Below are 55418 nucleotides of genomic sequence, written 5' to 3' on the forward strand. Positions count from 1 at the left end.
CGGCGTCGTTCTGGCGGGAGGTCCTGCCCGAGGTGCGTGCGCGGCACCCGGAGGCGTGGTTCGGCGGTGAGGTGATCCACGGCGACTACGCCACATATGTCGCCGAGTCGGGGCTCGACTCCGTCACCCAGTACGAGCTGTGGAAGGCCATCTGGAGCTCGCTCAACGACCGCAACCTCTTCGAACTCGCCTGGGCCCTCGACCGCCACGACGGGCTGCTGGACACCTTCGTCCCCCTCACGTTCGTCGGGAACCACGACGTCACCAGGATCGCCACCCGGCTTGAGGACCCTCGGCACCTCGGCCACGCCCTGGCCGTGCTGTTCACCGTCGGCGGCCTGCCGAGCGTCTATTACGGGGACGAGCAGGCGTTCCGGGGAGTGAAGGAGGAGCGGGCGGGCGGTGACGACGCGATCAGGCCGGCGTTCCCCGCGGAGCCAGGCGGCCTCGCCCCGGACGGGACCGACGTCTACCGGCTGCACCAGCGGCTCATCGGCCTGCGCCGGCGTCACCCGTGGCTGGTCAGAGCCCACACCACCGCCGAACACCTGACCAACACGGCCGTGGCGCTCCGCTCCCGGCCCCGCGACGGTGGCGGGACGGAGATCGTCACCCTGCTGAACCTCGGCGACGAGCCGCACCGGTTCCCGATCGGCCAGGTCGACGTGGCCGAGCCGCAGCGTGGCGTGACCGACCCGGCCGTCGTTCCGGCGCACGGCTGGAGCATCGTGATCCAAGTCACCGAGGAGGTAGGGAATAGCGGGAAGTCAGGTAGACGTTAGCAATGGCGTGAACGAGGCATACGCGACAGACCAGAGCGCCGGTAGCGGCGCCAGGTGTTGCTGTATGGGGCGAATGTTCGCCATGGACTGTCAGAACCGATAGCCAGACGTCCCCACCTCGAAGGTCACCCATGATTTCTCCCGGTTTTGTGCTGCGCAGGTTGAGCCACCTGCCCTTCCACCCCGGCACGCGTTAGACCGCCCGCCCGCGGGCCCTCCGACGATGACGATGTCGATTCCAGCGGCGTGCTGCCGCTCTTAGTGCTGGGGATTTTTGGTGATACAGGCGTCCGGCCTGCGCAAGGTGTATGGGAACACCGTCGCCCTCGACGGCGTCGACCTGCACGTACGCGAAGGCGAGATCTACGGCGTGCTCGGCCAGAGCGGCGCCGGCAAGAGCACGCTCCTGCGCTGCGTCAACCTGCTCGAACGCCCCACCGCGGGCACCGTCACCGTCGCCGGGCAGGACCTCACCGCGCTGCGCAGCGGCGACCTCAACCGGGCCAGGCAGCGCATCGGCATGATCCACCAGCACTTCGCGCTGCTCTCCTCGCGCACGGTCGCCGGGAACGTCGCCTTCCCGCTGGAGGTCATGGGCGTGCCCAGGGCCGAACGGGAACGCCGCGTCACCGAACTCCTCGACCTGGTCGGCCTCGGCGGCCGGGGCGCCGACCGCCCGAACCAGCTCTCGGGCGGCCAGAAGCAGCGCGTCGGCATCGCCAGGGCGCTGGCGGGCAACCCGTCGGTACTGCTGTCGGACGAGGCCACCTCCGCGCTCGACCCGGCCACCACGCAGTCGATCCTGTCCCTGCTCAAGCGGCTCAACACCGAGCTCGGCCTGACGATCCTGCTGATCACCCACGAGATGAACGTCGTCAAGAGCATCTGCGACTCGGTCGCCATCATGTCGGACGGCCGCGTCGAGGAGTCGGGCACGATCGCCGGCCTCATCAGGACGCCGGGATCGCGACTGACCCGCGAGATCTTCCCCCTGCCCGAGCCGGCGCCCGCGGGCTCGATCACGCTCACCTTCACGGGCGACCCGCATCAGCCGGTGGTGTCGGAGGTGGTGCGCAAGTTCGACGTGGACGTGAGCATCCTGGGCGGCTCGATCGAGAACCTCGCCGGGGGAGCGGTCGGCCGCCTGCGGGTGTCCTTGTCGGGCGATGAGGAGGCCGCCGCGCTGGACTTCCTCCGCGCGCGGGGGGTGGTGCTCTGATGCGAAAAGCCTTTTTTGCTGTACGGCACAGCACGGTGGGCCCCACCCACCGTCCGTGGCCGGGCCCTGTCCAGGGGCACGCTCCTCCGGTGGAGGTGGCTGAGCGCCGTGACGTGCGTCTTCTTGGCCCCGGTCCGTGCCTTTGGCCGGCCGCCGTGACTTCCGCGCCGGTCTCCACCGTCCACCGTCCCACCATCTCGGCGCGGCGGGCGACGCCCGAAGCGCGGGTCGGCCGCTGGTCCGCGCCCGGCCACCCGTCCGCGCCCGGCCACTTGTCCATGCCCGGCCACCCGTCCATACCGGGCCACCTGCCCACGGCCGGTCGGCCGGGGCGTCGTGCCGGTGTTCAGGGCGGGAATCGCCAGACCGTTCAGGGGAGGAACAGCTATGACCTGGGATGAGATGGGGCCGCTGCTCTGGGAGGCGGCCGGACAGACGGCGCAGATGGTCGGCTGGTCGACCCTGTTCACCGTGCTGTTCGGTCTGCCGCTCGGCGTGGCGCTCGTCGTGTTCGATCGCGGTGGGCTGCGGCCGTTGCCGGCGGTGAAGTCGGTGCTGGGTGTCGTGGTGAACGTGGGGCGGTCCCTGCCGTTCATCGTGCTGATGATCGCCATCATCCCCTTCACCCGGCTGGTCGTGGGCACCACCATCGGCACCGCGGCCGTAGTCGTGCCGCTCACCGTGGGGGCGGTGCCGTTCTTCGCCAGGCTGGTGGAGACGGCGTTGCGCGAGGTCGGAGCCGACGTGGTGCAGGCGGCGCAGGCCATGGGCGCGGGCCGTACGACCATCGTGCGGAAGGTGCTGCTGCCCGAGGCGCTGCCCGGCCTCGTCGCCGCGGTGACCGTCACCGTGGTCGCGCTCATCGGTTACTCGGCCATGGCCGGGACCATCGGCGGGGGCGGGCTGGGGGACCTCGCGGTCAGGTACGGGTACCAGCGGTTCGAGACGCTGCTCATGATCGTCACCGTCGTGCTGCTCATCGTGCTGGTGCAGCTGATCCAGAGCTTGGGCGACCTGGTCGCCCGCCGCTTGTCACATAGATAAGGAAAAATCATGAAATTTCGGAACATTGTGGGCGCTGCTGCCCTGGCCCTGTTGCTCGCCGCATGCGGAACGTCGCAGGGCGCTACCGGCAAGACCGCCGAGTCCGCCGACACCGTGCTGAAGGTGGGCGCCAGCCCGGTGCCGCACGCCGAGATCCTGAACTTCGTCAAGCAGAACCTGGCCCCGGCGGCCGGGCTGAAGCTGGAGGTCGTGGAGTTCACGGACTACGTGCAGCCGAACGTACAGCTCAGTGAAGGCCAGCTGGACGCGAACTTCTTCCAGCACAAGCCCTACCTGGACGACTTCAACGCCTCCAAGGGCACCAAGCTGAGCTTCGTCACCCCGGTGCACCTGGAGCCGCTGGGGCTGTACTCGAAGAAGGCGACCACGCTCGCCGCCCTGCCGCAGGGCGCCACCGTCGCCGTGCCCAACGACGCCACGAACCTGGGCCGCTCGCTCAAGCTGCTCGCCGACAACGGCCTGGTCAAGCTCAAGGACGGCGCCGGCACCGCGGCGACCGAGCGTGACGTGACCGACAACCCGAAGAAGCTGGTGTTCAAGCCGCTGGAGGCCGCGCAGCTGCCCCGCTCGCTCGACGACGTCGACGCCGCGGTGATCAACGGCAACTACGCCATCGAGGCCGGGCTCAAGCCCGCTTCGCAAGCCCTGGCGCTGGAGAAGTCCGAGGGGAACCCGTACGTCAATGGGCTGGTCGTGCCTGCCGGGCACGAGAAGGACGCGAACATCGTGACCTTGGGCAAGCTCCTTCAGGACCCGAAGGTCAAGGAATTCATCAAGCAGAAGTACGCCGGTTCCGTGATCCCTGCCGAAGAATAAGCTGACAAATCCGGAAGATCGGGAAAGTCCTCTTATCTCGCCACCTGTGGTGTTAAGCGGGTTGAAAGCGGGCGGCAATCGGTCAGACGTACCAAGACTGGGTCAGCAATACCTCTCCCGAGGAGGACCCAGTGCGATTCGTCTCACGAATCATGATCGGCGTCGCGGCCACCACTATGGTGGCCATCGGCGCACCGGCATCGGCCAATGCCACAACGGCGACACCCGCCACTCCAGTCACCACCACCTCGTCGCACTTCTACGACGCGGACTGGGGACCCTACTTCTCCAGCGATCACAAGGCCAAGGCAGAGGGCCACGTGACCGTGGACAAGAAGCGGTTCAAGTTCTGGTACTGGAAGACGTTCTTCGTCAAGGAGAAAGTGTGCTCCTTCGATAAGAAGAGCCACAAGAAGCACTGCGAGTTCGTCGTCAAGAAGATCAAGAAGCACGTGTGGGAGTGGCGATTCAACTACTTCTACACCGTCGACAGCACCCTCTCCACCTACAAGTGGTGGGGTCGCGACAAGTGCGCGTGGGAGACCTTCAAGGTCGTCGACAACGACGGGCACGCGACCTTCAACTCCTTCTCCAACTGCCGCAAGCACCCCGCCGACTACTCGTTCTCGGGTAAGAACGCGGCTCACATCTACGTGGATGTGAGCAGAGGCAACAGGCACGCACCGACCGGCTTCCACTCCGGTTGGCAGGACGTGTATCACGCCGCCGCCTGAGCGGACCGCGAAGCCGCGATCTCGACGATGAGATCGCGGCTTCGCCGTACTTTTCGATCATCATTCCCTGGCGCCGCGCGCGCTTCGCCGAATACTGTTCGGTCATGCATCCGGGAGCCATCGCAGCCGTCACGCCAGACAAGCCCGCTGTGATCATGGCGGGCTCCGGCCGGGTCGTCACCTACCGTCAGCTGGACGAGGAGTCGAACCGGCTGGCCCACCTGTTCCGCGCCGCCGGGCTGGGGCCGGGTGACCACGTCGCCTTCATGCTCGCCAACCATCCGCTCTACCTGGCCATCGCCTGGGCGGCGAACCGCGCGGGCCTCTACTACACGGCGATCAGCTCGCGGCTGGGGACCGACGAGCTCGCGTACATCGTGAACAACTGCGGCGCCCGGGTCTTCCTCTCGGACGAGAGCCTGGCGGAGGTCGCCACCTCGATCACCGCCGCGACACCCGGCGTCGAGCTCCGCCTCATGCTGGACGGCACCGCCGAGGGCTTCGAGTCGTACGAGGAGGCGGTGGCCGGACAGCCGCCCACGCCGATCGACGACGAGTGCCAGGGCTCCGACATGCTCTACTCCTCCGGCACCACCGGCCGGCCCAAGGGCGTCAAGCCCGCCCTGCCGCGCACGCCGCTGACGGAGCCGAACCTGCTGCTCAAGCTCGTCGAGGCCCTGTTCGCGCCGACGCCCGACAGCGTCTACCTGTCGCCCGCGCCGCTCTATCACGCGGCGCCGCTGCGCTACTGCATGACCTTCCAGCGGCTCGGCGCGACGATCGTGGTGATGGAACGCTTCGACCCCGAACGCTATCTGGAACTGATCGAGAAGTACGGGGTGACGCATTCGCAGCTCGTCCCGACCATGTTCATCAAGATGCTCAAACTGCCCGACGAGATCCGGAAAAAGTACGACCTGTCGTCCCTGCAGTGCGCCATCCACGCCGCCGCCCCCTGCCCGGTGCCCGTCAAGGAGCAGATGATCGCCTGGTGGGGCCCGATCATCCACGAGTACTACGCGGGCACCGAGGGCAACGGCTTCCTCTACACCGGCTCACAGGACTGGCTGGCGCACCCGGGCACGGTCGGCCGCTCGCTGCTCGGCACCGTGCACATCTGCGACGAGGACGGCAACGCGTTGCCGCCGGGCGAGCACGGCACGATCTTCTTCGAGAGCCCCGCCCGCTTCGAATACCACGGCGACCCCGACAAGACCCGCTCCGTCCAGGACCCTCAGGGGAGGGGTTGGACCACGCTCGGCGACATCGGCTACCTGGACGCCGAGGGCTTCCTCTACCTGACGGACCGCCGCTCGTACATGATCATCTCCGGCGGTGTGAACATCTACCCGCAGGAGTCGGAGAACGTCCTGTGCCTGCACCCGAAGGTCGCTGACGTGGCCGTCTTCGGGATCCCGGACGAGGAGATGGGCGAGCAGGTCAAGGCCGTGGTGCAGCCGGTGTCGATGGCCGAGGCGGGGCCGGCGCTGGAGGCGGAGCTGATCGAGTACTGCCGGGCGCGGCTGGCCCACTACAAGTGCCCGAAGTCGGTGGACTTCCGCGCAGAGCTCCCGCGCCATCCCACGGGCAAGCTGTATAAGCGGTTGCTGAAGGACGAGTACTGGCCTGCCAGAACGTAGTCACCCCATTCACCTTGGAGCCCCATGATGAACCTCGGCCCTATCGAGCTGCTCATAATTCTGGCCGTGATCCTGGTCATCGCGGCAATTGTTTTCCTCGTGATGGCCGTCAACCGCCGCAAGTAGCGTCGGCCATCGCGTCGAGTTCCGCGTATCGGGTCTGGCAATCGCGATAGAGCGGAAGCAGTCCCTGTTCCGCGGCTTCCCGAAGGGAAGGAGCGGTCCTGTCCATCTCGGACAGAATGAACTCGTGCTCCCGCGGCCAGGGCACGTTCAAGTCGCGGTCCAGCGGGTTGATGGAGACGGTCGCGCTCGGCGCGTAGAGACTTGAGCAGAGATACCAGACCGTCACCTCCTTGGTCAGCGCGAGGAATCCGGCGGCGAGACCCTCCGCGACATAAAGGGCCCTCCTGCTTTCAGCGGTCAACTCGACCGCGACGTGCTCGCCGAATGTGGGCGAGCCGATCCTGGTGTCGAGTACGACGCAGAGCATGGCCCCGTGCGCGCAGTTGAAGTAGCGGGCCTGGCCCGGCAGCTGCACCACATGGAGGCCGCGTATGGTGCCGCGATGGGAGGCCGAGCAGTTGACCTGGGCCACCCAGAGCGGATGGCCCACCGCTTTCTGGAACGTCGGCTGGCTGAATGGTTCGAGGAAGATCCCCCGTGTGTCGGGATAGATTTTCTGCTCGATCAAAAAGGAGCCTTCTATGTCGAGCTCTTCGATGTGCATGCCCGCGAACCTTTCTCGTAGACATATTCTCCGGTGATAATCCAAGGCTTTCAGCGAGGCATAAAAGCGACAACCCCTAAAACCACCCCTATTGCCCCTATCGGCCAAATTATGACGTGTTTCAAGTGGTGAAATGAGGAATTCAGCGAAGCCATTCAGGCGCGCGCGAAAACCACCTCACACGGATTCTTGTGCTCTTCTCAGAGCCGCGCGAAGGCACGTGAAAGCTGCGTCATGTGCGACAATTCATCCTTCATGGCCGGCAATCCAGGGCTGAGCACCGGTTCGCCGGACGTGACGTCACGGGTGACCGCGGGTTTCCGGTCCGCCGCGGAAGGAGGAGAAATGTTCGGCCACGCCGCGTGTCTCTTCGTGGCCGCGAACGCATGGAGGGCCTGGGCCACGGCCTGGGCGTGCAGGGCCGGGCTCATGCCGTCATGAAACGGTTTTCCGGCATAGGACTCGAGGACGAGCAGACAGTCACGGATCTCGATGACGTAGCGATAGAGCTGATACCCCACGGAGTCGCCGACCCTGGGCGGTTCTCGTCTGAGTTCCGGCATGGCCGCGGTCAGCGTCGTCCACAGAGGGCGAAGACGATGCAGCGCCCGCCTTTGGGCCGCGGACCGCAGCGGCGTGGCGAGCCTCGGCCCCCAGACGCCGATGGTGGGACCGGCCAGGATCAGCGTGGTGCAGCCGAGCCCGAGATACGTCACAGCGTGGGTCGACGCGCCCGGAGGCGTCGGCAGAGAGAAATAGCTGGTCAGCGCGGTGGCGCCCAGGTAACTCACATAGACGAGCCCGCCGGCGTCACCTGCCGCGACAAGCCGCAGCCCCAGCCGTAGATATGGCTGATGCGTGTATCTCACGTATCGCCAGGTTCGGCGCAGCGTGTCGAAAAGACCGGCCGCGATATAGGCGAGGAAGGCCAGGTAGGCCCCAATGATGAGCAGGTTCTCGCCGTGCACGACGAGAAAACCCGCGCCTGCGTCGTCCGGAACTCCGGAGCCCAGCAGCAGGGCTCCCATCACGGTGATGTCCCCCGCGGCCCATGCCATCTTCGCGCGAGCGCCCGCCGACCGGACGTCCGCCGGTGACGTCAGGTAGGTCACCACGATCCAGAACGCGCACATGGAGGCGATGGAGAAGCTGAACACCAGCCATCGCCCGAGCCCGTTGACATGGGTGATGGCGTCGAGCCTCGGCTGGATATTATGAAACTGCACCAGCACGCTGAGGCTGAGCGTGACGATATGGGCCGAATAGGCGAGATCCACGGGCGATCGACGTCTCCGGACGAGTCGCACGGCGGCAAGCGCGGCGATCGTCCATATGATCGAAGCCTCCCCCCAATACATCACATCGTCCACGTCAAAATCCCCTTCCGGACCCCCACGCCTGTTCGAGATTCCGCACTATCTCGGCTATTTCCGGGGGTGGTTTCGCGGCTGGGACGGTGTATCTGCCCGAGCCCAGAACCCGCGGCGCCAAGATGAGGTCGGCGAAATCCTCCGCCGCGTCCTCGGCGGGATCGGCGTAACCGGTCCTGAACAGCACGCGCCGGATCATGTCCGCGTTGAGATCGGGCAGCAGCATGCGCTGGAGCTCTTCGCTCCGCCATCCGCTGTCCTGATGCCCGAGCACGAGGTGGCCGAGCTCGTGCAGCAGGATGTGGCATTCATGCAGAGGCGACGAGCTGCGCACGTAACACAGATAGTCGGCGCCGCCGGTCTTGATATAGAGGCCGCACGGAGCATCGCGGCGCGCCGAGATGGGGATCATATGGATGGGGCGGCCTCGTCGCCCTTCAAGTCGTTCAATGAAGAGCTCGAGGTCGAAGGGGTCGGGTATGACTCCCTCGGCTTCCAGCCCCTCGATCAACACCTCATGCGGTGTCCGCTGCTCCCTCTTCACAGCATGCCGTCCGGTACCCTCGCTCGGTGCGGATGTCGTTGCTCATGGCACGCAGGGGGTTCGCGGAATCCCCCCGCCGTTCGCTCCTTTTCCTCCTACTTTTCGCGGTGACGTTGCTCAAGCCGGGCCGTTCTCTCGATCAGCTCAGCCACCATGTCGCGCGCCTCCGGAGAGAGCTCGAAGAAAGCGCGTAGCTGAGCGCCCTTCATGCCCGTGTCACGCAGCAGTGCGAGTAGCTCGACCTGATCGCCGATCTGCTTCGAGGCCTCGTCGTCGAAGAAATAAGCCGGCGACACCTGAAAGAAGGCGGCGAGCGCCTCGATGAGGCGCTTGGTCGGGTTGGTGGCGCGCCCGGTGCTCAGCTTCCACAACGAGGTGTGGGAGACCTGTTCGCCGGTGAGCTCTTCGATGCCGGCCGCCGCCTCCGCGTAGGAGTAGGGTCCCCGGCCCGCTGGATAGACCGTCCGGAACAGAAAGTCGATCTTGTCGGCCAGGGATGGCGAGGACGGCTCGCCCTGCGACTGCCCAGTCAACTGATCAGACATGTTCTCATCCGTCATCACTCACCACTTAGGTTCATCAACTATGTTCTCAGATCTTCCCGATCTATGGAACCTAGTTGACGGGGGTATGTGCATCTGCGACTCTCCGAGAGTACTCCCTAAAGTTTACAGACAACAGAAGCTCATCACTTTTAGGCAGTTTGATGCATGAAGGGATCCCTCCATGACCGGCCATCACCAAGAGACCATCGGGCAGCTCTACGACCGGACCACAGAGCTGATCGAGCACATCATGGGGGGAAGCCTGCACAACGGCTACTGGGACGACCCCTTGGGTGAAGCTTCGCTGGAAGCGGCCTCGGAACGCATGACCGAGCTGATGATCGACAAGCTGGACACGAGCAAGGGCCAACGGATACTCGACATCGGATGCGGCACGGGCAGACCGGCGCTGGCCCTGGCCCGGTCGGCCGGCGTGGATGTCGTCGGCGTGACGATCAGCGAGAAGGAAGTGGAACTGGCCTCTCGCCGGACGAAGGACGAAGGGCTGGCGGATCGGGTGACGTTCCAGGTGGCCGACGCGCTGGAACTACCTTTCGAGCCGAACTCGTTCGACGGCGCATGGCTCTTCGAGTCACTGCTGCACATGCCGGACCAGGCACGCGTGCTCCGCCAGGTGCACTCCGTACTGCGGCCCGGCGGGCTGCTGGTCATCGCCAACCTGGTCGAGCGCGCCCCCCTCAGTGACGAGCGGCGCGTCAAACTGGAGGCTTCCTACGACCAGTCTCACATCCACTCGATCATGCCGCTGCGGAATTACCCCGGCTTCATCACGGCAAGCGGACTCGTGCTGAGAGAGATCACTGACATCTCCCCGCACACGATGGCTCCGACACTGGGTCGGATCGTCGACAGAATCGCCGGGATGCGCGACCTTTTCGAGGAGTTCGACGGCGCCGTCGAGCCGCCTCCGTTCGTGACCCAGCTCATCGAAACACCGGAAGTGGGGTACGCGATCATCGTGGCCGCAAAGCCCGAGTGAGAACGACGATCATCACGATGCTCCCGGTGTCATAGATCTCCAGGACTCCACAGTCGCGTCGGCAATGGTCTCGACACGGTGTCCGTATGCCAGATGTCCGTCAGACACGAAACTGCCGTCCCTGACCGGGAGACCGCAGAACGTAGCGCGGAAGTACCCGGGCGGTCCGCCCCGGGGGAGCGGTGCGTATGCCGCCAATGGCTCCATGCCGTGGTTCGACCGCGCCCCGTGTTTGTTCCGCGCTACCTGACGGGCTCCCACGCGGAGCAGCGCGTCAAGGCCCTGATCCACGTAAAGCTGCAGCTGGCGGAACTGAGCATCGAGATACTTCTCATGAGCTCTGGAAGGATGCTGCAGGAGATATGCACAGACCACCAGTGCGTGCCACCTGTACATCCGAGGATCGGTCTGCTCTTCGGAGAGGATGGCGTGGTAGTAGTCCACGCATGTGCCCAACGGGCCGGCGACCGCGCCGCACTCGCACTGACCCACGACAGGGCTGTCCACCATGATCCGCACGATAGGTGGCCAGGAGCAGCGTTGTCGACGGGATTTCGCCGCTACTCCTCGCTCCGGGCGAGCCCACGCCCGAACGCCCGGTCGACGGCGATGCGGGTGAGCCAGCCGAGGCCCGCGGTGAAAAGTGGCGGCCACACGATCGGTCCGAGGCTGTAGCCGACCAGCAGCACCAACGGGATCCACACGCGGTGCACCACTTGGTGGAGCGGCCCAGGCGGGCGGACTCCGGCCAGCCGCGCCAGATCGGGCAGGGCGAAGAACGCCAGCGTGGCGGCCGTGGTCGGCAGGCCGTACTTGGCGTTCTCGAAAACCGCGAACGCGGCCAGGAACAAGGCGAGCGCCCCCCAGGCGATCTTCCGCAGCCGGTCGCCGACTTTCGGGACGTGCTGCGGCGCATCGTCATGCGTGCGTTCGGTGGTCACTGCGACAGCCTAGAGCAGGGATCGCCAGGGGGACGGGAGTGGTCGACGCGAACAGATGAGCCGGCCCATCAGGTCAGCCGAGATCGATGAGCCTCGCGAGGTCTCTGCGAAACGCCGAGCCTTCGAGGCTGGGATGACCCGTCCTCTTGTCGCCCAAGATCTGCTGGGCGTGCTCGAAACAGAAGGCGTACCCTCGCATGATCGTGTATGCCTCGGTGGCTCGCTTCTGCCCCAGGCAGACGTAGCAGTAGAGGGTCATGTTTCGACGGTAGCCAACCTCGGTGGCTCACGCGCCTCTTATGCTGGGAAGCGTCGATCATACTCAGAAGGTTTTTCTGAGCGGTTTCCACCCACGTAAGCGGCCCCCGACCAGGGGTGATAAGGCTGCCGTCAACCCTCTCATACAGTTCTGATCAACGGCTTAACCTGCACTTACGGGCTTCTTGGCACTCTTGAGTCATCGGTACTTGAGGAGATGACGATGAACGCGAACGAGCCTCGCGAGCAGGGCGCCGGCGGCTGGAGCCAGTTCGGCGACCAGCCGCCCTCCGCCGGGGGCTTTCCCCGGCGAGACACCGTGATAATGAACCAGCCTCCACCTCCGAAGCCGCCCAGGCAGGGCTTCTCCGTCGGGCGGAAGGCGATCGCCGGGCTCGCCCTGGCGGCCATGGCAGTGGGAGGCGGCGCTGTGGGGGCCGTCGCCGCCACGTCGTTCCAGGACACCCGTGTCGTCTCCGCGCCGAGTCCGGTCTTCAAGCAGGCCTCCAACCAGCTCACCGTGGCCCAGGTCGCGCAGAAGGTGCAGCCGTCGGTCGTGATGATCCAGGGGCAGACCGGCGAGGGGTCGGGCGTGGTGCTGTCCGACGACGGGCTCATCCTCACCAACAATCACGTGGTCGTCGGCGCGGGACAGGGCGGGCAGATGACCGTCAAGTTCAACGACGGCAAGACGGCCAAGGCGTCGGTCGTGGGCACCGACCCGTCCACCGACCTCGCGGTCATCAGGGCCGACGGCGTCTCGGGCCTGACCAAGGCCTCGCTCGGCGACAGCGACCAGCTCCAGGTCGGCGACTCCGTACTGGCCATCGGCAGCCCGCTCGGCCTCGACGGATCCGTCACGGCGGGCATCGTCAGCGCGCTCAACCGCACGGTCACCGTCGGCGGCGAGCAGGAACAGCAGCAGCAGATGCCGCCCGGCTGGGGTCAGCAACAGCAGCAGGGCCAGGAGAGCGAGACGACGACGCTGGGCGATGCCATCCAGACCGACGCGGCCATCAACCCGGGCAACTCCGGCGGCGCGCTGGTCAACGCGGCCGGGCAGGTGATCGGCATCAACAGCGCGATCGCCACCAACGGCGGCAGCAGCGGCAACATCGGCGTCGGCTTCGCCATCCCGGTCAACACCGCCAAGCAGGTGTCGGACCAGCTCATCAGCGGCGGCAAGGTGACCCACGCGTTCCTGGGCGTGAGTGTCACCGACGCCAGCGGCGACGTGCCCGGCGCGCTGATCCGGCAGGTCACCTCCGGAAGCCCCGCAGACAAGGCGGGTCTGAAGCAGGGCGACCTCATCACCAAGATCGGCGACACGCCGGTGGAGGGCGGAGATACGGTTGTTGGCCAGGTCAGAGGTTTCAAAGTGGGCCAACAGGTTCAGATCACTTATATGAGGGACGGAAAGTCGAGTAACGTCACCGTCACCCTCCAAGAGAAGAAGTAACACCGGACCCCCTCACGGACGGGTGTGCCGTCGAGATCGCTGCGGACTCGGCGGCACACCCCCCGTCAGGAGAAGCGGCGCCCCTCGTCGCGCCGGTAGGCCCAGCCCGCGGCCAGCGCCGCGATCACGGTCCACACGCCCAGCATGATCACCGCCACCGTGTTCGGGGTGCTTCCCGTCGTCACGGCCCAGATCAGCTCCCCGGCTCCGCGGCTCGGCACGAACGGCGACACCGCCTGTACGAAGTCCGGCATGATCTGCGGCGGCAGGAACAGCCCGCCGAGGATCGCGATGGGGAAGAACAGTACCTGCGACACACCGATGGCCGCCTTCGAGGCCAGCAGGTAGCCCAGGAACAGGCCGAGCAGCATGAACGGCACCGCCCCGCCGAGCAGCGCGACCAGCCCGATGAGCAGCTTGGGCAGCGTGATGGTCGCCGCGGTGAACAGGGCCGCGATCAGCAGCACCGGGATCGTCGCCACCAGCATGGTGGCCATCGTGGTGAGGATCCGCCCGGCGAAGCGGGGGAACGGCCCGGCGGGCAAGGTGCGCACGTAGGTGTTCCACGGTTGCTCGCGGTCCTGGGCGACCGTGATGCTGAGCCCCATGAGCGCCGCCGACATCGCGCCGATGAGCATCATCGATCCCGTCGCCCGAGTCGAGGCCACCGGATCGTCCCCGGTGAATGGCACCACGAACGCCAGCATCGACGCGGCGGGGAAGAACGCGCTGGCCACCAGGCCGATCGGCACCCGGATCTGCTCCAGGATCTGGTAGCGGGTGTGGGCCACGATCAGGCTAGACATGTGCGTTCTCCTTCGAGTTCGAGGTGATGGTCAGGAAGGCTTCCTCCAGCGAGGTCGGCCTGATCTCCAGCCCGGAGAACGGCGTGCCGCTCCGCACCAGCTCGACAACCAGCCGGTCGGGGTCGGTGGTCACCAGGTTGATCCGGCCGTCCTCATGGCTGCTGGCGAGTACGCCGGGCAGTTCGGGCAGGTTCTCGGCGACCAGCGAGACGCGCCGCACCCTAACCATGTCGCGTACGGCCTGGACGGTGTCGTCGGCGAGCACCCGGCCGTGGCCGACGACCACGACCCGCTTGGCCAGGGCCTCGACCTCCTCCAGATAGTGGCTGGTGAGCAGGACCGTGCCGCCGCCGTCGTGGAAGTCCTTGATGCCGTCCCAAAGCGTGCGCCTGGCCTCCACGTCGAGGCCGGTGGTCGGCTCGTCGAGGAAGACCATCCGCGGGTTGCCGGCGAAGGCCAGCGTCACGGCCAGCCGCCGCTTCTGGCCGCCGGACAGGCCGCCGATCTGCCGCTTGACGAGGTCGTCGAGGCCGAACCGAGCGAGTAACTCCCCTTTATCCGCTTTTTCCGGAAAATGTGAGGATACGAAGTCGACGATCTCGCCGACCCGCAGGGACTCGGGCAGGCCCGTCTCCTGGGGCGTGACGCCGATGCCCCGGCGTACCAGCGGATCCTGCGGGGAGCCGCCGAGCAGTTCGACCGTGCCGGACGTCTGCCGGCGCAGGCCCACGAACAGGTTGATCAGCGTGGACTTGCCCGCGCCGTTCGGGCCGAGCAGGCCGACCAGCTCGCCGGCCCTGATGTCGAGCGAGACGCGGTCGAGGGCCAGCACGTCGCCGTAGCGGCGGGTGGCGTCGACCGTTCTGGCGAGGATGGTCATGGTGTGCCTCCTGCGGAGTCGAGTAGGGCGCGGATCGCCTTGGTGTAGTCGTCGAAGGCCAGCCGGCCGCGCTTGGTGAGTGCGACGTAGGTGACCGGGGTACGGCCTTTGTGCGTCTTCGTGATCTGGACGTAGCCGGCGTCCTCAAGCTTGGTCAGATGGACCGAGAGGTTGCCGGCCGTCATGCCGAGCAGGTCCTTGAGCGCCGGGAAGGTGATCTCGTCGCCCGACCCCATCGTGTTCAGCGCGGCCACGACGCGGAGCCTGGCCTGCGCGTGGATCACCGGATCGAGTTCAGGAACGGCGTTGCCGGCCGTCACGGGCACCGCCTGCGCCGGAGCCACAGGCCAACGACGATCTGCCCGAAGCCGAGCAGCACCGCCGTCAGCAGCGCGTGCCAGCCGGGGCCGAGCAGCACGCCCAGGGCGTTGACGGCGCTGATGCCGATGCCGATGAAGAACATCGGCCAGAACAGGAAGATCGCGCCGCCGGTCATGTAGAGCACGCCCACCACCAGCAGGGAGATGCCCGCCCAGAGCAGGCCGGACTCCGACTCCGGCAGCATCGGGGAGACCCGGATGGCGATGACCGACATCACCACCATTCCGGCGAACCACGCGTAGCCATACATCGCGCCCTTGGCCGTGGTGTCGCCCCGGACCCCGATGTTCATCCTGGTGATCTCGTACGCGCACAGGGAGCCCGCGATCAACTGGAAGATCATCAGGACGGTCAGCGCCTGCGTCTGGGAGATCGGTGCGTACGGCTTGCCGTCGAGCCCGTAGTGCAGGAAGAAGCAGGTGAAGCCGACCAGCCAGGCGACGCCCCAGGGGACGTACATGAACAGGGGGTCGCCCCTGAAGCGTCGCACGGTGGCGGCCTGCTGTTCCTCGATGAGGCGCAGGGTCTCTTCCGGGCTGGGGACCCGCTCGCCGTCGTCTACCATCACAACTCCTCTTACCGTCAAACTGATTTGTATCTTAAACCAGCTTGCACCGCCAACTCTATGGCGGGATGGGGAGAAGTTAGTTCTGGGCGGTGAGGGCGCCGAAGCCGCTGCTCTGCCAGCCGCCGTCCGCGGTCACCGCGAAGGCCTCAAGGTCGTCGATCTCCTCCACCCAGTCGCGGGCGGCGTCGCCCATCGCGTACGCCGCGGTCGCGAAGGCGTCGACGGCGGTCAGGCGCGGGCCGACGAGGGTGATCGAGAGCAGCGCGGCGGCGTGGCGTCCGGTGTGGGTATTGATGATGTGCGGGCCCCGTTCGGCGTTGCCCGAGGTGGCAATGGCCAGGTCGTGGCCGGTGACCACGGTGCAGAGGGCGCCTGGCCGGGCTGGGTGCGCGATCCCGATCCGCCACGGCGAGGGGCCGGGGCCGAGCTGGATGTCGCCGCCACCGTTGACGCAGTGGTGGGGCGCGCCCGCCTCGGACAGCAGCCGGGACGCCTCCTCGATCGCCCACCCCTTCACCAGGCCGGTCGGGTCCAGGCGCCCGCCGGGATACATGGTGAAATATCCGTTCGTGTCGTGCTCTGTCTGTGAGCACAGAGCGAGTACCTGGGCCACCTCGGGCGGGCAGGCGGACACGTCGATCTCGCCCCGGCCGAGCCGGCTGATCGCGCTGTCCGGCCGGTAGGTGGAGAAGACCGCGTCCACGTGGTGCAGCCAGGCGACCGCCCGCGCCACCGCCTCGGCCGCGTCGTGGCGTACGTCGAAGGAGAAGACCGTCCCCATCGCGTGCTCGACGTGGCGGGTCACAGCCCGGCCCGGTCGATGGCGCTCTGCAGGGACCGGACGTAGCCGTCGCTGGTGTAGGTGGCGCCGGAGACGGAGTCGATCTGGGCGCTCTGGGCGGACATGGTCTCCTGCTGGAGGATGGGCAGTGCCTCGTTGTTGATCTCGATGTCGCGCCGGTTCTCGTTCGGCGCCTGGAGCACCTGGACGCTGGAGATCTTGCCGCCGGTGACGCTGATCTGTACCTGCACGGGCCCCCAGCGCGTGTCGGCCGCGTCGCCGTCGAACGTCTTGGTGGCCGCGGACTGCTGGGTCGAGGTGGGCGCCGGCGTCGCGGACGTCTGAGTCTGGGCGAGGGCGGCGGGTGGCTGGGCGGCCCCGGTGACGTCGTGCGGCTTGAACGACAGCAGCAGCACCAGGCCGATGGCGGTGGTGACCACCGCGAGCAGTGCTCTCTTCATGCGAGGAACCCCTAGAACTCGAAAGACTCGTGATGGATCCGATGAGCGGGCACGCCCGCCGACCGCAGCGCCTGGATCGCCGACCGCGTCATCTCGGGCGGCCCGCACACGTAGGCGTCGTGCTCGCGCAGGTCGGGCAGCAGGCGGTCGAGCCCGGTGAACAGGTCCGGGGATCTCGGGCCGACCGAGCAGTAGAGCCGGGCGTCGCCGCGTACTCTGGCGATCTCCTCAAGTTCGTCCCGGAACAGCAGTTCCTCCGGCGTACGCGCGCGGTAGAGCAGGGTCAGCTGCCCGGGCAGCGTCTCGAACAGGGTGCGCAGCGGGGTGATGCCGACGCCGCCCGCGATCAGCACCGACTTGGGGCTCCGGCCGAGGCGTCCGGTGAATCCGCCGTACGGCCCCTCGGCGATCACCCTGGTGCCCGGCCGCAGCCGGGCCAGCGCCGCGCTGTGGTCGCCCAGCGCCTTGACCGTGATGCGCAGCCCGCCACGGTCCGGTGCGGCGGACAGCGAGTAGGGGTTGGCCGACCACCACAGGTCGCGGGTCAGGAAGCGCCACCGGAAGAACTGGCCCGGCTCGGCGCCGAGCCGGGCCAGGCGGCGGCCGGTGAGGTGGATCGAGACGACGCCCGGCGCGTCAGTGGTGACCTGGGCCACCCGCAGGCGGTGCCGCGCCCACACCCGGACCGGGCCGAGGAAGCGGTACCAGACCAGCAGCGCGGCCACCCCGAGGTAGAGGACGTACCAGGCGACCTGGGCCACGCGGTCTCCGGTGAACTGGGCGCCGGTCGCGAGCTGGTGCCCGAACGCCAGCCAGGCCGCCAGGTAGGTGTAGAAGTGCAGGTAGAACCAGGTTTCGTAGCGCATCCTGCGGCGGGCGGCGCGGGCCGACACCAGGGCCACCCCGAGCAGCAGGAAGCAGGCCACGGTCGCCTTCAGCACATCCGGGAACGACAGCGCCATCGTGACCGCCTCGTCCACCACCCCGGCCTGGTCGGCGACCGCGTACCCCCAGACGATGGTCAGGACGTGCGCCACGACGAGCCCGATGACGTACCGGCCGCCCATGGCGTGCCAGCGGGCCAGCCGGTCGCTGCCCACGCCGCGTTCCAGAGCGGGAACGCGGGCCATGAGCCCGAGCAGGACGGCCATGCCGTACCCGGCCAGCAGGCCCGTGATGCGGCCGCTCTCGGTGAGCCAGCCGTCCAGGCCCGACACGGAAGGGGTGCCGCGCCACCACAGGCCGATGACCGCGAGCGCGCCGGCCGCCACGGCCCACAGCAACAGCCCGGGACGGACCCGGTGGCGCGGCGGCGCCGTGACGGCGGCTCGCCGTGCCGGAGCGTGAAGAGTGGTCATGGGCCCACCGTGCCAAGCAATCTTCTGTTTTCCCTATGAACGGAGCACTTCACCGGTTTCTCAGACGAAGCACGTATTTTTCTTAAATGAGCAGTTTGCTGCGCCCAGACGGTACGCCGATCCGCGTGCTCGTCGTGGACGACGAACCGGACCTCCTGGAGGTGCTGGAGAAGACGCTGTGCCAGGAAGGCTGGCAGGTCCGCAGCGCGCCGAACGGGGCCGCCGCGATCCGCGCGGCCGAGGAGTTCGCGCCGGACGCCGCGATCCTGGACGTCATGCTGCCCGACCTGAACGGCCTGGAGCTCATGCGCAGGCTCAGGGCGCGGTGGCCCGAGCTGTGCGTGCTGTTCCTGACCGCCCGCGACGCGGTCGAGGACCGGGTCGCGGGCATCACGGCGGGCGGCGACGACTACGTGACCAAACCCTTCAGCCTGGACGAGGTGCTCGCGCGGCTGCGCGGGCTGCTGCGCCGGGCGGGCATGGCGCGGCCCGGCACCGGAGACCGGCTGGTCGTGGCCGACCTGTCCATGGACGAGGAGGCCAGGGAGGTGAGCAGGGCCGGCACGCCGGTCGACCTGACGCCCACCGAGTTCGAGCTGCTGCGGCTGCTCATGTGCAACCCACGCCGGGTGCTGAGCAAGGCGCAGATCCTCGACCACGTCTGGTCCTACGACTTCGGCGGTCAGGCCCACGTCGTGGAGCTCTACATCAGCTACCTGCGCAAGAAGATCGACGCGGGCCGCCGGCCGCTGATCCACACCGTGCGCGGCGTCGGGTACGTGCTCAAGCCGTGAACCTCCTCCCGCGCACCCTCAGAGCCCGGCTGATCGCCGGGTTGCTCGTGCTGCTGGCACTGTCGTGCGCGGCCGTCGGCGTGGCCACGTCGGTGGCTATGGAGCGCTTCCTGCTCGGCCCCATCGACCAGCAACTCGCCGCCGACCATGGGCGGTTCGCCGCCAGTCTGGAGCACGGCGAGGACACACGGGGGCAGGCGCGGGGCACGTTCGGCGCGCGGCTGGTCGACGGGCACGTCACTCACGCGGCCGTGGTGTCGGAACGGGATGGCTCCCACCCCACTCTCAGCCCGGATGACGACAAAACGCTGGCGGCGCTGCCGGTCGGGGGTCCCCCGCAGACCGTGGACCTGTCCACCCTGGACGACTACCGGCTCGTCGCCACCGCGGGCCGGGACGGCGATGTCATGATCAGTGGGCTGTCCCTGCACGGTGTCGAAGAGACGATGCACCGCATGCAGCTGTTCGAGCTGGCCATGTTCGCCGTCGCGCTCGCCGTCGCGGGTGTCGCGGGCGCGCTGTGGGTACGGCTGGCGCTGCGCCCCCTGCAACGCATCGCCGCGACGGCCCGCAAGGTCACCGAACTGCCCCTGGCCAGCGGCGAGGTGAGCCTGGCCGAACGCGTACCCGACACCGACCCGCGCACCGAGACGGGCCAGGTCGGCGCCGCCTTCAACCGCATGCTGGGCCACGTGGAGTCGGCCCTCGGCCGCCGGCACGCCGTCGAGCAGCGGCTGCGTGCCTTCGCCGCCGACGCCAGCCACGAGCTGCGCACCCCGCTGGCGGCGATCCGCGGCCACGCCGAGCTCGCCCTGCGCGGCGACGAGCCGATGGCGGACGGTGTACGGCACGCGCTCGGCAGGATCGACGCCGAGTCGGCACGGATGAGCGAGCTGGTCGACGAGCTGCTCCTGCTGGCCCGGCTGGACGCGGGACGGCCGCTGGCCAGGGAGGAGGTCGACCTGTCCCGCCTGGCCATCGAGGCCACCGGCGACGCGCGGGCCGCAGGACCCGGCCACCGCTGGCAGCTTGAGCTGCCGGAGGACCCCGTCACGGTGACCGGCGACCCGCTCCGGTTGCACCAGGTGATCGCGAACCTGCTGAGCAACGCCCGCATCCACACGCCCGACGGCACCATGGTCGTGGTGGCCGTACGGAGGCTGCCTACCGCGGTGGAGATCACCGTCCAGGACGACGGCCCCGGCATACCGCCCGGCCTGGAGATCTTCGAACGGTTCTCCCGCGCCGACCAGGGCCGATCGCGGGCCACCGGAGGGGCCGGGCTCGGGCTGGCGATCGTCCAGGCCGTGGTGGCCGCCCACGACGGCTCGGTGGACGTACGGAGCGGTCCGGGCGGGACAGAATTCCGGCTGCTCCTGCCTGCCTGATGGTCAGTCGTGCGGCGGTGGTGCCTGCGCCGTGGTCAGTTGCGTCGCCATGGCTGTGAGGCGCTCGGCCAGCGCATCGGGGTTGGATCTCGTCATGGCGGTGAGGTCGATGGTCGCCGTCGCGTGACGGAGTGGTCTGAAGCGGACGGCGGGGCGTGACGCGGATGCCGCGGCGGGCACGATGGTGACGCCGAGCCCGCATTCGACCATGGCGATCTGCGAGGTCACCGACCGGGCCCAGTGGGCCGGGACAGGACTGAATCCGGCCGCTCGGCACATGGCCGCCATGGCGTCGTGATAGTCGGGGGAGATCAGGCGGTGCAGCCACACCCACGGGCCGCCCGCGAGGTCCGCCAGATCCAGCGGGCCGGCGGCCTCGGCGGCCGGGTGGAGCAGGGGCAGAGCCGCGACGAACCGGTCGGCGAACAGCGAGGTCGCCGTGGTGCCGCGCACCGGGGCAGTCTGGCGCACGATCGCCCAGTCGAGCGAGCGGTCCAGGAGCCCCGCCGCGGCCTCGTGGGTGTCGATCTCCTGGGTGCGGATCTCGACGTCCGGCAGGGCCTCGTGGAACCGCTCCAGTACGAGTGGCAGAGGCCAGGAGAAGGCGGAGGCGACCGCGCCCAGGCTCAGTCGCCCGCCGCGCCCGGTGGCGGCTCGCCGGGCGGCGGCTTCGGCTTCCTCGGCGTGCCGGATCAGGGCGCGGCTGTGGCCCAGGAACACGGCTCCGGCGGGGCTGAGGGCGACCGACCGCTGGGTACGGTGCAGCAGTTCACAGCCGAGCTGCTGTTCAAGTTGCTTGATCGCCTGGGACAGCGGTGGCTGGGACATCTGCAGCCGTTGTGCCGCGCGGCCGAAATGGAGTTCTTCGGCGACCGCGACGAAGTACCGGGCCTGCCGGATCTCGACCATGATTCGCGTAGCCTCTTACTGAGAGATGAAATCAGACCTTCCGAATATATCTGCAGGCTGTTGAAGTGGAAGCATGAGCAACTCATCTCTCCTGGACCGCTTCACGGCGCTCGACTCCGCCGCGGTCAGCGACGCGCTCGACCAGCTCGGGCTTCCCTCCGGAGTCGGCGGCATCCGTCCGCTGTGGGGTCCCGCGGCCGTCGTGGGATTCGCCGTCACCGTGGGGCTCGAACCGCGCACTGACGGCCCTGCCGGAGCCCACATCGCCACTACGGCCGTCGAGAGCTCGGACGATCAGAGCGTGATCGTCGTCGACAACCAGGGCCGCACCGACGTGTCGTGCTGGGGCGGCATCCTGAGCCTGGGCGCGGCCCAGCGCGGGGTCCGCGGTGTCGTCGCCGACGGCGTGTGCCGCGACGTGGCGGAGGCCCGTGAGCTGGGTTTCCCGGTGTTCTCGCGGGGTTCGATCCCGGTCACGGCGCGGGGCAGGCTGCGGCAGCGCTCCACCGGCGAGCCGGTCAGCGTCGCCGGGCTCACGGTCGAGCAGGGCGACGTCCTCGTCGCCGACGAGACCGGTCTCGTCGTCGTCCCACGGGACCGGGCCGAAGAAGTCGCGGAAATCGCCACCGCGATCGTCGCCCGGGAGCGCGCCATCGCGGACGAGGTGCGTGCGGGCGCGTCCCTCTCCCAGACCATGCACGACGCCCGCCTCGCCGGAGAGAAGGAGCCGGTCCGATGAGCGACCTCACCGCCACCTCGAACCCCGCCACCGGCCTGTCCACCGCGTCGGTCTCCGACGCCCTCGACTCGCTCGGGCTCCCCGGATCCCTCCACGGCATCGGCGCGCTGCGTCAGGGCCAGCGGGTCGTCGGGCCGGTCTTCACGGTGACCTACGAGCCGGTCGACGAGGCCGGCGGCACGGTGGGCGACTTCCTCGACGACGTGCCCGCCGGCACGGTGATCCTCATCGACAACGCCGGCCGTACCGACTGCACGGTGTGGGGCGGCATCATGAGCCAGACCGCCCACCAGCGCGGCGTCGCGGGCACCGTCATCAACGGCACCTGCCGTGACGTCGCCGTCGCGACCGCCGCCGGATACCCGATCTGGTCGGTCTCCCGGTTCATGCGCACCGGCAAGGACCGCGTACGGGTGGCCGCGGTACAGACAGCCGTCGCCATCGACGGTGTCGCCATCCGCCCTGGCGACATCCTCGTGGCCGACGACGACGGTCCTGTGGTCGTCCCGGCCACACGCTGGGACGAGGTCGCCGACATCGCCCGGCGTATCGACCGCGTCGAAGAGGCCGTCATCGAGGCCGTCCGGTGCGGCGCCACGCTCGCCGAGGCGCGGGCCGAGCACGGCTACCACTCGCTCCAGGCCCGGAAGGACCCCTCGTGAGCTCAACCGACCTCGCCCGCGGCCACTCCAGCGCGACCCTGTCCGAGGCGTCCGGACTCGCCGTGGCCCTGTCCCCGGAGATCCGGTCGCTGTGGGCCGGTGCCCGGCTGTGCGGCCCGGCATTCACCGTGCAGGGCGCCGGCGGCGACAACCTCGCCCTGCACCACGCCGTACTACCGGCCCCGCCCGGGTCGGTCCTGGTCGCCGACGTCGGCGGCGCCCGCTTCGGCCACTGGGGCGAGATCCTCACCGTGGCCGCCCAGCAACGCGGGATCGCGGGCCTGCTCATCGACGGCGGCGTCCGGGACGCCGCGGAGACCGAGGCGCTCGGCTTCCCGGTCTTCTCGCGCAACAACGCGATCCTCGGCACCCGCAAGGACTTCCGCGGCGTTCTCGGGCGTCCCGTCAAGGTCGGTGGCGTCACGGTCCACACCGGCGACCTCGTCGTCGGGGACGTGGACGGAGTCGTGGCCCTTCCCGCGTCCGACACCGAGCGGATCCTCGACCGCGCCGACGCGCGCGTGATCCACGAGAACGCGCTGATGAAGCGGCTGCGGGAAGGCCGTAGCACCCTCGACCTGTACAACAACTTCGAAACGGCCGGGCGGGAGTACGAGCCGGCAGTACAGCAGTTGGAAGAGGCCCGATGAGCCCCGTCAGGAAACTCGAACGCTTCACGCTTCCCCTCACCGTCGACGCAACCCGCATCGAGGTGTCCGGCCTCCACCGAGGCGGCACCGGCACACCCCTGGTGTTCCTCCACGGCTTCGGCTCGACCAAGGAGGACTACGCGGACGTCATCCAGCATGAACGGCTCGCCGACCGCCCCGTTCTCGCCTACGACGCGCCCGGCTGCGGCGGCAGCACCTGCGCGGACCTCGCCGCCGTCTCGATCCCCTTCCTCGTCTCCGTCGCCGAGCAGGTACTCAAAGCCCGGCAGATCGACCGGTTCCACCTCGTCGGGCACTCGATGGGCGGCCTGACCGCGCTCCTGCTCGCCGACAGCGACCCCGGCAGGATCGCGAGCTTCACCAACATCGAGGGCAACGTCGCACCCGAGGACTGCTTCCTCAGCCGGCAGATCCTCACCCACTCCCACGACGATCCCGACGAGTTCCTGGCCCGGTTCGCCGAACGCGTCGGCAACTCACGCTTCTACGGCGGCGCCTTGTACGCCTCCAGCCTTCCCCACAAGGTCCGGGCGGCAGCGGTCAGGGCGATCTTCGAGTCCATGGTCGACCTCTCCGACCACGGCAAGCTCCTGGACCGATTCCTCCGGCTCCCCGCCCCGAAGATGTTCATGTACGGGAGGCAGAACAACGCCCTGTCCTATCTCCCCGCCCTGGCCGAACGCGGCGTCGAACTCGCTGAGATCGAGCACTGCGCCCACTTCCCGATGTACTCCAACCCGCTGCGCATGTGGGCCCGCATCGCCGACCTCGTCTCACGCGCCGACGCCGGCTCCTGAATGCGGGGGGCGTGTTGTCGATCCATACCACGGCGTTATGGGCAAATTGGGAGGTATCACGTAGGTCACTCGAATGTCAGTCTGAGTGCACCCCAGCCGGCCGGGGCTCGTCCACTCCACCCCCCTGAGGAGCAACGAGCGTGAACCCCAAGCTCAGGTTGGGCGCTGCCGCCATACTCGCGTCAGCCCTGACCATCACCGCCCCGGCGGGCGTCACAAGCGCGAACGCCCAGGCGGCCGACCCGCCCTCATCCTCGGAGCGCGGCACCGCGGTGGCGAGCGCGCAGAGCGTCATCGCCGCCAGCCGGACGCAGCTCTTAGCCGCCGACCAGGACGCTTTCTCCCTGTCGTCGGCCATCGCCGGCGTCAATGGCATACAGCACCTCACGTACACGCGTACCTACGCCGGCCTGCCCGTCTTCGGCGGCGAGGTAGTCGTAACGACCGACAAGTCCGGCAAGGCCGTCAGCACGATCGACACCGGTCAGCAGGCGAAGATCGCCCTGGACACCAAGCCGCAGATCGCCGCGCAGGCGGCGGCGGACACGGCCCGCAACGTGGCGCCCAAGGCCACCTCGATCAGCACACCGGCTCTCGTGGTGCACGCCGCCACGCCTACGCCACGCCTGGCGTGGGAGGTCGTCGCCGCCACCGACGACCAGTCCAGCATCCTGCACGTGTACGTGGACGCGCGTGACGGCCAGGTCATCGACAAGTGGGACCAGGTAGTCGACGGCACCGGCAACAGCTACTACAACGGCAACCCGGTCACCATCGACACTTCCCCGTCGTACCGGATGGTCGACCCCACGCGCACCGGCGTCCAGTGCGGCGGCCAGAACGGCGCGGTGTACACCAAATCGACCGACAGCTGGGGCAACGGCAGCGGCACGAACCTGGAGACGGCCTGCGTCGACGCGCTCTTCGCGGAGCAGCACGAGTGGAACATGCTCCGCGACTGGCTCGGTCGCAACGGCATCAACGGCTCGGGCCGCGGCTACCCCGCGAGGGTCGGGCTGAACCAGGCCAACGCCTTCTGGAACGGGTCGTACGCCTCCTTCGGCCGCAACTCCGCGAGCACCCGGCAGGCCACCTCGATGGACGTCGTCGGGCACGAGTTCGGCCACGGCGTCTTCCAGTTCTCCGGCGGCAGCGGCGGGAGCGGCAACGAGTCCGGCGGCCTGAACGAGTCGACGGGTGACATCTTCGGCGCGCTGACCGAGGCGTACGCCAACGAGCCGGCCAGCCTCGACCCGCCCGACTACCTGGTCGGCGAGGAGGTCAACCTGGTGGGCAGCGGCGCGATCAGGAACATGTACAACCCGTCGGCGCTGGGTCACCCGAACTGCTACAGCTCCTCCATCCCGAGCACCGAGGTGCACGCGGCGGCCGGACCGCAGAACCACTGGTTCTACCTGCTGGCCGAGGGCACGAACCCGAGCGGAAAGCCGGCCAGCAGCCGGTGCGACGGCGGCGCGGCCATCACCGGCGTCGGCGTCCGCAAGGCGGGCCAGATCTTCATGACCGGCCTGAACATGAAGACGTCGCCGTGGACACACGCCAAGGCGCGCGTGGCCACGCTGCGGGCGGCCAAGACGCTGTACACCGGCTGTGTCGAGTTCAACGTCATCAAGGCGGCCTGGAGCGGGGTGAACGTACCCGCGCAGAGCGGCGAGCCGACCTGTCCCTGAGCACGATCGCGGCCCTGCTCAGCGCGGATCGTCGGTGATTCGCCTGAGCAGGGCGCATGAGGTGCTGAGCGCCCGTGGCGGTACTACCTCAGATCCACGACGAGCCGGGAGTCGACACCCTTGCCGTGGAGAGGGTCGCCGCCTCTGATGTGAACCGAGTGCCCGGTAAAGGCGGAGCGACGCGGGTGCCCGTAACTGATCCCGGGGGAATACCTGCTGCTCGGGGAACCTGGCGCGGCAAGCGTGGTCCACGTGCTGCTCGAACTCGTCGTCCGGCAGCCGGCGAGGAGATCCAATACAGGTCGCTGTAGCCGTCGGGTGCGTAGTAGACGGGCGAGACCCGGGCTGAGCACGAGGGCGCCCGGCGGCCTTCCCGCCGGGCGCCTTCGCGCGGTGCTCGTCGACTCGTTCGGCGTGCTCGCGGCGCGCGGTCAACGTGCCTCGACCGGGCCGCCGAGCCGGGCCACGTCCTCGGCGGCGTCGCCGAGGAGCTTGTCGGCCAGGTCCATCAGCGCCCGGCCCGCGGCCAGCTCGTCGCCGATCTCCGGTACGGCACGGTCGTCGGGGTTGCGCCTGGCGATGCCGACGCTCTCATGCCACTCGCTGTCCTGCGCGGACAGGACAGCGCGGGCCAGCGTGCGCTTGTCCGTGTCGTCCTCGCTGATGTAGATGTGCACGGTCCACTCTTTGCTCTGCATGATGCCCTCCTGTACTGGTCGGTGCCGTACTCGACATCTGCCCTCAGCGGGTGCGGTGTCACGGACCCTTGTTGTGCCAACTACCGGGTGACGGCGTGGGCCATATGCCAACATGTCCGCATGCTGGCGAGTCTCGACGTGATCGACTGGGCTGACCTGACGCACGCTTATGGCCGCGCGACGGATGTACCGGACCAGATTCGGGCCCTGCGCTCTGCCGATCCCGGCATCCGGGACAAGGCGCTGCACAGCCTGTACGGGAACATCTTCCACCAAGGCACCCGTTTCGAGGCGAGCGCGTACGCGGTGCCGTTCCTGCTGGAGCTGGTCGCCGATCCCGAGACGCCGGATCGGGCGGCCGTCCTGGGGCTGCTGACCCAGCTGGCCATTGGTCATGGCGAGCAGCTCCTGCCGGCCGGCTATCCCGTCGACGACCATCGTGCTACGGCCGCGGGTGGGGACCTGCTGCTGGCCGCCGGCAAGGAGTTCGCGGACGACGACGATGACGATGACGATGAAGACGACGAAGAGGACGACTGGGACGAGGATCCCGGTCTGTTCAATTACCTGCAGACGCTTGAGCCCGAGGACGAGGAGCGGCTCTTCGCGTACTTCGCGCTGAAGGCGTACGACGCGGTCGGTGCCGGGCTGCCGGTGTTCCGCGGCCTGCTCGCCGACGAGGACGCCCGGCTGCGCGCCGCCGCTGCGTACGCCCTGGCCTGGTACCCGGAAGAGCGGTCCGCCAGCCTGCCATCGCTGCTCAGGGCGGCGGTGGACGAGGAGCCTTCGGTAGCCGCCACCGCCCTGGTCGCGATCGGCCTGCTCGGCGGCCCGTCCGGCGCGACGCCAGCGTCCGAGACGGCCTCCGAGACGGCCTCCGAGACGGCGGTCGTGCTGGGTGCCGCGCTGGACGGTCCTCGCGATGTGGTGCGCTGGGGTGCGGCCATCGCGGAGTCCCGGCTGCGGAGTCCGGAGGCGGGGGACCGGGTCGCGGACGAGTTGCTGGGCTGGATCACCCGCGACGACGCGTCGTACGAGGCGATCCCGTTCAACGACGGCGACCTCCGCGGGTACGCCGCGCTGGCGTTGCGGGAGTTCAGCGACGCCCATGCCGACGCCCTGTTCGCGGCGCTGCTGGCTCGGCTGCCCGCGCTGTCCGGAATGCAGGCGCTGCCGGTGGCCGTCATCGCCCTGCGGATCGCTTACCCCGAACCGTTGCCGACCGGCACACCCTTCAGCGCGCTGGACGACCGTCAGCAGCGGCTCCTCCGGGGCCTCGCGGACTCGCGGGGCGTCTGGGAGCTGGGTAACTTCTTGGAGTTCGTCACGCACTATGGGCTGCCGAGGTCCCAAAAGGACATGGCCGAGTACGCACGGGCATAAGGCGACAAAGCCCGCCGATCACGATATGTCGACGCGACCGGCGTCGCCGGCAACGACGCCACCTTGCGCGCCAACGTCCGCGTGCGGAACGTCACCCTGGTGTTCATGTACTGGACCTCGGTGCGGTGACACCATGGTGCGCCACCTTCTGAGGAGTCAGGATGCCGCGACGCCAGAGGACCAGATCGCCACGGCGCAAATCGACTGACGGCAGCGCCCCCACCACATCTCGCAACAGCAGCGGCAGTTCCGACGACGAGCGCGACAAGGACATCGAGCGGCACAAAGACGTCGAGCAGGACAGCGACGTCGAGCGGGACGACACGGCCGACTCAATAGCCGACCTGGAACGATTAATGCTCGACCTGGAAGAGCTCCCGGACCCATCGCCGAGCGTCAGAAAAGAACCCAAGCCGAAGAAAACGCTGGAAGAACTGATGGGTGAACTGAACAAGCCCGAGCAAGGAGAACCGAAGGATTTCACCAAGAGAAAGCGAGACGGCTTCCTGAAGTCCGGCGCCGAGATGTTCGCCAAGCCCGCGACGCCGAAAGTCGGGCTCACCTGGAATCCAAAGTTCAACTCCGATCCAAAGGAAATAAAAGTCTATCGGGTGCAGGCGGACGACACGATCGGCCAGGAAATCTCCGGTGCGATAGGCTCGGATTCTTTCGTACTTTATAAGTTCGATGACACAAAGTGGGTCTACCATGCGGACGGTCGGCCGATGGTCATGGGCAGGAATTCAGTGGTAGGCGACCGCGTTTTCATCGACCGCGCCGACCTCGTCGAGTCGACGTACAAATCAACGACGGCGATAATAGACGATCTCGCAGAGCGGAACGCCAAGGAACTCCGCCGCGGGTTCTGGGAGCAAAAGAGGCAAGAGCTCCAAGCTGTCGGAAAGATCAGCTTCGAGAAGAGCGTGCCGGGGATCAACACGAAGGCGATAAAAGACCGCCAGGTCGAGGAGGGAGGCCACGTCACGGTTCCGGCTGCGGAGTATGACATTGTCGGATTCATGCCGAACACGACAGTCGCCCACGGCCAGTATGCCCCGTTCAGCGTGGTCATAAGTGTCGGCGGCATGGAGGTGGTCGTCTCTCCCGACCTGTCGTGGGGAGTCGAAAGAGGCCATGTGGACAAGGCGAAAGAACTGAACCTCAACGCGAAGCTGGCCGCGCGGGAAATCCTCGATGTCTTCCATGCGGACGACTGGCTCAGGCCATATCTTTCCACGCCCGACTGGCTCAGCGACGATCAAATACACTACGTCACCCCGGAGCAGATGGGTGCGGTCTTCGTGTTGAAGAGAGTGCCCGAAAGCCAGGATGAGGTCCAAGCCGCGGAGCTGGCGAACGAGAGTGTCTTCAACGAGGGCAGGGGCGCGGCCGGCCTGCGAATCGGTGCGGACATCTACGTCCAGCTGAACGAGCTCGGCACCGGAACGAAGTATCACGAGGCGATGCACAAACTCTCCCATCCGGCCTTGGAGCACGTCCTCGGCCACTGGTTCGGCGAAGGCCTCACCGAGTACTTCACCCGCTCGCTCGTGACCGGCCTGGTAAAAGATGGGAAGCTGGTCAGGAGCGATCAGCAGTACAGCGCCCAGTACAAGGCGATCGAGGCGCTTGTCGCACACGTGCAGGTGACCCGAGACGAGCTGGCCGACGCTTATTTCAAAGGAATCATCAAACCGCTCTACGACAAGGTCGCGACAGCAGCCGTCCATCCGCCGTTCGACGAGAAGAAGCCGTTCAGTCTTGACGGCTTCGCGGCTCGCCTGAACCCGCTGCATGCCGCCGAGGCGCTTGAGATATTCGAGAGGGCCTGCGGTGTTGTCCGTGACGACAACACCGCTACGACGACCACCACGACCACCACGAGCAGCATCGATCTCTGATCTGCGCTGTCCGACCGCACCGCCGTGGGCGGCGCGGGCCGCGTTCAGCCGGCCGACGTACGTGGTCTGTGGCGCGGCACGATATCCGGCGGCGGCCGATCAATTCGTCGCCGTTTCGCCGATTCGACAGCAGCCGTCAGCACAAGCGGCTGTGTCGTCAGTACGAGCGGGCGGGTCGGCGGCGGTGCGCGGGGGCGAGGCGCAGCAGGTGTCCCCGCGCCAGGCTTCGCGGCCCTCCTTGACCGCCACGGCGGCGATCACCAGGGCGGCGATGGGATCCGCCCACGACCAGCCGAACGCGCTGTTCAGTCCGAGCCCGACCAGCAGCACCGCCGACAGGTAGGTGCACAGCAGCGTCTGCTTGGAGTCGGCGACCGCCGAGGCCGAGCCGAGTTCGCGGCCCGCGCGGCGTTGCGCCGCCGACAGGAACGGCATGACCACCAGGGACAGGGCGGCGAGCACCAGACCTGGCATGGAGTGCCCCGCCTCGCCGACGCCCAGCAGCCCGCGGACGGCGTCGACGCTCACGTAGGCGGCCAGAGCGAAGAACGAGACGGCGATGACGCGCAACGCGGCCTTCTCACGCCGAGCATGGTCGGCGGCCGAGAACTGCCAGGCGACGGCGGTCGCCGAGGCGACCTCCACCACCGAGTCGAGGCCGAACCCGATCAGCGCCGCGGAAGAGGCCATGCTCCCCGCGGTGATGGCGACGATCGCCTCGATCACGTTGTAGGTGATGGTGGCGGCGACCAGCAGCCGGATCCGCCGCGTCAGCGTCACGCGGCGGTCCGCGCCCAGGACGGTCATCAGCAGCAGCCCTTCTCGGCCGCGTCCACGCAGGTGCGGTCGGCGGCCACCGCCACCACCGCGGTACGCAGGTCGTCCAGGGCGTGGCCCAGCCGGGGATCGGCCAGCTCATATCGGGTACGCCGGCCGACCGGCACGGCGACCACCAGGCCGCAGTCGCGCAGACAGGCCAGATGGTTCGACAACCGGGTGCGGGAGATGCCGAGCAGTTCGGCCAGGTCGGCCGGGTGGGCCGGCGCTTCACGTAGTGCGATCAGGATCCGGCAGCGGATCGGGTCGGCCAGCGCGCGACCGAACCGGGCGAGCACCTCGATCTCGGGGGCGATCGTCAACATGCTCCCGACGATACATGAAGTCCTGAATTCAGAAAATCATGGATCCTGATCAAGTCGCCGGAGACCACGACCTCCCGCCTATACGATGCGTCGAGTTCGATCTTCAAGACAGCGCAGAAAGGGCATCATGGCTGCTCGCTTTCGCGTCCTGGTCGCCGCGGCCGTCTTAGGCGCGGCCACTCTTACCGCGTCCCCGGCGTCAGCCGCGGTGACCGTCACCGTGGACGCCCTGACCGTCGGCAACTCCGCCCCGGTCGCCGCTCGCCCGATGACCGCCACCGCCAAGGTGCGCGCGTCGGGCACGCTCGCCGTCCAGGCGCTCACCATCGCGGTACGCGACTCCGCCGGGCAGGTCGTCGATTTCCCCGGCGCGATCGCGACCACGCTCACGACGGCCACGAAGACGTTCACGACTGACGCGCGGGCCTATCCGGCGGGCACCTACACGTACTTCGTCGCCTATGAGGTGGGCAACGTCTGGACGGAGTTGACGCCGCGCAAGACGTTCACGGTCGCGGCCAACCCGATCACGTTCGACCAGGACTTCTCCGGCGCGGCCGGCGGCGGGCCGAACACCGGCTTGGCCGCCCCGGTGTGGTTCAACGACCCCTGCTGGCACCAGGCGTGCACCGGCAGCATCGCCGAGTACAAGCTCGACCACGCCCAGCTCGACGGGCAGGGCCATCTCGTACTGACGGCCGACCAGAACGTGACCCCCGGCGCCATGTGCGGCTGGCAGCCGGGAACGGACCACGGGGAGGAGCCGGACCTTCCGTGCCGGTACGCCACGGCCCGGCTGACCATGCTCGACTGGGAGGGCAATGACGGTCTGCCCACCTGGACGCAGGCGGGCGGTCACCTGGAAGCGCGGATGAAGGCCCCGCTCGGCAAGGGGCTGTGGCCGGCGTTCTGGACGGTCGGCGGGAACAACGCCCAGGTCGACTGGCCGGCCAGTGGCGAGATCGACGTCATGGAGACCCTCGGCGACCACCCCGCGCTCGTGGAGCAGCACGCGCACGGCGGGCTGGAGGACATCAACTTCGGCGACAGCACGCCCCTGCCCGAAGGCGAGGGCATCGACGACTGGCACACCTACGCCGTGGACTGGGACGCCGGTGCCAACGGTTACATCAAGTGGTCGATCGACGGAGTGGTCACCCGTACGCTGACCGCCGCCGCGGCGGGTGCCGCCTGGGCACAGTCCTTCCGCCACCCGCACACGCTGATCCTGAACCTGGCCGTGGGCGGTGGCGACGGCTGGGTCGGCGACCCCGACGCCGATACGGTGTTCCCCGCGCGGCTCGTGGTGGATCAGGTACGCGCCTACCAGAAGCCGCTGGCCTGAACCGAAGTGATCTAGGCTGGCGGGACCGCTCTTTCGAAAGGTCGATCATGCGCAGCTCAGTTTTCGGCAACCTCGATCCGCGGCAGCTTCCCGCCGGCTTCACGCTGGAGAACGGCAAGATGCTCCGCGTCCAGCTTCCCGACGAGGTGCTGGCCAAGCAGGGCTCGATGGTCGCCTTCCAGGGGCAGATGGACTTCGACTACGAGGGCGCGGGCGGCATCAGCAAGCTGCTCAAGAAGGCGATGACGGGCGAGGGCGCGTCCCTGATGCGCGTACGCGGTCAGGGCCTGCTCTACCTCGCGGACAACGCCGACGACATCCACCTGTTCTACCTGGAGAACGAGGGCCTCACCGTCAACGGGCGCAACCTGCTGGCCTTCCAGCCGCAGCTCACCTGGGACATCCAGCGGGTGCAGGGCGCGGGTGTCGCGGCGGGCGGCCTGTTCAACACCACGCTCACCGGCAGCGGGTGGGTGGCGGTCACCACGCACGGCACGCCGGTGCTGCTGGACGCGGCGGCCATGCCGACGTACGCCGACGGGCAGGCGGCGGTCTGCTGGAGCACCGGCCTGCACGTCGGCGTCAACCGGACGATGAAGGTGGGCGCGCTGATCGGCCGGGGGAGCGGGGAGGCGATGCAGCTCGCGTTCCAGGGCCAGGGCTTCGTGCTGGTACAGGCGAGCGAGGGCGTGCCGGTGGTGCGCGCGCAGTAGCCGCCCGGCACCCCTCCGCCCGCTGGCCCAGCCCGCCCATCCTGTACGTGCCCAGCACATCCGTTCCTGTTCCAGAATCCGAGAATAATCCGCGACACGAAATTCAATTACGGAGTAATTGTGGTAATCCTGTGCCGGGAGTATGTCAATGGCGCCGTAACCAGGTAGCCACGCGGGCCTCCGGACACGACCGCAATCCGCGTCGATTCTCCGGGGGGAACCTGTCGGCCGGCGGTCGCGTCGCCGAGCCATTTCACCTCACTGGCTGGTGCGTGGCTGGCAGGCGGTGAGGGCGACGATCAACACCGCGAGTGTCGCTGACCAGATGAGTTTTCTCACGCAACTCCCCTGGCCGGCACAGGCTTGTTCTCAGGGTGATGTGGTGCGGTAACAGTTCTAGGGCGGACTTATCTTCACACAGCTCTTGTCCAAGATCCAGCAGGCCAGTCAGGAAATCTGAAATACCACAATACGACCAGATCTATCCTTGTTACGCCGGGGCTGATGTTGTGCTTACCTTTGTCTGGTGCCCGGTGATCTTCTTGACCTCGTTTTGCTGACCCTGCTCATCGTCTTCGGCGTCTCCGGCTATCGCCAGGGATTAATCGTGGGGGCCGCGAGCTTCGTCGGCTTCGTAGGCGGATGCGTGGTCGGGATCTGCATCGCGCCACCTATCGCCGGCCTGATCGTGGATGGAGACGTCCCGGAATCCTTGCTGGCGCTCATCATCGTGCTCCTGACTGCGTCGATCGCCCAATTCGGTACCTCCACCGCGGGCGTGCTGATCCGAACCCACGTACGGCACGAGCCGGGGCGGATGCTGGACGCGCTGGGCGGCACGCTCGTGTCCGGCTTATCGGTACTGGTCATCGCCTGGCTCGTCGGCAGCGTGCTGCTGTCCAGCTCATTGACCACCATCGTGGAGCAGATCCGCGGCTCGCTACTCCTGGCCACGGTCGACCAGGCGATCCCCCAGGCGGCACGCGACTGGCAGAAACCGTTCAAGCAGTTCATCGACCGCTCCGACTTCCCGCCGGTGCTGGACGCGATCGCCGGCCAACCGACCGTGAACGTTCCGCCGCCGGACGCGGCGGTGTTCGACAGCGCAGGCCTGCGAGCGGCACGGACAGGGATCGTGCAGGTGCAGGGGGTGGCCAGCTCCTGCCGCAAACAGATCACCGGCACCGGATTCGTGTACGCGCCGGATCACATCATGACCAACGCGCACGTGGTCGCCGGGGTCGACGAAGAATTGCTCGTCGTCGATCACGAAGGCCGATCGCACCCCGCCGCGGTGGTCCACTACGACCCGCGACGGGACGTGGCGGTGCTGAACGTGCCGAACCTCGGGTTGCCGAGCCTGACCTTCGACGGCGAGGCGGACAGGGGCGATGACGCCATCATCGCGGGGTATCCCAAGAACCAGGGGTTCACCTCGAAGCCGGCCCGGGTCGCGGCGCGGCAGCGGGCTTCCATCCCCGACATCTACCGGACGACCAAGGTGACGCGGGATGTGTACCTCATCCGGGGCAAGGTCCAGCAAGGCAATTCGGGCGGTCCCCTCCTGGCCCCCGACGGCCGGGTGCTGGGCGTGATCTTCGCCGCCGTCGTCGGCAAGGACGACACCGGGTACGTGCTCACCGCCTCCGAGGTCGCCTCCGACGCCCGACGCGCCGCCCGCACCACCAAACCCGTCAGCACTCAGGCCTGCGACTGACCCTGTCGCCTTTCCGCGCAGTAGTCGCACCGCGCCCTTCCGCCTGCTCGGATCCGAGCAGGCGAAACTCCCGTGATCAAGCACTCACTCGATATCTGGTACGTGGACCCGCTGTTCCGGGGCCGTGCTCGGCCGGGGATGCTCGGGCGTACCAGGCAGCCAAGCCAGGGCGAGGATGAGGCCGAGGAGGCAGAGGCCGCCGCTGGTGGCCAGGACGAGGTCCAGACTGTGGACGAAGGCAGAGCGGACTGTATCTGCCAAGGTCGCGGAATCAGCAGATCGTGCTGCGGCCAGCCCCGCGAAGACGCTCTCGCGTGCTTGCTGCGGCACCGCGGCGCGGTAAGCGGACGTCAGGATCGAGCCCAGGATCGCCGCGCCGAAGCTGCCGCCCAGGGTGCGGATGGATTGGGTCACCGCGGCGCCGACGCCGGCGTTGCCGGGCGAAAGAGCGCCCAGCGCCGCGTCCATGGCCGTGGGCAGGACGCAGCCGAGCCCGAGGCCGTACATGGCCGTCCACGCGGCTGCCAACACGGTGCCGCTGCCCGTACCAGTGCTGGCCCCCCAGAACAGGCCCCCGCTGAGCAGGACGAACCCCAGGGCGGCCGCGAGCTTGGGGCCGATCATCCCGCTCAGCCTGCCTGCCGCCGACATCCCGATGAGCATCCCGGCGATGAGCGGCAACAGCCGCAAGCTGCTGCCCATCGCGTCCGTGCCCAGGTTCGCCTGGAAATACTGCGGCAGCACGAACAGAACGCCGAACATGGTGAAGTTGACGACCGTGGCCAGCGCGGTGCCGACGGTGAAGCGCGCGTTGGTGAACAGCGAAAGGTCCACCAGCGGCTCGTCGGCCCGTCGCTCCCAGACCACGAACAGCACCAGCGCGGCCATTCCGGCGAGGATCGGTCCGAACACGGCGGCGTCCGTCCAGCCTCGCTCACCGATTTCGATGAGGCCGTAAGTCAACGCCGTCAGCGCCGCGCTCGACAGCACCACGCCGCCCACGTCGATCCGTCTGCCGCGCTCCCGCTGCGATTCGGGCAGCCAGGCGGCGACCGCGAGGATCGCCAGGACGACCACGGGGATGTTGATCAGGAAGACCGAGCCCCACCAGAAGTGGTTCAGCAGCCAGCCGCCCAGGATCGGGCCGATGGGAAAGGCCAGCATCGAGGCGCCCGCCAGCGTTCCGATCGCCTTCGGCCGCTCCTTCGCGGTGAACATCGTCGGGATCAGCGCCAGCATCGTGGGCATGATGAGCGCCGCTCCCAAGCCGAGCACGGCACGCGCCGCGATGAAGATCCCGGTCGAGGGCGCGTAGGCGGCGGCCAGCGAGCTGATACCGAAGATGACCAGCGCGACCAGGAGCGTCTTCTTGCGGCCGAAGCGGTCGCCCAGCATTCCCGCCGGGATCATGCCGGCGGCGAGCACCAGCGTGTAGACGATGACGAACCACTGCAGCTGGGCGTTGTCGGCGTGCAGGTCCTTGGCCATGCTCGGTAATGCCAAATTCAGGATGGTCACGTCGAAACCCACGGCCAGCGATGTGAGCACGAGCGCGGTGAGCGCCCACCATCTGCGTGGGTCAGGTTGGTGCGACATAGCGGGGACCTACTTCGCGGCATTCATGATGAGCTTGTCGAATTCGCGGTCCGGCAACGTCCTGTTGAGCTCCAGGAGCTTGTCGGCCGTCCAGCCGACCGCGTAGCGCGTCTCGGGCTTGCCGGCTTCGATGGCCTGCCGGATGGTGATGGCGACGACGCTGGGGTCGCTGCCCTGGGTGTTCTCGCCGAGCTGCGTCTCGGCGCGTTTGGCCATGGCTTCGGCCATCACCCCGTACGCGGTCGCGCCGGAGATCTCACGGAGCTCTTGTGCCGTGCGGTCTTCGAACTCGGTCTTGATGATGCCGGGCTGGATGATCACGACGTCGATGCCGAACGGCTCCACCTCCATGCGCAGAGAGTCGGAGTAGGCCTCCAGCGCGTGCTTGCTCGCGTAGTACCAGCAGCCGAGCGGGAGCGCGATCTCTCCTCCGATGGAGGAGACGTTGACGATCGTGCCGGACCCCTGCTCGCGCATGTACGGCAGGACGAGCTGAGCCAGCCGGGCCGGTGCGAAGACGTTGACCTCGAACTGGTCGCGCGCCAGGTCGATGGGGATGTCCTCGGCCGCACCGTGCAGGACGGTGCCGGCATTGTTGATCAGGACGTCGATGCGGCCCCGCTCCTCGACGACAGCGGCGACAACGCGTTCCAGGTCCTCGGGCCGGCGTGCGTCCAGCGCCAGGACGTGTCCGCCGGCGTCGCGGAGGTCGTCCATCTTGTGTACGCGGCGCGCGGCACCGTAGACGACGTGGCCGGCGCGGATGAGTTCGAGGGCGGTGGCCTTGCCGATGCCGGCGGAGGCGCCCGTGACGAGAACGACCTTTTCCATGATGAATCTCCTCTTCGGTCTGGGTGAACGCTAGGCTTGAGTTCCGAGACGAGACAACTCGCAAAACTCATATGCGCAGGTAGACGGCCATATATTGGTGCAATGAGCTTGTAGCTGAGTGCAACCGGGGAGAGGATGGCATGCCAGGAGACCGGTTGACCGCCGAGGACCGTCGCCGCATCGCCGAAGGGCTGGCGGCCGGCTTGGCGTACGCGGAGATCGCCCGTCGGCTGGGACGGTCCAGGTCCACCGTCACCCGCGAGATCGCCAGGAACGGCGGCCCGCACGGCTACCGGGCGGCCCGTGCGCAGCATGCGACGAGCTGGCGCGCCCGCCGCCGCAAGCGCGCCCCCCAGGCCGACGTTCCGCACACCACCGACAACCCTGACGTCCCTACAGCCCGGGAGTTCGAAGAACGGTTCGTCGCCATGATGATCGAGGGCGGGATGGCACCCATGACCGCCAGGGTGTTCGCCGCGCTGTTCCTCAGCGAGGGCGGCAGCCTGACCGCCACGGAACTCGTCCAGCAACTCCACGTCAGTCCGGCGACGATCTCCAATGCCGTCAAGTGGCTCGGGCAGAGAGGGATGGTCGCCCGGGAGCGTGAGGCGCGCCGGGTACGGTACTTCGTCGATGTCGACGTCTGGTACCGCACCTGGGCAGCCAGTGCCAGGTCGATAGCGATATGGGCCGACACCACCCGGCACGGCGCCGGGATCTTCGGCACCGACACACCCACCGGCGACCGGCTCCGTACCACCAGCCAGTTCTTCGAACTCCTCGCCCACGACATGGGCCAGGCGGCCGAGCATTGGCGGCAGGCTCTCTCCATGGAACGCCAGCGGTGAACTCAGGTCAGTGCGGCGGCGGTCCGTTGCCGTAGCAGGGCTTCGTGGCCGGGGTCGGTGCACAGCGTGACGGTCAGCCCGTTCTGGGCGGCGTCGGCGAGGACGGCCAGCAGGGTTGTGAGCTGGTCGGGGGGCTCGGCGTTGAGCAGTTCCTCGGCGTGCGCCACGATCAGGGTGGTGGCGCCGGTGTCGCGCAAGGAGTCGGTGAGCGCGTCCCAGTTGCGGCCGAAGTGGTCGGGGAGGTGCAGGGCCCGTGCCACCTCTTCGAAGAAGGCGGCACGGGTCCGGCAGGACCGCCCATCCACCAGCGCCGGCGCTGGGTCGGTGGACACCGTCAGCCAGTGCGGCAGCGGATGCGCGGCGGAGGTCATTGCGGTCCTAGAGCCGGTAGAAGTCGGTGTAGTGGTTGGGCGAGAACCACGTCACCCCGGTGCTGCGGTTGACGACGATCCGGTACGCGTCACGTGCGGCACCCCGCGCCCGGGAGTACACGTCGTACTCATAGTAGGTCGCGCCGCTGGGCAACTGCCCTTCACGGTTGTAGAAGCGCCCGCCGGTGTAGTTGTACCTGCCGTCCGGCCAGGAGTACCAACCGGCTGAGGTGGGGTAGCCCTTGGACGCCCAGATCGAGTTGGTCGAGCGGGCGTCGGAGCATCGGGAGATGGTGCAGGAGTTGTAGACCGTGGCGTTGGCGGGGGTGATGCCGACCAGGCCGACAAGGGAGGTGATGGCGGCGAGGACGACGGTGAGTCGTACCGGCCAGGAAGGGCGGGGGCGCGGCTGAGTGTGCACGAAGCCTCCTAAGGGGGTGACAGACATCGTCATGGTCGCCGTCATCTCTGGTCAAATCAAGGCAATGCACGCCAAGGGGATGGTGAACGCTTCGCGACCTTCGAGGGTGGGAAACCGGCAAACTCGAGCTTGACCTGGAGCCCACTCCAGATGGCAGCGTCTTCCCCGGAGCCATTTCCGCCGAGTCAGGGAGAGCACGAGATGAAAGATTCGTTCCGGATCTTGGGGCGTAGCGGCCTGCGGGTGAGTGCGATCGGGTTCGGGGCATGGGCGATCGGGGGCCCCTTCATGGCCCGTGGCAAGCCGGCCGGATGGGGGCAGGTCGACGACGAGGAGTCGGTGGCGGCCGTGCATCGGGCGCTCGACCTGGGGGTCACCTTCTTCGACACGGCCGACGTGTACGGCACCGGACACAGCGAGCGGGTGCTCGGGAGAGCACTGTCCGGACGGTGGGACGAGGTCGTGATCGCGACCAAGTTCGGCAACACCTTCGACGCGGCGACGCGGACCCTCACCGGCCAGGACATCTCGCCCGGGTACATCCGGCAGGCCTGCCGGGCGTCGCTGGAGCGGCTGGGCACCGATCACATCGACCTCTACCAGCTGCACATCGGGGACGCACCGCCGGAGCGGGTGGAGGAGATGATCGCCACGCTGGAGGAACTCGTCGATGAGGGCCTGATCCGGTCCTACGGCTGGAGCACCGATGACCCCGAACGGGCGGCCGCGTTCGCGAAGGGGCCGCACTGCGCCGCCGTGCAGCATGAGATCAACGTCCTGCACGACGCCCCGGCGATGCTGGCGGTGTGCGACACCCACGAGCTCGCCTCCGTCAACCGGGGGCCGCTGGCGATGGGGCTGCTCACCGGCAAGTACGGCCCGGACTCGCGGCTGCCGATGGACGACGTACGCGGCGATTCTCCGGCGTGGATGACCTTCTTCAAGGACGGCCGGCCCGCCTCGGAGTTCCTCGCCAAGCTGGACGCGATCCGCGACATCCTGACCTCCGACGGCCGTTCCCTCGCCCAAGGCGCCCTCGGCTGGCTGCTGGCCCGCAGCGGGCGCACGGTGCCGATCCCCGGCATCAGGACGGTCGGCCAGGCCGAGCAGAACGCCGGCGCGCTGCGGCACGGGCCCCTGGCCCAGGCGCAGATGGAGCAGATCGATGAGCTGCTGCGGCCACACGCCGGCTGAGACGTTTCCGGTACGGGGAGCGAGCTGACGGCCTGCCAGGCCGTCAGCTCGCGGAGGCGGTAAGGCTTAGTTGATGCGGCCGTGCAGGAGTTCGACCAGCGTCGCGTGCGTCCGCTCCAGGGGCCGGTCCGGATACAGCGCGCGACGCTCGATGGCGACCGTCAGGACCATGCCGAACACAGCCGTCGCCGCCGTCTCCACGTCCAGGTCCGCCCGGATCTCGCCGTTCGCGGCGGCCCTGCGCAGCACGCTCGCGTAAACGCCGAGCGCGCTCTGGCGCAGCAGCGCCACTGCCTCCTGCCACACCGTCCGCCACATCTCGGCCAGCAGCACCCGGGCGAAGGCCCCGTGCTCCTCGAAGAACCTGAGCTGGCCGAGCACCACCGAGTCGAGCGCGTCCAGCGCGCTCTCCCCGGTGTCGGCGTCGGACAGCGCCTCGGCGAGCATGTTGATCGAGTGCTCCAGCAGCGCCTCGAACAACCCCTCCTTGCTGCCGAAGTTGTAGAACACGGTGCCCTTGGCCACCCCGGCCCGCTCGGCGATGGCGTCGACCGTGGTGGCCGCGTACCCATGCTCGGCGATCAGCTCCACAGCCGCCCTGAACACCTTCTGCCGGGTGTCCTGCCGGTTCCCGCGCCTGGCGGTGCGCTCGTTTCGTTCGGTCACAGCGCCAGCTCCGGGTGCAGGCGCTGGACGGACCAGATGCGGCCGCGCTCCACGGCGAGCGTGGTGAGCGCGAGCCCAAGGACGAGGAAAGCCGACAGCACGCCGCAAGCCTGCCACACCACGGTGGGATCGCCACCGCTGATCAGCCTGCGCAGCGCCGACACCACCCAGCTCATCGGAAGCCAGGGCGAGATCGTCTGGAAGAATCCGGGCGACGTCTCGATGGGATACGTCCCGGCCGCCGAGGTGAGCTGCAGCATCAGCAGCGCCAGCGCCACGACCCGCCCGGGCGGGCCGAGCAGCGCGTTCACCGCCTGCACGACCGCCATGAACGCGGCGGTCGCGAGCAGCAGCAGCGCGGTGAGCCCGGCCCAGTGCGCGGCCTCCAGCCCGAGCCCGAACCGCAGGACCGCCACCAGCACGCCCACCTGCGCCGCCCCGAGCACCGCCCCCGGCAGCCAGCCCGCCAGCGCGATCCGCACCGCGCCCGTCGTGCCCGCCAGCCGCCGCTGGTTCAGCGGCTTCAGCACCATGAACGCGATCATCGCACCGACCCAGAGCGCCAGCGGCAGGAAGAACGGCGCGAAGCCGGTGCCGTAGTTGGGCACCTCGTTGTCGACGGTCTTGGCCAGCCGGACCGGATCGCTCATCACGTCCGCGCGGTCGTCGCGCTGTTTGTCGTCGTAGTCGGGTATCCGGGTGGCGCCGTCGCCGAGCCCGCTTGACAGCTCCTTCGATCCCTCGGCGAGCTTGGTCGCGCCCTTGTCCGCCTGGCCCGCGCCGTCGTGGAGCCGGTCCACACCGGTGCTCAGCGCGCTCGCGCCGTCGCTCAGCCTGACCAGCCCGCCGCCCAGGCGTCCGATGCCGTTCGTGACCTGGCGGGAACCGTCGGCCAGCTGGGTCGCGCCCTGATAGAGCCGGTCCGCGCCGGTCGCGGCCGTGCCCAGACTCGAGTTCACCTTCGCAGCACCGTCGGCCAGCTTGCCCAGGCCGGTGTCCAGGGCATTGAGCTGGTTTCTGGCCTGGTCCAGCCTGGAGCCGAGTCGGGGCGCCGCAGCCGCGATCTTGCGAGCCTGCTTCGCCAGCTCCCGCGCCTGGTTTCGCAGGTCCGCGACGCCGTCGGTCCCGGTTCCCGCACCGCTGCCGACACCGCCGCTGTCGCCGGTCCGGGCGGCGTCCTGGGCTTGGCCCGCCTGAGTCGCGGCCCGGCGGGCGGCGGCTGCCGCGTTCCGCAGCAGGCCACGCACCTCGGGGTCGGCGTCTGAGCCAAGGCGGTCGAGCGCGGCCTGAGCCTGCGAGCTCGCCTCCCTGGCGCTGTCGGCCGCGCTTCCCGCCTGGGCGTTCGCCTCGCGAACGCTGTCGGCCGCCGCGCTCGCCTGCGTCGCGCCGGTCGCCGACCCGCTGTCGGCGACCTTGTCGGCGGCGGCCGCGACCGCCTCGGCGGCCTGGGAGATCTTGGGGCCCCATTCGTCCAGCACGGGGACGTACGTGTCGGCGAGCTGGTTGACCGTGCGAGTCTGAGCGTGAACCTGCTGGTATGCCTGCCTCGCTCCGGAACTGAGGGGAGAAGTTCCTTCCGTATGGAGTTTGTGCAGGCCGTCGCGCAGTTGCCCGATCCCCTGCTGCGCCTGCGTGAGGCCCTGCGTGACCTGGGCCGAGCCGTCACTCAGCCGGCCCGTGGCGGAGTTGGCGGTGTTCAGGCCGGCGGAGAGCTGCCGGGCGCCGCTCTCGGCCGTGCCCAGGCCGCTGCTGAGTTGCGAGACGCCGTCACCGAGTCGCACGACGCCGTCGTGCAGCTTGTCCGCGCCCTCGGCGGCCTCCGCGGTCTTGTCGTGGATGTCGCCGATCGAGACGAAGACGTTGTCGAAGTAGTCGTGGATCGCCGTACGCTCGGCCGCCGCCCGGACCTCGTTGAACACCGCGTCCGAGATGCTGCCCATGATGTAGCTGCGGCCCGTGTCCACGCGCAGGCCGAGCCGCGCCGGGCTCGGTACGGCGTCGTCGTCGCCGGGTGAGGCCAGCTTGGCGCTGAAGTCGGGGGGCACGGTCAGCGACAGGTAGAACGTGCCGTCCGCAACCCCGTCGGCCGCCTGCTTCGCGGTGGTCTCGTGCCAGCCGAGCACGTCGCGCTTCAGCAACTCGCCGGCCAGGTCGCGGCCCGCGTGCAGGGTCTTGCCGGCGGCTTGGGCAGGTTGGTCCTCGACGACCAAGGCGACCGGTACGCGGTCCAGATTGCCCTGCGGGTCCCAGAATGACCACAGATACAGGCCTGCGTACAGGAGCGGCAGCACCACCACCGCCACCAGCGCCACCCTCGTCAGCCGCGACCGCAACATGCCCTTCATGACAGCTCCACCAACTGGTCGAAGCGGGCGGGAGGCGTCACGCATGAGGCCACCACCGTGCGGTCCAGGTCTCGCAGCAGGTTCCACAGCATCTGCTGCCGCTCGACCGGCAGACCCGCGTCCACGTTGTCGGCGACGATCACCTCGGGCTCGTCCAGCAGCGCCAGCGCGAGACCCAGCCGCACATGCTGCTCGCGATCCAGCTCCCGCACCAGTGTTCGCTCCTGGCCCGCCAGCCCGACCCGGCCAAGACTCTCCTGGTACGGCCGGCGCCGTCGCTCCCGCAGATGCTCCCCGACCGTCAGCGACCGGTCCAGATCCGTCACCCCGTCGATCAGCGCCAACGCCACGGCTTTGCGGATGGCCCGGCCCCTGGCGTGTCCGGCGACCTTCAGGGCGCCTTTCGTGGGCTTCATCCGCCCGGCCAGCGTCAACAGCAGGCTCGTCCGCCCACTTCCCGCCGATCCCGCGACCACCGTGAGCGTGCCCGCCCTGGCCTTCAACGAGACCTCCGGGTACACCCCCTCGATCGCCAGCCCTTCCGCAATGATCACCGTAACCACCCCTCTTTAAACTGACCAGTCAGTACAAAGATAGGGCAGCGCGCATGACCGCACTCAAGGAGACGCGGTGGCATTCGTCACCTTTTGCGACTACAAGAGCCGAGCACGGCACTGGCGAGCCGGCCCCACGCCCATCCACCAAGTGAGATCAACAAGGACAGCGAGATGGCGAAGAACACCCAGGCCGTGATCGCTGTGTCGGCGAGGTACGCCAGTGTGATCCAGTTCGCGACCCTGCGATTCCTGGCACTCATGGCGGCCAGCTCGGGAGAGGATCCATGGACGCGCCTGATGCAAATCCGGCGACCAGCGGGCCGGTTGCCGAGACATCACCCCAGCGAGCAAAGCCGAGATCGTCACAGAACCCAGAGAAGCCCCGTCCATCTCCGTGAGGAGGCGGACGAGGCACATCCATGCGAGCGGCGGTCGGTACCAAAACCCCGCCACGTGGGATCGCTGTCGACGACGCGCCCATCAGGCCTGGTTGGCCGCGGCGCGACGCAAACACGGGGACGCGGCCGGCACCCGGGCGCTGATCGAGGTGCTGCATCGGCACGTGGTGGCCGGGATCGCCGCCGCACCGCAGACGGGCGCTCTGACCGCTGACGGCGTCGCACTGGAGGCTCGCAAGATCGCCCAGGTCGACGACCTGCCCGCGTCGGATCCGCCGCCGGCCCGGCCGCAACGACTGGCCTGGCTGGATGAACCGGCGGTGGTGTCGCTGACCATCCGGCGGCTGGCCCAGTTGCCGCCCGACACCCGGCCGCCGCCGTCGGTGGCCGTTTATGACCAGCTACTGCGCCGCCACCCGGGCGGCCGGCCCGCATCCGAGGGAGAGCCGCCATGACCACCTTCACCGCCGCGCCCTGACCGAGGAAGCGGCCGAAGCCTCGATCTACCAGTCCTGCCAGCGGTTGCGGCTGCCGACCATCCGTTCCCAGTTCGTCGAGCTGGCCGCCGCCCCCCGCGATCAGTTGAGCTATATGGGCTTCCTGGCCGAGCCCAGTTCGGCTCGCGCCGTCGGCGGTTCGACGGCAGGTCGCCGCGTCGCGAGTTCAGGAACGTACTTGTAGATCGTGGCGCGGCTGACGCCGAGCAGCCGGGCGGTGGAGGAGACGGTGTTCTCCGGCGGGGTGAGCAGGTCGCGGGCGTGCCGAATCTGCTCGGCAGTCATCGTCGGCGGCCCTCCCAGGCGCTGGCCACGGGCGCGGGCGCGGGCGGCGGCCAGGCCCTCGTGCGTGCCCTCCACGATGACGACCGCCGGCTCCACCACCGCGCCGCCGCCCTCAACCTCCGCCGCCTGATCAACCTCGGACTCACTCACACCAGCGGCACCTGGACTCTCGCCCCGATCACTCCATAACAGAAGGGTGAGCCAGCTCATGCCGACTCACCCATCAAGATCTTCAGGCCATTCCTAGTCGCGCCGCTGGGAAGTTGCGCGGCCTTCGCACCGGCGCCGGCTTCGGACGCGGCCTGAGTTGTGGCGTAGTTCGATCAGGCGGTCACGGACTGGTCATGGAGCCCGTGATCGCGACGCTGCCGCTGGCCGGGTGGGTTGGCTGAGTGGACAGGTCCCCGCTGCCGACGTTGAGGTCCTCGGAGAACACCGAGGTGTACGGGGTGGTCGTGCTGAGGTCCACGCCTGCCGACGGCTGACCCACCGGCTTGAGGACGGAGTTCGCCGTCAGTCCGTTGGCCTTGTAGATGAGCTCCTGGCGCACGATCAGCGTCCGAGGGCCGGAGGCTGGGCCGAGGACCCGGTACTTGACCTTGACGTCGAACCGGGTGCCCGGGACGGTCACAGTGTGGTCGTTGGACGAGCCGACCCCGACGTGGTCGGTAACGGTGCTGGTAGTGCAGGTACCGACCTGGCCGATCGCCGGGTCGTCGACACACACATTCGCGGTGGATACCAAGGTCACGGTGCTGGCCGCGTCGGCGGCAGTGGCGGACAGGACGGCGGCGCCGGCGAGCGCCAGGCCGGCAGCGAGACCGAAGCCGGAGCGGGCAGCACGGCGTCGGGTCGTTGACGTTGTAGACATCGTGTTCTCTCCATCAGGGTTGGGATTTGCCTTCCACTATTGAGATTCGGGGTTCGGCGGCGCCCGAACATTAGGGAGCAGCCCCAACACCGACCCCAAGGTTTTCTTCGCGTACCCGTATCGGGGGTGCGTCGGCGGGTGGCCAATATTCAGCGATTGACCCATCACCCGAGCGCCTCGCGATGCGACAGTGCATGAGCCAGCCGTGCGCCGCTTCCTCAGGAAGGGCCAACGATGTCCCAATCGGCATTCACCACGATCTTCGACACCGCCACGGTCTGGGCCGTGGCACGCGACTTCAACGGCCTCGCGACCTGGTGGCCGGGCACGGTCAGCGAGAGCCACATCGAGGACGGCAAGGCAGTCCAGTGCTCGATGAGTTCATCCATGCCAAGCGGCGGACGTTCCATCCCCATAGATCCGCGCCGGGCCCTTAGGCATTACAGAAGGTCAGGCAAGGGATCTTCGAGGTTTGGCGGCCTATGACACGTCGGTTAACGGCACCCCAACGCGCTCTCGCCAAAGCCCCTTACGGAGATCCTCATCAGGCTTGATCTCAGTGAGGACGACGCCATCGCCGAGCCCTCGATGCGGTTGCTGGAGCCGGTGATCGACCCCTGCAAACCCTGTCCGAGCAGGACCGGCGAACCCTCGCCGAGCTGATCAACCAGTTCGCGCAGGAAGCAGACCCCGGCCGGCATCTGACGGCGTGGGAAACGCCCGAAACCCTGGAACTCCCGGCCTGGCTGCTGCTACTCATCAGCAAAATCACCGGTCTCCTTGACGATGCGCACCGCGCCCGCCCGGAACTCCGGATCAAACCTGCTCCTGGTCACTCCCATGACCCAACCTCACCTTAGGTTCGGTCTCCACGGTATGAGGGGAAGCGCAACGAGGACGTCCCCGATACCGATGAGGACGTCTACGACACCGACGAGGACAAGCCATGCTGATCGCCAATCGGTGCACAAACGACCAGCAGCGCATGCGGCGAAGAGCCTCGGCCCCAGGCGCTGGCGGATGGCTCCACGTGGCCCGCCGTTCTCTGTGCCGTCGGCATTTCACCGTGGAGGCGACGTGGGGCGCCCGGCATCCCGGCCGCCCCACCGGGAACGTCAGAGCCCGAGCATCCGAATGTTGATCACGTTCGCTCCTTCCGTCGCTGATCTTGCTTGGTGGGATTCAGCGCCGGACCTGCCAAGACGTCCGCAGCGAGCTACACTGGCAACGGCGAATTGCAAGTTGGCTGCTGCAGGACGAACAAGTCCGGCGCTAACGACTTGTACGATCCCCGGTACGTGCCGTGCCGGGGATCTTGTCGTTCCAGCCCATGAGACTACTCCTTTACAGGCGCGTCTTGAGATATACGGCGTTGGCGGCGAAAAGGTAGAGGAACTGCTCACTCTCGCGCGCCAGTCCCGCCAGCGGGGATGGTGGCACACCTGCGGAGACGTCGTTCCGGAGTGGTTCCAAGTCTTGATCGGCCTGGAGGCCGAGGCGGAAAGGCGGCGATCTTACGACGTGGAGCTAATTCCCGGCCTACTTCAGACTGCCGATTACTACCGCGCATACCTCGCGACCCAGCCAACCAGTTTCGGCAATGATGAGATTGGCCGAAAAATCGCGTTCCGGATGGCCCGACAGGAGCGGATGCTCCAAGACGACGCCCGCAAGCTCTCCTTCGTCCTCAACGAGGCAAGTCTGCGGCGGGTCGCTGCCGCCAACATGGGTCCGCAGGCCCAATTCAAGCGTCTGGCTGAGGTATCACAGCTTCCCCACGTGACCTTGCAAGTTCTCCCGTTCAGCGCCGCCATGCATGCTGGAATGGGTGGCGGCTTCGTCCTCCTGAGCTTCACATCCCCTGATCCTGACGTGGTCTACATCGAGAACGAGGTCAGTGGTCTCTACCTTGAAGAACGGGTCGATGTAGACAGGTATAACCTGGTCTATGACCATTTGATGGCAAAGGCTCTCAATCCGGGACAGAGCCGGAGCTTCATCGCGAAGCTAGGTAAGGAAGCCTGATGAGCGACACCCCCAGCATCGACAATGACGGCGCAGTCCTCGTCTGGCGCAAGTCGAGGTTCAGCAACGCCAGCGGCGATTGCGTAGAGGTCGCCACTTTGCCGGGAGGTGGAGCTGCTGTGCGTGACAGCAAGGACCCTCAAGGACTGCACCTTCGGTTCAGCGCGTCCGAGTGGGTCGCGTTCGTCGATGGAGCCAAGGCGGGTGAATTCGACTTGCCATCCGCCTGAGCAAAGGCGTCAGTCGAAGAAGAACGCCCAGTCTCCTGTGTGACGATCGGGCGTTCTTCATGTCCATGCAGGGGGCGGCGCAGAGAATCGCACTTGATGACACCGAGCACAACCCGGATTCACCGCTGGCTATCTCTTCAGCGGGGCCGAGAACTACAGCTTCCGCGTCATCCCGGCCAACGGCTCGCTTGAAGCGGCACCTTCGGCACCCATGAGGGTCCGCTACATCGCTCCGGCACCACTGACGGTGAAGGCGCTTCAGCAAGAAGCGCGGAAGGCATCGGAGCCGCGCAACCGGCTTCCCGAACCAGCGCTCGGCATGCTTCGTCCCGACGCCGAGAACTGTTACTGCACCGCATCACCCTGATGACAAGCATGTGCCGGCCAAGGGAGTCGCGTGAGAAAAATCATCTGGTCAGCGGCACTCGCGGTGTTGATCGCCGCCCTCACCGCCTGCCAGCCGCGCCCAAGCCGGTGGGTGGACATCGAGAACCGCACAGGTGAGACCGTGTCGGTGAAATGGCTCGGCGACACGATCTACAGTCGGCAGCTTCCCCCTGGTGGATGGGACCGGATTCCGGTCGTGTCCGGAGGATGCCTACGTAACGGAGCCGAAGACGTGATCGTGGCCGAGACGGTCAGTGGACGGCGTTTCACCTTCGGCCCGCCCGCCTGCAAAGGCGGAAAGTGGACTCTGCCAGCCAGTTGATCCGAGGCTGGACGCAGGGGGCACGTTGGAGACCATGGCCGTGGTGAACGCGTCGGCCATCCCTCAAGGTGGCTGGAACACGTCGGCGGCGTGACTGGCCCGAAGGGTGAGAAGCTCGCGTCCGCTGTCGACGCGGTCCGCGGCCGCGTTCTGGCGGTCGCTACCGGCTTGGCCGCGTTGGTCGCGGTTTACTACACCGCCCACAACGCCGACACTGCCCGGCGAACCTTCCACCCTGGCGAACGCGGCCACGACACCGTCACTCGGTGCGGAGTTCGTCCGGGTCGAGGGTGCGGCGGAGGAGGGGGCGGGCGGCTCTGGCCACCAGGACGGCCGCCAGTACGCCGATCAGTGCCATGAGAGTCGCGCGCGCTACCGTCCAGCCGAGTGCTCCGAGGTTTCCCAGGAAAACGTCCGAGACCAGGGCGACCACAACGCCCGCTCCGGCGAGGGCGGCGACCAAGCACACCGGGATCGCCGTGGTGAGCGCCTGGCGGATGAGGACGCGGCCCAGGGCGGGCACGGGCGTGCCCGAGGCGGCCAGCGCCGCGAACGACCGTCGATGATCGAGCAACGCCTCCGCCTGATGCACGACGAGGGCGGCGGCCGAGGTGGCCAGCGAGACCAGCAGAGCGACCTCTATCAGCAGGTAAGCCGTCAGGTTGTCGGGACTGACGTCACCTCGGGTGAAGGCGGGTGCCTGCTGGGCACCCACGGCCGCGCCGAAGAACACGGTCAGCCCCACCACTGACAGCGCGCGGGCCCAGCCACGAGGGTCGGCCTCCACGAGCCGGGCCGCGAGCAGGGTCTCGGCCGCGCGGGCGCGCTGCCCCACCCAGCGTGCGGCCGCCCTGATCAGCCAGGTGGTGGCGAGAACCAGCCCGAACAGCAGGAGCACCGAACCGATGGTCATGGCCAGCGCCGCGCCGTACGGCCCGCCCAGCGGGAAGCGGCCCTTGCCGGTCAGTCCGGCGACGAGCGCCCCTACGCCCGCCGCGACCAGTACCAGGTCGAGCACCCTCGGCCCGGTGGGGCGCTCGCGCCGGAGCACGCCCAGGGGAGAGGACACCACGTGCCGTCCCGCCATCGCCCCGGAGAGCGCGCCGCTGAGCGTCACCGCGGCGAGGATCCCCGGCAGCAGAACGGGAAAGGTCAGTGGCAGCGGCCACGACAGCGCCAGGTCGATCACCAGGAACACCGCGATGCCGATCAGCCCGCCCAGCAACGCCTGCCACCCGCCCTCGTACACCCCGAGCAGACGTACATGGCGCGGCGTGGCGCCGGCCAGCCGGAGGGCGGCCAGCCGCCGTTCCCTGGTGGCAGCGGCCAGGCGGCTCACCTGATAGAGGAAGGCCACCGCCGGCAGGACCAGCAGGGCCAGCGCCAGCGAGGTGACGGCGCGCCGGTCCCCGGCGAAGAAGGGGCCGAGGCGGGCGACCTGCGCCTGGAGCAGGTTCACCGCCACGCAGAGCAGGAAGGTCGCGAGCGCCGCCCCCGCGGCCATGAGACGCCCCCGAACCCGCTCGCGCCGCGACCCGCCCCTGGCGAGCATGCGCATCACCGCGATCACGCGGCCACCTCCGTCATGAGCACGCGCATCGCGGCGATCGCGCCGCCCACCTCCGCCGAGAACGCGCGCAGAACGGCGTTCACGCGGCCACCTCCGACGCGAGCACGCCGTCGCGCAGCACGATCTCCCGGTCGGCGTACGCCGCCACCCGGTTGTCATGCGTGACGATCACCAAGGTGATGCCGTCGGCGCGGGCCGCACCGGTGAGCACGTCCATCACCCGCTCACCCGCCAGCGAGTCCAGCGCCCCCGTCGGCTCGTCGGCGAAGACCACGCGCGGACCGGTGACCAGCGCACGGGCCACGGCGACACGCTGTAACTGCCCGCCGGACAGCGAGCCGGGCCGCTGGTCGCCGCACTCGGCCACGTCCAGACGTTCCAGCCAGGAGCGAGCGGTGCGCAGTGACTCCTGGCGGCCGTGCCGGTCGAACAGCAGCGGCAGGGCCACGTTCTCCGCCGCGGTCAGCTCAGGGACGAGCTGGCCGAACTGGAAGACGACGCCGAAGCTCCGCCTGCGCAGGTCCGTGCGCTCGGCCTCGCCGAGCGTGTCGATCCGGTTGCCGTCGAAGCGGACCTCGCCCGACTCCGGGCGGATGATCCCGGCCAGGCAGTGCAACAGGGTGGACTTGCCCGAACCGCTCGGCCCGGTGATCGCGATGATCTCGCCCGCGCCGATCTCCAGGGACACACCGTTCAAGGCGACGGTGCGGGCGAAGGTCTTGCGCAGTGCGCGTGCCTCAAGCAAGAGGTTCCTCCTTCAGGTCGGCCAGCCGTCGCATGGCCGTCTCGATCCAGCGCAGGTCGGCATCGAGGTGCTGGAGCGCGTAGTCGGCGGCCAGCGCCTGGGCGGGGGAGCCCGCCGAGCGTTCCGCCGTGAGCTCGCGCATCCGCGCCAGATGCGCGGCCCGCTGCCGGGACAGGTAGCCGTCGGCGGCGCCGTTGGCCACGGCCGCGACCACCACGCGGGACAGCAGGACGCTGGACAGGTGGGGCGCGGGCGGCTCCACTCCGTCCAGCCACCGGGTGAGCTCGGCGAGCCCCTCCTCGGTGATGGCGTACACCGTGCGTTCCGGTCCGCCCTCCTGCACCGTCTCCGCGACCTCGGCGAACCCGTCGCGCTGCAGGCGCTGCAACGTCGCGTACACCTGGCCGTACGCCAGCGGCTTGGCGCCGGGCAGGCGCTGGTCGTGCTCGCGTTTGAGCTCATATCCGTGCTTGGGCCGCTCCACGAGCAGCCCGAGCATCACATGTCCAGTCGACATGATCGCGACTATACATGCGATTCATACATCGAGTGAATAGTGAAGCGCTTTGGTGGCTTGTGCGTGTGATTTAACGCAACTGTCTGTGAGTTTTAACCTAAGTCTTGTTAAGAGCTGGGCTGGTTGCTAAAAAGTGAGAGCTTTCGACCCCCCAGCTCTGAGGAAGCCCATGCACCGTCCCTCACGCCGATCCTTCCTCGGGATCGGCGGTTCAGCGCTCGCTCTCGCCTTCACCACGAACCTGGCCGACCCGTGGACGGCCCAGGCCACCGCCAGGGTCGACTACCCCTTCCAGCTCGGCGTCGCGTCCGGAGATCCGCTGCCCGACCGGGTGATCCTCTGGACGCGACTGGCCGTCAAGCCGATGGAGCCGCTCGGCGGCATGCCGTACGGCAGGATCAAGGTCGACTGGGAGATCGCGGAGGACGAGGCGTTCACGCGCCGCGCCGGCCACGGCTCCGCGTGGGCCACCCCCGAGTACGGGCACTCGGTCCACGTGGACGCCACTGGGCTGCGGCCCGGCCGCGAGTACTTCTACCGGTTCCGTACGGGCGGCCAGATCAGCCCGGTCGGCCGGACCAAGACCGCCCCGGCGCTCAGGAGCAGGCCCGACGCCCTGAAGCTGGCCTTCGCCTCCTGCGCGCTGTGGCAGGACGGCTACTACAGCGCCTACCGCCACCTCGCGGAGGAGGAGCCCGATGTGGTCTTCCACCTCGGCGACTACATCTACGAGTACGGCATCGTGCCCACCGGCGGCCTGCGCAACACCCCCGTGCCGGAGCAGTACCGGGTGCAGTGCGACACCCTCGACCGCTTCCGCATCCAGTACGGCCTCTACAAGAGCGACCCGGATCTTCAGGCGGCGCACCAGCGCGCGCCGTGGATCGTCACCTGGGACGACCACGAGGTGCTCGACAACTGGGCGGGGAAGTACGGCCCCGGCGGCGAGGTGACCGAGCAGGACTACCTGGTGATCCGGGCCAACGCCTTCCGGGCCTACTGGGAGAACCTGCCCATCCGGGTGCCCGCCGTGCAGGGCCCCGACGCCCGGATCTACCGCAGGTTCACCTTCGGCGACCTGGCCGAGTTCAACGTGCTCGACACCCGGCAGTACCGCGACGACCAGGTCTGCGGTGACGGGCAGCAGGTCGACTGCGCCGACCGGCTCGACCCGGCCAGGCAGATGCTCGGCGCCGAGCAGGAGAAGTGGCTGCTCGACGGCCTGGGCGAGTCCCGCGCCAAGTGGAACGTGCTGGCCCAGCAGATCGCCATGATGCAGCTCGACTACGACGCCGGACCGGCCCAGAAGCTCAGCATGGACCTCTGGGACGGCTACAAGGCCGCCAAGGACCGCGTGCTGAACGGCATGATCGACCGCGAGGTGAGCAACCCCGTGGTGCTCACCGGCGACATCCACTACAACCTGGCCGGCGAGCTCAAGGCGAACTTCGACGACCCGGCCTCGCGCACGGTCGGCGTGGAGTTCGTCGGCACCTCGGTCAGCAGCGGCGGCAACGGCAGCGCCACCACCGGACTGCCGGCCGGGGGCAGCGACCCGACCAACCCGCACCTCAGGTTCTCCAGCTACCAGCGCGGTTACGTCTCCTGCGAGGTCACCCGGAGTCAGTGGCGGGCCGACTTCAAGGTCGTCCCGTACGTCGACAAGCCAGGCGCGCCCGTCTCCACCCGGGCCAGCCTCGTGACCCTCGACGGCACCCCCGGCCTGCAGGCACTCTGAACCCCGGAAGGAATGATCATGCGTCACCTCACCGCCGCGCTGGCCGTCGCCGTCACGGTCCTGACCGGGCCGGGCGCGCACGCCGTCGCCTCGAAGCAGGACCCCTCGCCCGCCGCCCAGCCACCCGAACAGGAACCCGCCTCCGTCACCTCGATCAAGGTCAGACCGGGTAAGTCCAAAGGCACCGGCCGGCTGACCCCCATCGCGGGCGCCGACAAGCTCATCGCCCCGCTCGGCGTGGACCCCGCCTGCCCGGCCAAGATCGAGATCGGCATGCGCAGCGACGCCAAGAAGGCCGGGTACGCCGACCTGTCCGTGGAGATCGACCAGCCGCTCAGCGCCTCCCGCTCGATGCTGTCCAGCTACCTGCCGCCCGGCTATGAGCTCGGCGCGAAACTGCTGGTCGCCGTCCCGCCCAACACCCCAGAAGGCGCGTACGGCCTGCGCCTGAAGGCCGGAGACCGCACGCTGGCCGTGCCCGTCGAGGTGGTGACCCCGGACAAACTCGACAACGGCGGCAACCTCGCGCTCCGGCGGCAGGTCACCGCCTCCTCCCAGCACGTCAACGCCAACTACCCGCCCTGCAGCATCGCCGACGGCGACAACGGCTCCAACGGCTGGGCCGGCGGCAACGGCTGGAACGACGCCACCGCCAGGGCCTGGCCGGACACCGCGGCCATCGCGCTGGGCGGTGCCAAGCAGGTCTCCCGCGTGGACCTCTACACGCTGAACACCGAACGCTACCCGGCCTCGACCTTCGGCTTGCGCGACTGGGACGTCCAGGTCCAGTCGGGCGGCCAGTGGCAGACGGTCGCCCAGGTGCGTGGCAACACCGCCGGCAGCGCCCGCTCGGACTTCACGCCCGTCACGGCGGACGCCGTCCGCATCGTCGCGCTGGCCTCGAACGGCGCCAACGACTACACCCGCATCGTCGAGGTCGAAGTGCGCTGACACCCGTTGGGAGAGCCCTCGCGAGCGGGCTCTCCCGACGGTCACCGCCGGGTGAGGACCTCCGATTCCCAAAGGTCGCGGTAGTAGCCCGGCTCGGTCACCAGCTCGTCGTGGTGGCCGCGCTGCACCACCCGGCCCTCCTCCAGCACCACGATCTCGTCCACCTGCTCCAGGCCCTTGAGCCGGTGGGTGACCAGCAAGGTGGTGCGGTCGTGCGTCACGTCGAGCAGGTCGGCCATGAGCGCGTCGGCGGCCTCCTCGTCCAGCGCCTCGGCCGGCTCGTCGAGCAGCAGCACGGGCGGGTCGTACAGCAGCGCCCTGGCCAGGGCCAGCCGCTGCAGCTGCCCGCCGGACACGGTCCTGCCGTCCTCGCCCAGCTCGGCATCCCACCCGGCCCGCTCGACCCATTCCTCAAGCCTGGCTTCCCGTACGGCCTGCCGCAGCTCCTCGTCGTCGGCCTCGGGGCCGGCGAGCCGCAGGTTGGCGCTCAGGGTGGTCTGGAAGATGTAGGGGTCCTGGGTGAGCCCCGTCATCATGGCCCGTACGTCGTCCGAGGCCAGTCTCCGCACGTCGACACCGTTGAGGCGGATGGTGCCGGACTCGGGCTCGACCAGGCGCATCAGCGCGGCCAGCAGCGTGCTCTTCCCGGCCCCGCTCGGCCCCACCAGGGCCACCCGCTTGCCGGGGGTCAGGCTCAGCGAAACCCCGTCGACGGCCGCCCGCTCCCGCCCGCCGACCGGCTCCGTGGCCGCTTCGACCGGCTCCGAGGCGCGGGACGCGTGCTCCGCGGCGGCCGACCCCAGGACGCGGGGCGCGTGCCGTACCACCAGGTCGTTGATCTCGACTGTCAGCGGCGACGCCGGGGCAGGTGACGCGGTGGCCGGCTCGGTGACGGCGGGTGGGGCGGAGCCGACGTCGCGCAGGCGCCTGAGCGCGGCCATGATGCCCGCCAGGCGTTCGCCCGCCGCCGCCAGCGGCAGCACCGGCTCGAAGGCGACCAGTGCGGTCAGGGCGAGGACCGCCGTGGCCACGCGGTCGGTCCCCGCGCTCTGGGCGAGCAGCACGATCGCCGCCACCGTCAGGCCCTGGACCAGCGTGCCGCCCGCCAGGGCGAGAGCGTGGACGCGGGCTTGGCGGCGTTCCAGGGCGGCCAGGGTCTCGTCGG

General features: G+C 68.4%; 60 protein-coding genes (2 of these 60 only partly in view). 28 read left to right on the forward strand and 32 right to left on the reverse strand.

Features of this window, described 5'->3' with window-relative positions:
• The 6 genes from AB0B91_RS29585 to AB0B91_RS29610 form a co-directional block, all read left to right on the forward strand.
• Nucleotides 1–782 carry the 3' portion of an alpha-amylase family glycosyl hydrolase gene (locus tag AB0B91_RS29585; RefSeq protein WP_358326406.1) on the forward strand. It extends 508 nt beyond the left edge of the window, so the window shows 782 of its 1290 coding nt (coding positions 509–1290); its start codon lies off the left edge, out of view; its stop codon occupies nt 780–782.
• Nucleotides 783–1059: 277 nt separating this feature from the next.
• Nucleotides 1060–2001: an ATP-binding cassette domain-containing protein gene (locus AB0B91_RS29590; protein ID WP_358326409.1), complete on the forward strand. Its 942-nt coding sequence runs from the start codon at nt 1060–1062 to the stop codon at nt 1999–2001.
• A 387-nt stretch (nt 2002–2388) separates the two neighbouring features.
• A complete protein-coding gene (locus AB0B91_RS29595) occupies nt 2389–3045 on the forward strand; it encodes a methionine ABC transporter permease (protein ID WP_219534282.1) in 657 nt (218 codons plus the stop codon).
• Between the two features lie 9 nt (nt 3046–3054).
• The gene (locus AB0B91_RS29600) at nt 3055–3882 is read left to right on the forward strand and encodes a MetQ/NlpA family ABC transporter substrate-binding protein (protein ID WP_358326412.1); all 828 of its coding nucleotides are present in this window, start codon (nt 3055–3057) and stop codon (nt 3880–3882) included.
• A 131-nt stretch (nt 3883–4013) separates the two neighbouring features.
• Nucleotides 4014–4616: a hypothetical protein gene (locus AB0B91_RS29605; protein WP_358326415.1), complete on the forward strand. Its 603-nt coding sequence runs from the start codon at nt 4014–4016 to the stop codon at nt 4614–4616.
• A 104-nt stretch (nt 4617–4720) separates the two neighbouring features.
• Nucleotides 4721–6256, forward strand: coding sequence for an acyl-CoA synthetase (locus AB0B91_RS29610; protein ID WP_358326418.1), 1536 nt, complete (start codon nt 4721–4723; stop codon nt 6254–6256).
• 109 nt (nt 6257–6365) lie between these two features.
• Here AB0B91_RS29610 and AB0B91_RS29615 read toward each other — a convergent pair whose 3' ends face one another.
• The 4 genes from AB0B91_RS29615 to AB0B91_RS29630 all read right to left on the reverse strand — a co-directional run bounded on the left by AB0B91_RS29615 (nt 6366) and on the right by AB0B91_RS29630 (nt 9460).
• Nucleotides 6366–6986: a dTDP-4-dehydrorhamnose 3,5-epimerase family protein gene (locus AB0B91_RS29615; RefSeq protein WP_358326421.1), complete on the reverse strand. Its 621-nt coding sequence runs from the start codon at nt 6984–6986 to the stop codon at nt 6366–6368.
• A 200-nt stretch (nt 6987–7186) separates the two neighbouring features.
• Nucleotides 7187–8356 (reverse strand): MAB_1171c family putative transporter, encoded by a 1170-nt coding sequence (locus tag AB0B91_RS29620; RefSeq protein ID WP_358326424.1) that lies wholly within the window; start codon nt 8354–8356, stop codon nt 7187–7189.
• Between the two features lies 1 nt (nt 8357).
• A complete protein-coding gene (locus AB0B91_RS29625) occupies nt 8358–8867 on the reverse strand; it encodes a hypothetical protein (RefSeq protein ID WP_358326427.1) in 510 nt (169 codons plus the stop codon).
• 128 nt (nt 8868–8995) lie between these two features.
• Nucleotides 8996–9460: an XRE family transcriptional regulator gene (locus AB0B91_RS29630; protein ID WP_358326430.1), complete on the reverse strand. Its 465-nt coding sequence runs from the start codon at nt 9458–9460 to the stop codon at nt 8996–8998.
• A 166-nt stretch (nt 9461–9626) separates the two neighbouring features.
• Here AB0B91_RS29630 and AB0B91_RS29635 point away from each other — a divergent pair, with 166 nt between their 5' ends.
• The gene (locus tag AB0B91_RS29635; RefSeq protein ID WP_358326432.1) at nt 9627–10445 is read left to right on the forward strand and encodes a methyltransferase domain-containing protein; all 819 of its coding nucleotides are present in this window, start codon (nt 9627–9629) and stop codon (nt 10443–10445) included.
• Between the two features lie 12 nt (nt 10446–10457).
• Here AB0B91_RS29635 and AB0B91_RS29640 read toward each other — a convergent pair whose 3' ends face one another.
• From AB0B91_RS29640 to AB0B91_RS29650, 3 genes are all read right to left on the reverse strand, one after another.
• Nucleotides 10458–10955 (reverse strand): DUF5946 family protein, encoded by a 498-nt coding sequence (locus tag AB0B91_RS29640; protein ID WP_358326435.1) that lies wholly within the window; start codon nt 10953–10955, stop codon nt 10458–10460.
• 50 nt (nt 10956–11005) lie between these two features.
• Entirely contained in the window at nt 11006–11386 is a 381-nt protein-coding gene (locus AB0B91_RS29645; RefSeq protein ID WP_358326438.1) for a hypothetical protein, read from the reverse strand.
• Nucleotides 11387–11459: 73 nt separating this feature from the next.
• Complete coding sequence (locus tag AB0B91_RS29650; protein ID WP_358326441.1) at nt 11460–11645, reverse strand: hypothetical protein; 186 nt, start codon at nt 11643–11645, stop codon at nt 11460–11462.
• Between the two features lie 222 nt (nt 11646–11867).
• On the opposite strand from AB0B91_RS29650, the gene AB0B91_RS29655 reads away from it, so the two are divergent.
• Entirely contained in the window at nt 11868–13103 is a 1236-nt protein-coding gene (locus tag AB0B91_RS29655; protein ID WP_358326442.1) for a trypsin-like peptidase domain-containing protein, read from the forward strand.
• Between the two features lie 65 nt (nt 13104–13168).
• Here the strand turns inward: AB0B91_RS29655 and AB0B91_RS29660 are convergent, their stop codons facing one another.
• The 7 genes from AB0B91_RS29660 to AB0B91_RS29690 all read right to left on the reverse strand — a co-directional run bounded on the left by AB0B91_RS29660 (nt 13169) and on the right by AB0B91_RS29690 (nt 18338).
• Nucleotides 13169–13909, reverse strand: coding sequence for an ABC transporter permease (locus AB0B91_RS29660; RefSeq protein WP_358326445.1), 741 nt, complete (start codon nt 13907–13909; stop codon nt 13169–13171).
• Nucleotides 13902–14789 carry an ABC transporter ATP-binding protein gene (locus AB0B91_RS29665; RefSeq protein WP_358326448.1) on the reverse strand — a complete coding sequence of 296 codons (888 nt, stop codon included), beginning with the start codon at nt 14787–14789 and terminating at the stop codon, nt 13902–13904. Before AB0B91_RS29665 ends, AB0B91_RS29660 begins: the two co-directional genes overlap by 8 nt.
• Entirely contained in the window at nt 14786–15109 is a 324-nt protein-coding gene (locus AB0B91_RS29670) for a transcriptional regulator (RefSeq protein WP_308168733.1), read from the reverse strand. The genes AB0B91_RS29665 and AB0B91_RS29670 overlap by 4 nt, the downstream gene beginning before the upstream one ends.
• Entirely contained in the window at nt 15106–15735 is a 630-nt protein-coding gene (locus AB0B91_RS29675) for a hypothetical protein (protein WP_358326451.1), read from the reverse strand. The genes AB0B91_RS29670 and AB0B91_RS29675 overlap by 4 nt, the downstream gene beginning before the upstream one ends.
• Nucleotides 15736–15814: 79 nt before the next feature.
• A complete protein-coding gene (locus AB0B91_RS29680; protein ID WP_358326454.1) occupies nt 15815–16543 on the reverse strand; it encodes an FAD:protein FMN transferase in 729 nt (242 codons plus the stop codon).
• On the reverse strand, nt 16540–16980 hold the full coding sequence (locus AB0B91_RS29685; RefSeq protein ID WP_358326456.1) for an FMN-binding protein: 441 nt from the start codon (nt 16978–16980) through the stop codon (nt 16540–16542). Before AB0B91_RS29685 ends, AB0B91_RS29680 begins: the two co-directional genes overlap by 4 nt.
• Before the next feature lie 11 nt (nt 16981–16991).
• Nucleotides 16992–18338 (reverse strand): ferric reductase-like transmembrane domain-containing protein, encoded by a 1347-nt coding sequence (locus AB0B91_RS29690; protein ID WP_358326459.1) that lies wholly within the window; start codon nt 18336–18338, stop codon nt 16992–16994.
• Nucleotides 18339–18424: 86 nt separating this feature from the next.
• Here AB0B91_RS29690 and AB0B91_RS29695 point away from each other — a divergent pair, with 86 nt between their 5' ends.
• Nucleotides 18425–19132 (forward strand): response regulator transcription factor, encoded by a 708-nt coding sequence (locus tag AB0B91_RS29695; protein ID WP_358326461.1) that lies wholly within the window; start codon nt 18425–18427, stop codon nt 19130–19132.
• Nucleotides 19129–20520, forward strand: coding sequence for a HAMP domain-containing sensor histidine kinase (locus tag AB0B91_RS29700; protein WP_358326464.1), 1392 nt, complete (start codon nt 19129–19131; stop codon nt 20518–20520). The genes AB0B91_RS29695 and AB0B91_RS29700 overlap by 4 nt, the downstream gene beginning before the upstream one ends.
• 3 nt (nt 20521–20523) lie before the next feature.
• Here the strand turns inward: AB0B91_RS29700 and AB0B91_RS29705 are convergent, their stop codons facing one another.
• Nucleotides 20524–21429 (reverse strand): LysR substrate-binding domain-containing protein, encoded by a 906-nt coding sequence (locus tag AB0B91_RS29705; RefSeq protein ID WP_358326468.1) that lies wholly within the window; start codon nt 21427–21429, stop codon nt 20524–20526.
• 73 nt (nt 21430–21502) lie between these two features.
• Here AB0B91_RS29705 and AB0B91_RS29710 point away from each other — a divergent pair, with 73 nt between their 5' ends.
• From AB0B91_RS29710 to AB0B91_RS29730, 5 genes are all read left to right on the forward strand, one after another.
• A complete protein-coding gene (locus AB0B91_RS29710; RefSeq protein WP_358326471.1) occupies nt 21503–22168 on the forward strand; it encodes an RraA family protein in 666 nt (221 codons plus the stop codon).
• Nucleotides 22165–22830 carry an RraA family protein gene (locus tag AB0B91_RS29715; RefSeq protein WP_358326474.1) on the forward strand — a complete coding sequence of 222 codons (666 nt, stop codon included), beginning with the start codon at nt 22165–22167 and terminating at the stop codon, nt 22828–22830. The genes AB0B91_RS29710 and AB0B91_RS29715 overlap by 4 nt, the downstream gene beginning before the upstream one ends.
• Entirely contained in the window at nt 22827–23480 is a 654-nt protein-coding gene (locus AB0B91_RS29720) for an RraA family protein (protein WP_358326477.1), read from the forward strand. The genes AB0B91_RS29715 and AB0B91_RS29720 overlap by 4 nt, the downstream gene beginning before the upstream one ends.
• The gene (locus tag AB0B91_RS29725) at nt 23477–24298 is read left to right on the forward strand and encodes an alpha/beta fold hydrolase (protein WP_358326480.1); all 822 of its coding nucleotides are present in this window, start codon (nt 23477–23479) and stop codon (nt 24296–24298) included. The genes AB0B91_RS29720 and AB0B91_RS29725 overlap by 4 nt, the downstream gene beginning before the upstream one ends.
• A 140-nt stretch (nt 24299–24438) precedes the next feature.
• Entirely contained in the window at nt 24439–25989 is a 1551-nt protein-coding gene (locus tag AB0B91_RS29730; RefSeq protein ID WP_358326483.1) for a M4 family metallopeptidase, read from the forward strand.
• A gap of 431 nt (nt 25990–26420) precedes the next feature.
• Here the strand turns inward: AB0B91_RS29730 and AB0B91_RS29735 are convergent, their stop codons facing one another.
• Nucleotides 26421–26687, reverse strand: coding sequence for a DUF1876 domain-containing protein (locus AB0B91_RS29735; protein ID WP_358326486.1), 267 nt, complete (start codon nt 26685–26687; stop codon nt 26421–26423).
• 120 nt (nt 26688–26807) lie between these two features.
• Between AB0B91_RS29735 and AB0B91_RS29740 the strand changes: the two genes are divergently transcribed.
• Entirely contained in the window at nt 26808–28070 is a 1263-nt protein-coding gene (locus tag AB0B91_RS29740) for a HEAT repeat domain-containing protein (protein ID WP_358326489.1), read from the forward strand.
• Between the two features lie 161 nt (nt 28071–28231).
• Nucleotides 28232–29971: a hypothetical protein gene (locus AB0B91_RS29745; RefSeq protein WP_358326492.1), complete on the forward strand. Its 1740-nt coding sequence runs from the start codon at nt 28232–28234 to the stop codon at nt 29969–29971.
• A 99-nt stretch (nt 29972–30070) separates the two neighbouring features.
• On the opposite strand, the gene AB0B91_RS29750 is transcribed toward AB0B91_RS29745, so the two are convergent.
• A complete protein-coding gene (locus AB0B91_RS29750; RefSeq protein ID WP_358326495.1) occupies nt 30071–30778 on the reverse strand; it encodes a cation transporter in 708 nt (235 codons plus the stop codon).
• Nucleotides 30778–31113 (reverse strand): metalloregulator ArsR/SmtB family transcription factor, encoded by a 336-nt coding sequence (locus AB0B91_RS29755; RefSeq protein ID WP_214641542.1) that lies wholly within the window; start codon nt 31111–31113, stop codon nt 30778–30780. The genes AB0B91_RS29750 and AB0B91_RS29755 overlap by 1 nt, the downstream gene beginning before the upstream one ends.
• A 127-nt stretch (nt 31114–31240) precedes the next feature.
• Here AB0B91_RS29755 and AB0B91_RS29760 point away from each other — a divergent pair, with 127 nt between their 5' ends.
• From AB0B91_RS29760 to AB0B91_RS29770, 3 genes are all read left to right on the forward strand, one after another.
• Nucleotides 31241–32458 (forward strand): glycoside hydrolase family 16 protein, encoded by a 1218-nt coding sequence (locus tag AB0B91_RS29760; protein ID WP_358326498.1) that lies wholly within the window; start codon nt 31241–31243, stop codon nt 32456–32458.
• Nucleotides 32459–32505: 47 nt separating this feature from the next.
• Nucleotides 32506–33171: an AIM24 family protein gene (locus AB0B91_RS29765; RefSeq protein ID WP_358326501.1), complete on the forward strand. Its 666-nt coding sequence runs from the start codon at nt 32506–32508 to the stop codon at nt 33169–33171.
• 526 nt (nt 33172–33697) lie between these two features.
• On the forward strand, nt 33698–34888 hold the full coding sequence (locus AB0B91_RS29770; RefSeq protein ID WP_358326504.1) for a MarP family serine protease: 1191 nt from the start codon (nt 33698–33700) through the stop codon (nt 34886–34888).
• An 84-nt stretch (nt 34889–34972) separates the two neighbouring features.
• Here AB0B91_RS29770 and AB0B91_RS29775 read toward each other — a convergent pair whose 3' ends face one another.
• The gene (locus tag AB0B91_RS29775; RefSeq protein WP_358326505.1) at nt 34973–36484 is read right to left on the reverse strand and encodes a DHA2 family efflux MFS transporter permease subunit; all 1512 of its coding nucleotides are present in this window, start codon (nt 36482–36484) and stop codon (nt 34973–34975) included.
• A gap of 9 nt (nt 36485–36493) precedes the next feature.
• On the reverse strand, nt 36494–37315 hold the full coding sequence (locus AB0B91_RS29780) for an oxidoreductase (RefSeq protein ID WP_358326506.1): 822 nt from the start codon (nt 37313–37315) through the stop codon (nt 36494–36496).
• A gap of 155 nt (nt 37316–37470) precedes the next feature.
• Here AB0B91_RS29780 and AB0B91_RS29785 point away from each other — a divergent pair, with 155 nt between their 5' ends.
• Nucleotides 37471–38163 carry a helix-turn-helix domain-containing protein gene (locus AB0B91_RS29785; protein WP_358326507.1) on the forward strand — a complete coding sequence of 231 codons (693 nt, stop codon included), beginning with the start codon at nt 37471–37473 and terminating at the stop codon, nt 38161–38163.
• A 2-nt stretch (nt 38164–38165) separates the two neighbouring features.
• On the opposite strand, the gene AB0B91_RS29790 is transcribed toward AB0B91_RS29785, so the two are convergent.
• A complete protein-coding gene (locus tag AB0B91_RS29790; protein WP_358326508.1) occupies nt 38166–38534 on the reverse strand; it encodes a barstar family protein in 369 nt (122 codons plus the stop codon).
• A 7-nt stretch (nt 38535–38541) separates the two neighbouring features.
• Nucleotides 38542–38955 (reverse strand): ribonuclease domain-containing protein, encoded by a 414-nt coding sequence (locus AB0B91_RS29795; protein ID WP_358326509.1) that lies wholly within the window; start codon nt 38953–38955, stop codon nt 38542–38544.
• 201 nt (nt 38956–39156) lie between these two features.
• Here AB0B91_RS29795 and AB0B91_RS29800 point away from each other — a divergent pair, with 201 nt between their 5' ends.
• Nucleotides 39157–40149 (forward strand): aldo/keto reductase, encoded by a 993-nt coding sequence (locus tag AB0B91_RS29800; RefSeq protein WP_358326510.1) that lies wholly within the window; start codon nt 39157–39159, stop codon nt 40147–40149.
• Between the two features lie 66 nt (nt 40150–40215).
• Here the strand turns inward: AB0B91_RS29800 and AB0B91_RS29805 are convergent, their stop codons facing one another.
• Genes AB0B91_RS29805 through AB0B91_RS29815 form a run of 3 tightly spaced genes read right to left on the reverse strand, consistent with a single transcriptional unit; the run spans nt 40216 to nt 43714 of the window.
• Nucleotides 40216–40815 (reverse strand): TetR/AcrR family transcriptional regulator, encoded by a 600-nt coding sequence (locus AB0B91_RS29805; protein WP_358326511.1) that lies wholly within the window; start codon nt 40813–40815, stop codon nt 40216–40218.
• Nucleotides 40812–43160, reverse strand: a complete 2349-nt coding sequence (locus tag AB0B91_RS29810) for a YhgE/Pip domain-containing protein (protein ID WP_358326512.1) — start codon at nt 43158–43160, stop codon at nt 40812–40814. The genes AB0B91_RS29805 and AB0B91_RS29810 overlap by 4 nt, the downstream gene beginning before the upstream one ends.
• Nucleotides 43157–43714 carry an ATP-binding cassette domain-containing protein gene (locus AB0B91_RS29815; protein ID WP_358326513.1) on the reverse strand — a complete coding sequence of 186 codons (558 nt, stop codon included), beginning with the start codon at nt 43712–43714 and terminating at the stop codon, nt 43157–43159. Before AB0B91_RS29815 ends, AB0B91_RS29810 begins: the two co-directional genes overlap by 4 nt.
• Before the next feature lie 493 nt (nt 43715–44207).
• Here AB0B91_RS29815 and AB0B91_RS29820 point away from each other — a divergent pair, with 493 nt between their 5' ends.
• On the forward strand, nt 44208–44570 hold the full coding sequence (locus AB0B91_RS29820; RefSeq protein WP_358326514.1) for a hypothetical protein: 363 nt from the start codon (nt 44208–44210) through the stop codon (nt 44568–44570).
• Between the two features lie 132 nt (nt 44571–44702).
• Here AB0B91_RS29820 and AB0B91_RS29825 read toward each other — a convergent pair whose 3' ends face one another.
• The 3 genes from AB0B91_RS29825 to AB0B91_RS29835 all read right to left on the reverse strand — a co-directional run bounded on the left by AB0B91_RS29825 (nt 44703) and on the right by AB0B91_RS29835 (nt 46157).
• On the reverse strand, nt 44703–44897 hold the full coding sequence (locus AB0B91_RS29825) for a helix-turn-helix domain-containing protein (RefSeq protein WP_358326515.1): 195 nt from the start codon (nt 44895–44897) through the stop codon (nt 44703–44705).
• Between the two features lie 331 nt (nt 44898–45228).
• Entirely contained in the window at nt 45229–45768 is a 540-nt protein-coding gene (locus AB0B91_RS29830; protein WP_358326517.1) for a hypothetical protein, read from the reverse strand.
• Between the two features lie 218 nt (nt 45769–45986).
• Complete coding sequence (locus AB0B91_RS29835) at nt 45987–46157, reverse strand: hypothetical protein (RefSeq protein WP_358326519.1); 171 nt, start codon at nt 46155–46157, stop codon at nt 45987–45989.
• A 1087-nt stretch (nt 46158–47244) separates the two neighbouring features.
• Here AB0B91_RS29835 and AB0B91_RS29840 point away from each other — a divergent pair.
• The 3 genes from AB0B91_RS29840 (at nt 47245) to AB0B91_RS29850 (ending at nt 48732) form a co-directional block, all read left to right on the forward strand.
• The gene (locus AB0B91_RS29840) at nt 47245–47793 is read left to right on the forward strand and encodes a DUF5753 domain-containing protein (RefSeq protein ID WP_358326521.1); all 549 of its coding nucleotides are present in this window, start codon (nt 47245–47247) and stop codon (nt 47791–47793) included.
• Nucleotides 47793–48023 carry a DUF397 domain-containing protein gene (locus AB0B91_RS29845; RefSeq protein WP_219534215.1) on the forward strand — a complete coding sequence of 77 codons (231 nt, stop codon included), beginning with the start codon at nt 47793–47795 and terminating at the stop codon, nt 48021–48023. The genes AB0B91_RS29840 and AB0B91_RS29845 overlap by 1 nt, the downstream gene beginning before the upstream one ends.
• A gap of 397 nt (nt 48024–48420) precedes the next feature.
• Nucleotides 48421–48732, forward strand: coding sequence for a hypothetical protein (locus AB0B91_RS29850; RefSeq protein WP_358326523.1), 312 nt, complete (start codon nt 48421–48423; stop codon nt 48730–48732).
• A gap of 259 nt (nt 48733–48991) precedes the next feature.
• Here AB0B91_RS29850 and AB0B91_RS29855 read toward each other — a convergent pair whose 3' ends face one another.
• The 3 genes from AB0B91_RS29855 to AB0B91_RS29865 form a co-directional block, all read right to left on the reverse strand.
• Nucleotides 48992–50302 carry an FtsX-like permease family protein gene (locus AB0B91_RS29855; RefSeq protein WP_358326526.1) on the reverse strand — a complete coding sequence of 437 codons (1311 nt, stop codon included), beginning with the start codon at nt 50300–50302 and terminating at the stop codon, nt 48992–48994.
• Between the two features lie 79 nt (nt 50303–50381).
• Complete coding sequence (locus AB0B91_RS29860; protein ID WP_358326529.1) at nt 50382–51047, reverse strand: ABC transporter ATP-binding protein; 666 nt, start codon at nt 51045–51047, stop codon at nt 50382–50384.
• On the reverse strand, nt 51040–51564 hold the full coding sequence (locus AB0B91_RS29865; RefSeq protein WP_358326532.1) for a PadR family transcriptional regulator: 525 nt from the start codon (nt 51562–51564) through the stop codon (nt 51040–51042). The genes AB0B91_RS29860 and AB0B91_RS29865 overlap by 8 nt, the downstream gene beginning before the upstream one ends.
• Nucleotides 51565–51733: 169 nt before the next feature.
• Here AB0B91_RS29865 and AB0B91_RS29870 point away from each other — a divergent pair, with 169 nt between their 5' ends.
• Together AB0B91_RS29870 and AB0B91_RS29875 are read left to right on the forward strand one after the other, a co-directional pair.
• Nucleotides 51734–53302 carry an alkaline phosphatase D family protein gene (locus tag AB0B91_RS29870; RefSeq protein WP_358326534.1) on the forward strand — a complete coding sequence of 523 codons (1569 nt, stop codon included), beginning with the start codon at nt 51734–51736 and terminating at the stop codon, nt 53300–53302.
• 18 nt (nt 53303–53320) lie between these two features.
• Entirely contained in the window at nt 53321–54253 is a 933-nt protein-coding gene (locus AB0B91_RS29875; protein WP_358326537.1) for a discoidin domain-containing protein, read from the forward strand.
• A gap of 41 nt (nt 54254–54294) precedes the next feature.
• Here the strand turns inward: AB0B91_RS29875 and cydC are convergent, their stop codons facing one another.
• A protein-coding gene (cydC, locus tag AB0B91_RS29880; protein WP_358326540.1) for a thiol reductant ABC exporter subunit CydC crosses the window boundary here: on the reverse strand, nt 54295–55418 show its 3' portion. The gene runs 637 nt beyond the window's last position; the window shows 1124 of its 1761 coding nt (coding positions 638–1761); the start codon falls outside the window, past its right edge; the stop codon is at nt 54295–54297.

The sequence above is a fragment of the Nonomuraea sp. NPDC049141 genome, from assembly GCF_040648415.1.
GTDB lineage: Bacteria > Actinomycetota > Actinomycetes > Streptosporangiales > Streptosporangiaceae > Nonomuraea.

Excerpts from the sequence above, each read along its gene's own strand:
- AB0B91_RS29595 (WP_219534282.1), top strand. The coding sequence starts at position 2,389 with ATGACCTGGGATGAGATGGGGCCGCTGCTCTGGGAGGCGGCCGGACAG.
- AB0B91_RS29600 (WP_358326412.1), top strand. The coding sequence starts at position 3,055 with ATGAAATTTCGGAACATTGTGGGCGCTGCTGCCCTGGCCCTGTTGCTC.
- AB0B91_RS29610 (WP_358326418.1), top strand. The coding sequence starts at position 4,721 with ATGCATCCGGGAGCCATCGCAGCCGTCACGCCAGACAAGCCCGCTGTG.
- AB0B91_RS29615 (WP_358326421.1), bottom strand. The coding sequence starts at position 6,986 with ATGCACATCGAAGAGCTCGACATAGAAGGCTCCTTTTTGATCGAGCAG.
- AB0B91_RS29630 (WP_358326430.1), bottom strand. The coding sequence starts at position 9,460 with ATGACGGATGAGAACATGTCTGATCAGTTGACTGGGCAGTCGCAGGGC.
- AB0B91_RS29635 (WP_358326432.1), top strand. The coding sequence starts at position 9,627 with ATGACCGGCCATCACCAAGAGACCATCGGGCAGCTCTACGACCGGACC.
- AB0B91_RS29640 (WP_358326435.1), bottom strand. The coding sequence starts at position 10,955 with ATGGTGGACAGCCCTGTCGTGGGTCAGTGCGAGTGCGGCGCGGTCGCC.
- AB0B91_RS29650 (WP_358326441.1), bottom strand. The coding sequence starts at position 11,645 with ATGACCCTCTACTGCTACGTCTGCCTGGGGCAGAAGCGAGCCACCGAG.
- AB0B91_RS29655 (WP_358326442.1), top strand. The coding sequence starts at position 11,868 with ATGAACGCGAACGAGCCTCGCGAGCAGGGCGCCGGCGGCTGGAGCCAG.
- AB0B91_RS29660 (WP_358326445.1), bottom strand. The coding sequence starts at position 13,909 with ATGTCTAGCCTGATCGTGGCCCACACCCGCTACCAGATCCTGGAGCAG.
- AB0B91_RS29665 (WP_358326448.1), bottom strand. The coding sequence starts at position 14,789 with ATGACCATCCTCGCCAGAACGGTCGACGCCACCCGCCGCTACGGCGAC.
- AB0B91_RS29675 (WP_358326451.1), bottom strand. The coding sequence starts at position 15,735 with ATGGTAGACGACGGCGAGCGGGTCCCCAGCCCGGAAGAGACCCTGCGC.
- AB0B91_RS29685 (WP_358326456.1), bottom strand. The coding sequence starts at position 16,980 with ATGAAGAGAGCACTGCTCGCGGTGGTCACCACCGCCATCGGCCTGGTG.
- AB0B91_RS29690 (WP_358326459.1), bottom strand. The coding sequence starts at position 18,338 with ATGACCACTCTTCACGCTCCGGCACGGCGAGCCGCCGTCACGGCGCCG.
- AB0B91_RS29695 (WP_358326461.1), top strand. The coding sequence starts at position 18,425 with ATGAGCAGTTTGCTGCGCCCAGACGGTACGCCGATCCGCGTGCTCGTC.
- AB0B91_RS29705 (WP_358326468.1), bottom strand. The coding sequence starts at position 21,429 with ATGGTCGAGATCCGGCAGGCCCGGTACTTCGTCGCGGTCGCCGAAGAA.
- AB0B91_RS29710 (WP_358326471.1), top strand. The coding sequence starts at position 21,503 with ATGAGCAACTCATCTCTCCTGGACCGCTTCACGGCGCTCGACTCCGCC.
- AB0B91_RS29715 (WP_358326474.1), top strand. The coding sequence starts at position 22,165 with ATGAGCGACCTCACCGCCACCTCGAACCCCGCCACCGGCCTGTCCACC.
- AB0B91_RS29725 (WP_358326480.1), top strand. The coding sequence starts at position 23,477 with ATGAGCCCCGTCAGGAAACTCGAACGCTTCACGCTTCCCCTCACCGTC.
- AB0B91_RS29735 (WP_358326486.1), bottom strand. The coding sequence starts at position 26,687 with ATGCAGAGCAAAGAGTGGACCGTGCACATCTACATCAGCGAGGACGAC.
- AB0B91_RS29740 (WP_358326489.1), top strand. The coding sequence starts at position 26,808 with ATGCTGGCGAGTCTCGACGTGATCGACTGGGCTGACCTGACGCACGCT.
- AB0B91_RS29745 (WP_358326492.1), top strand. The coding sequence starts at position 28,232 with ATGCCGCGACGCCAGAGGACCAGATCGCCACGGCGCAAATCGACTGAC.
- AB0B91_RS29750 (WP_358326495.1), bottom strand. The coding sequence starts at position 30,778 with ATGACCGTCCTGGGCGCGGACCGCCGCGTGACGCTGACGCGGCGGATC.
- AB0B91_RS29755 (WP_214641542.1), bottom strand. The coding sequence starts at position 31,113 with ATGTTGACGATCGCCCCCGAGATCGAGGTGCTCGCCCGGTTCGGTCGC.
- AB0B91_RS29760 (WP_358326498.1), top strand. The coding sequence starts at position 31,241 with ATGGCTGCTCGCTTTCGCGTCCTGGTCGCCGCGGCCGTCTTAGGCGCG.
- AB0B91_RS29765 (WP_358326501.1), top strand. The coding sequence starts at position 32,506 with ATGCGCAGCTCAGTTTTCGGCAACCTCGATCCGCGGCAGCTTCCCGCC.
- AB0B91_RS29775 (WP_358326505.1), bottom strand. The coding sequence starts at position 36,484 with ATGTCGCACCAACCTGACCCACGCAGATGGTGGGCGCTCACCGCGCTC.
- AB0B91_RS29780 (WP_358326506.1), bottom strand. The coding sequence starts at position 37,315 with ATGGAAAAGGTCGTTCTCGTCACGGGCGCCTCCGCCGGCATCGGCAAG.
- AB0B91_RS29790 (WP_358326508.1), bottom strand. The coding sequence starts at position 38,534 with ATGACCTCCGCCGCGCATCCGCTGCCGCACTGGCTGACGGTGTCCACC.
- AB0B91_RS29800 (WP_358326510.1), top strand. The coding sequence starts at position 39,157 with ATGAAAGATTCGTTCCGGATCTTGGGGCGTAGCGGCCTGCGGGTGAGT.
- AB0B91_RS29810 (WP_358326512.1), bottom strand. The coding sequence starts at position 43,160 with ATGAAGGGCATGTTGCGGTCGCGGCTGACGAGGGTGGCGCTGGTGGCG.
- AB0B91_RS29825 (WP_358326515.1), bottom strand. The coding sequence starts at position 44,897 with ATGACTGCCGAGCAGATTCGGCACGCCCGCGACCTGCTCACCCCGCCG.
- AB0B91_RS29830 (WP_358326517.1), bottom strand. The coding sequence starts at position 45,768 with ATGTCTACAACGTCAACGACCCGACGCCGTGCTGCCCGCTCCGGCTTC.
- AB0B91_RS29835 (WP_358326519.1), bottom strand. The coding sequence starts at position 46,157 with ATGGATGAACTCATCGAGCACTGGACTGCCTTGCCGTCCTCGATGTGG.
- AB0B91_RS29845 (WP_219534215.1), top strand. The coding sequence starts at position 47,793 with ATGAGCGACACCCCCAGCATCGACAATGACGGCGCAGTCCTCGTCTGG.
- AB0B91_RS29865 (WP_358326532.1), bottom strand. The coding sequence starts at position 51,564 with ATGTCGACTGGACATGTGATGCTCGGGCTGCTCGTGGAGCGGCCCAAG.
- AB0B91_RS29870 (WP_358326534.1), top strand. The coding sequence starts at position 51,734 with ATGCACCGTCCCTCACGCCGATCCTTCCTCGGGATCGGCGGTTCAGCG.
- AB0B91_RS29875 (WP_358326537.1), top strand. The coding sequence starts at position 53,321 with ATGCGTCACCTCACCGCCGCGCTGGCCGTCGCCGTCACGGTCCTGACC.